Genomic DNA, 57,671 nt, shown 5'->3' on the forward strand with positions numbered 1-57,671 from the left:
TAGGTTGGAAACCAGAGAATCCTAGCCTTATGGAGGATCTTGAACATGGACACTACTTCGAAAAATAATTAGGGACAATGTTAACTATATAAAATAGTTATACGATGATATTGCTTGTAATAAATAAGGGGGAATAGAAGTTGAAAAGTGTTATTTATTATTTTACAGGAACAGGAAACAACTTACAGGTAGCTAAAAAAATAGCTGAGGCATTGCCGGACTGTGAGCTAGTATCAATGGGCAAAGGTAGTCATGACAGCAATGAAGTGTATGATTATATCGGCTTTGTGTATCCCACATATGCCTTAAATTTGCCGCGAAGAGTAACACAATTTATAGGCGAAATGTCCCTTGAAAAAAGTAAAAATGCATATTTTTTTGCTGTGACTGGATGTGGGAATATAAGTGGTGTTGCGCTAACTGTTCCTGGGAAGATTTTAGCAAAAAAAGGCGTGACACTTAATTTTGCAGAGGAAATTATTATGGTTGGAAATTATGTTGCGATGTATAAAATGAACGAGAAAAACCCGGAGAAATATCAAATTGCTGCTAATAATATACCTACATTGGTTCAAAAGATAGTAGCTAAAACACAGCAACCAGTGGGTAAAGTGAACGAGCCCCTTAACATATCAACCGCTATTGGTCAAAAATTAATATATGCCAGAAAAGACAAAGGTTTTAATGTTTCTGATGCTTGTATAGGTTGTGGAACCTGTGAGGCAGTTTGTCCTGTTTCCAACATAGTAATGAAAAACAAAAAAACTAGTTTTCAACACAATTGCGAACAGTGTATGGCCTGTGTGCAATGGTGCCCTAAGCAGGCTATTAATTATAAGAATAAAACGCAAAGCAGAGGACGTTATACTAATCCTAGTATTAGCTTGAAAGAATTAATAGAAGGTAATAAGTAGAAAAGTCAAAAGTTTTTCACAGAATTTGGTGCTATGATTGAACATAGCTGAGATCTAAATATATTAAGCACGTACAACTTATATACGTATAAAAAGCAGGCTATATTATGGAGATAAACTCTAAAATATAGCCTGTTTTTGTTTGTCCATTTTCCAAATAATCTATAGGACTAAATAAAAAACTAATAACCGTTTATTGCGGTTAACCTAGTTAGATAAACATCTGGTTTTTATGTATTATTCTTGAACTTCTTGATGTTTTATATAATCATCCCACCAAGTAGTTAATTCATAAAGCAAGGGCAACAGACCTTTTCCTTTATCAGTTAAAGCGTATTCTACTCTTAGGGGCATTTCATTATATTGATTTCTAATAATTAATTGATCATTCTCAAGTTCACGTAATGAATTTGTGAGCATTGTATTTGTTATTCCTGATATCTCTCTTTTTAATTCATTAAACCTCATAACTTCCTTTCTTAGCAAGTGACCTAATATATTTAGTTTCCATTTGCCTCCAATTACTTCTAATGCGTTTTTTATAGGGCAGTTTTCGTTAAAATCTGATTGTTTTATTAAATTCCAATATTGTTCTATTTCTTGTTTGCTCGCCATATCTATCCTCCCCAGGTACGAAAAATAGTACCTAATCACAAAATTCTGCGTAATTGTTAATATAAATTTACTCAAGTATAATAATTATACCTAGTATATTTATTAGAGTAAACATTATATTTACTTAAGAAAACTATATATTTAAGAGGAGAGATATAAAATGTCAAAAGTAGTTATTTTTAATGCTAGTCCAAGAAAGAATGGATATAATTCAAAGTTATTAGAACAAGTAGCAAAAGGTGCTGAATCTAAAGGTGCTGAGATTATAGAATTTAATTTAAATGATAAGGGGATTCGCCCATGTCAGAGTTGCTTCTACTGCCGTACCCATGATGGTTGTGCTATCAATGATTACCTTCAACCAATGTATAAGGCTATTGATGAAGCAGATGCTATTGTATTTGGTTCTCCAATCTTCTACTATCAAATTACAGGACAAGCAAAAGTTTGGTTAGATCGTACATTTCCAATGCTTGGAGATATGATTGGAGACAAATTTGAACCAAGACATCCTGGGAAAAAGTTAGTAACAATATTTACTCAAGCTAATTCAAATCCTGAAATAAGTGCAGAAGGCATTAAATATATTACTAATGTTTTCAATAAATATGGTTGGGAATTAGAGGAAAATATTCACGTTTGCGGAATTTCTCTTGTTCCTGATTTAACAGAGTTAGAGGAGTTATCTTCAAGAGCATTTAAGGCTGGGGAAAATCTAGTTGGATAAAATCCTAGAAAAATATTAAAGACTATTTTTAGATTATGTAATTGATATTGATTTGTACCAAATGCTATTGATACATTTAATTAAGGAAACCAAAGCTGATTGCCTATTTTATTATAATTTATAATATTCTTGAATTGTGACATAAAAACACTGCAAAACTCAATTATGAATATTGCAGTGCTTTAATTAATTATTAGTTTTTTATTTATGCATTCATCTTTGATATAGCCATTTGTATAGTCATATCTTAAAATCTTGACTTAATTACTTGTAATTATAACATTTATAGCTAGTTTATTCCATGTGCTATGTAACTACTTGAAGCTTTTAATATTATTCTCTACACTGAATTATTCAGTTTTCAAAGAGCATTGTTCGTATTGTAAATTTCACAAATTACGTTGTCTTATTTTCATATACTAACTTGATATTTACAATTATATAAGTAACTTTATACAAAAGTAGAGTATACAGAAGTCAAGATTTGGTTGCATTACTTTAATTCTTAGGTCTAATTTAATAAAATTTCTGTTTTGATCTTAAATATAACTACTTAAACTCTCATAGTTCATAACTTGGAACTTGTAAGTGTATATATTTTTATACACTTAACTTATGTATTAAATAAATGTTGGTATTTTATAGCTTGTCCTTGAGGTAGCAGTAACAACATTTATTTAATACATAATAAAAGGCTTTTATTATAGTAATAACTAACACACCTCTTCAGCATAATTTTATGCAACTTCTAAGTGGATTAAGAGTCAAGATAAATTTACACAATATGTTATAATTGAAAGCATAAGTAACTAGGTGCTATAAGGAAAATTGAAACGTGTGGAGGGGTAAAATGAATGATATAAGAATTTCAGATATGCTGAACATGCAAATGGATTTGTATGAATTACATAAAGATACCTGGTCACCATTAGAAGCGAAGTATGGTAGAAATTCTATCCTTTGGATGGTGGAAGAAATAGGTGAATGTATTTCAATAATAAAGAAAAAAGGTGATTTGGCTATAATGGAGGATGAAAATGTTAGAAAAGCATTTTGTGAAGAAATGAGTGATGTATTAATGTATTTCAACGATACATTGCTTAGATATGGAATTACAGCTGATGAAATCTCTTCTTCATATATAGATAAACATAATAAAAATATGAAGCGAAATTATGTTAAAGAATATAAGAGTAAATATGAGAATAGATAAATTGGTGATTTATAGGAGATGTATAAGATGAAAATAGGTGTAATAACAGATATACATAATAATATAGATGCATTAAATGCGGTATTAGATGAATTTGCTTCACTTGGTATAGAAAAAATTATATGTAGTGGAGATATTATTGGAATTGGACCCAAACCAGAAGAAACTGTAAAAAGAATAATGCTACTTGAAGATGATATAGAATGCGTAAGAGGAAATCATGAAAATTATCTTATTAATGGAATACCTTTGATAGTTCCTAATGATGAAAAGATGGGTTATGGGGAAATGGAACATCATAAATGGGAGCACGGAAAACTCAGTGAAGAATCTATTGAGTTCATAAAGGCACTGCCGTACACAAAAGTATTAAAAATATGCGGAAAGACAATTTATATAGCACATTATGCTATAAACGAAGATAATAAATATGTAAATTATACTCCAAATCCATCATTGGATGATTTAGAAATGATGTTTCAAGATGTGGAAGCAGACATTATAGTATATGGTCATAATCATGCTCCATTAATTAATCATGAATCAAATAAATGGTATATAAATACTGGTTCTTTGGGATGTCCATCAAATAACATAAACATTGCAAGAGCAGGTATTATTATTGTTAATGAAGAGAGCATTAAATATGAAGAATTGAAGGTGCGTTATGAAGTGAAAAAGGTTATAGAAGATATTAAAAATATAGGATATCCTGATTTTAAAAACATTTTGAAGTATTTTTATGGTATATCATAATTGCAAATCTTAACTTATACATTAGTAAACTATAACAGAAAAAGGAGAATAACTATGCTTCAATCAATTGTGCATATTGCTTTAGTAGTAAGAGATTATGGAACTGTGGCAGTATTTAAAGATTTGCACGGTAACTTATGGGATCTAGTTCAGTTTAATAAAGAACATCCTATGTCTAAAAGAGTGAAGTAAATTAAAAAATATATGGGGGAAAATCAAATGTTTATAATTAATTTGACTTACGTTAAACCAATAGAGGAGGTTGAAAAGTATTTGACAGAGCATATTGAATTTTTAAATAAATATTATTTTAGCAATAATTTCATTTGTTCTGGGCGAAAAAATCCTCGAATTGGTGGAATTATTTTATGTAATGCTAAAGATATGAATGAGGTTGAAGACATTATTAGTCAAGATCCTTTTAAGAAAAATGCAATCGCAGATTATGATATAGTAGAATTTCAACCAACAAAGTATGCTGAAGACTTCAAGGTATTTGTTGAATAAATTTCAATCTGGAGGGAAGAGAATTATGGGATTGTTAGACAAGTTTAAAAAAAGCCAGAGAAAGAAGAGATTAAGTCTGATGAAGTTGTAATGGATGTCTGGAAAGTTATTGTGAGATCTAACGTTAAGTTTTATTCATAAATTACCTCAACTTAAACAATATCAATGATTTTTTTCTATAATATTTTTAACTATTGAAATAACTTGAACATAGTAGTTTTATAAAATATGTTGTATTTACAAAATATGTTATAGTTAATAGGAAAGTAATAATTTATAACACTGTAGTAGTAATTCGTGGAGGTAAATTTATATGGATTTTAGATTGGCTAATATTAGCGACTTACCAAAACTCAAAGCTGTGTATAGAAACATAATTGATAATATGAACAGAAATAACATACAAATTTGGGATGAAATCTATCCATGTGAGTTTTTTAGAGATGATATTGAAAATAATCACCTTTATATATTGGTGGAGGACAATGATGATATAGTTGCAGCATTTGCGCTATGTGAATCAAATGCTGGAGAAAGTTATGTAAAATGGGAAAATGCCCATGACAAGGCATTATATATTGATCGTTTTGGAGTCAATGTTGATTATTCAAGAAGAGGAATTGGCAGTATAATGCTTAAGCATGCTATTACACTCACTAAGCAGAAGAAAGCTAAATATTTAAGGCTTTTTGTTGTGGATATAAATAAACCAGCTATTAATGTATATTTGAAAAACGGATTTAGGCAGGTAGATGGAATCTATAAAGAAAGAATTGATGATGACCTTATATTGCGTGAATATGGGTTTGAAATAGAAGTATTAAAGTAATACAAATTCTAATTTGCAATGGAGGAAGATATGAATAAAAGTGTAATTCACATATATGGAGCATCAGGTTCGGGAACGTCTACATTAGGTAGATTTATATCAGAGCAGCTTGGATATACTTTTATGGATACAGATGATTATTTCTGGCTGGAAACAGATCCTAAGTACATAGAGAAAAGAGATAAAGCTGAGCGGCTTCAAATGATGGAAGAAGATATTTTACACTCAGATAAAGTTGTTATTTCTGGTTCTCTTGTGGATTGGGGAGAGGATTTAATTCCATATTTCACCTTAGCAGTTCGTGTGGTAACTGATAAAGATGTCCGTATTGAGCGTCTAAAGAAAAGAGAAAAGAAACACTTTGGTTCACGTATTGAGATTGGTGGAGACATGCACAAAAATTATGTGGAATTTATTGAATGGGCTGCTGCGTATGATACAGAAGACACTGAGACGAGAAGTAAGGCAAAGCATGATCAGTGGCAACAGCTGCTAAAGTGCAAACAAATTATTGTAAATGGTGAAGATGATTTAAGATATAATTTAGAGATTATAAAAAATGCACTTATGGCAGAGTAATGAATTTTAATTAATCAAGAAATTTATTATTAAATAAAAAATGCAACATTATATTATGAGCTCCTTATATGGTTTTAGGGAGCTCATTTTTGTTTATGAATTTAGTGTAAGGTTATCTTGCTATAGAATCTACTATTCTTTCCATTGAGGATCAATAGACTTTAGATATTTAGTTATATCATTTATGCTTAAATTATTTTTTAGTACAAGATACTCTTTATCATTATTAATTATTATTGGATTACCAAAGGTAATGGACGATATTTTATTGTCATCATTATATAGAGTGACTGAATATATCCAACCAGTTTTAGCGTTTGTATATATAGGCTTTATTATTACAAACTTGTTTAAGTAGCTCGTAAATTCTTCTATTTTCTTGGGATCTGTAACAGTTAGAGGTGGATTTAAACCTCCTCTACCATCACTGAATACTATTTTTGTGATTTTCGTATCTTTAATGGTTATTATTTTATTTAATTTACCGAAACCTAGTATTTGAACAATTGCAAAACAGATAATGAAAATGCATAAAATCCTTAAAGCCCATTTTGACTTTTTCACAAGAATACCTCCAAAATAATTCTCATTGAATTTTTAATGACATATTGTAACTATATTTATAATAACATATAATTCTAAGTAAGTAAGATATTGTAATTATTATGTGTTTTGTAGTGCAGAATAAATAACTATATACTTTGCAATTTATGTTATAGATATATAATATTCTATAACATCTCAAGAGGATATAGCACTCTAGCAAGGAGGTCTCTATGATAAAAGTTTTAAAAAAGCATTTCTATTTGCCAATCTTCCCAATCTTTTTAGTTATAGGTCTTTTAAGAAAATATCAACTCGATACTACGGAAAAAATTAGATTTGGCTATGTACATGGTTCTGGCTCTCAGACTTTAATAGTCTTCATTTCGATTTCAATTTTTCTTACTGCAATATCTATGTTTTTGCAGAGGCTATTTGAAAGTGGATATACAAAAGCAGTTAAAATAAGGGTAACTATAGCTATAAGTGTTATAAGTATATGTATGATATTTATTTTATTTAGTGTAGTAAGGTAGAGCGGGTACTAAAACTTAAGTTGATTCTCCATTTAAATATCAGTTAAATACTCTCAGTTAAAAAATGAAAGTTTCGAGATATATACAGTTGTAAAATTTTACTCAAAAAGCTTTTATATAAAGAATGATATAGAAATGTCTATTACCTTTATTTCAGCATATAGAAATATTAAAATTATATTAGATATAAGGCTTATTTAAAGCAGATTTAAAGATGAAATACTCCAATCCGAAATCTATTTTCAAAACTCCTCTGGGTTCTGAGAGGAGAATTTGAAAATATAAATTTGATTATGAAGTGGTTCATCTATATATAGAGAAATATTAGGATATTTTACACATGAAAATACTATATATTAGATCTGGAATTAAGTAAGCTATGATAATTTAAGGTGGTGGATACATGATGAATAACGTAATAAAAAGACCATATAGAAGACTGGCTGACTTTATGAAGGTGTATCAATTTATGATTGATAATTATTCTGTTGATTGGAAAAATGGTGCTCCTGCAACGTTTTTTGAATATGCGCAAATGTTATTTTGGACTGACAATTCGCAAAGTCATAGAAATGCTATTTGGGAGGATAAAGGAGAGATAGTTGGATTTTGTTTTTATGAATCTCAGATTGGGAAGGCATTTTTTAATTTGAAAGAAGGATATGAAAAGCTTATACCAGAAATGATTGAACATGCAGAACAACGTTTAAGCAATGATGGTGGAAGCTTAGAGCTTAGTCTCTTTATGAGTCAAAAAAATGTGATAGAAGTTGCTAAAAATATGGGATATGAAAAAACAAATGAATGGAAATATGGCATTTATGATTTTTCTAAAGGACCTTTGAACTATCAATTGCCTGAAGGTTTTTTCTTTGAAGAACCTGGAAAACAGGATATGAAGAAAAAGATAGAAGCATTTTGGAGAGGCTTTGACCACGATACAGAACCAGAAGGTGGAGTAGAACGTGGATATAATTTGATGTCAGCTCCATATGCCACCCCTGAACTAGATGTTGTTATTAAAAATTCTAGAGGCGAATATGTTTGTTGTGCAGGGATGTGGATGGTTCCTGAAAATAATCTAGCATATTTGGAACCTTTAGCTACAGTTCCAGAATACAGAAAAATGGGACTTGCTTCTGCTGCATTATCAGAGTTATATAGAAGAACTGTAGCTTTAGGAGCAACACATATGACAGGCGGAGGAAATGGGTTTTATTTTGCAATTAGCTTTGAACCCTTGGTGAAATGGTCATCGTGGAAGAAAATCTAGATTTGAAAAAGAATCATATAAGGCTTTCAAGTTTTTTTGGCGGCTTCTAAAAGGAGTTGCCTATTTTTGTTGTATAGGAAATTGTAAAATAATTCAGTTAGCTAAGTTTAGATTTTTCAATAGGTCTGTAAGTTTTTTAAGGTTATACAGTAAAAAATAAAACTTATTAGCCTGTAAGGTTAATAATATACATCAGGAAAGGTAGATGAGCAAAAAAATCACTGAAGAAAATCGTTTCAGCGATTTTTTCATAAGATCAATGTTTTGTTACGGCCTTATAATATTCATTATGGAAGTTTACTGCAATTGCTTCTGTTGAGTCTACACCTTTAATAGAAAATATTTTTGTTCCAACTGGACATTCATTTGCCTCCCCATTATTTTTAGGAGAAGGAGTCACTTGCTTTTTTACTGTTTCAATCTGCTTATTCAAATTTTCACTTGGTACAACCTCTGATGACAGATAATAGTCGGTGTTGTTATAAATGAGCATTGAAGCATACAACACATTAGTGGTGGTGGATACACCATTTCTAGCACAGCCAATAAAACTAAACAATAATATTAAGGTAATTAATGACAATAATAGTTTTCTCATTTTGTTTCTCCTACTTATCCAACAATACTAATAAATACGGAATATATAACAGATTAATTCGCTTATTATTATAAATTATAACATAAGAATCTGTATTTTAATGGTATAATTGTATGCAATAAAGGGGATGAGTTATGCTTGAAAATCACGATAATAGCATAACCTTAAGATATTTGGAGGCATTTATGGATAATAATCTATTTATTGAATTTTGTAAGGATAAATTTCACTATTTGATAGATGAGTTTGGATTTAATGATGTAACAACTGAAGATGATGGTATCAGACTACATATATTATATGAAAAGAAGGGTCTTAAATTAGAAATTATTAATCATAGTATTGAGATGCCTGAATTTCCAGTGTCAGTATACTTTGTAACAGTAAAGAAAGGTATCTTTAAAAAGACCAATACTTATGATTTAGATGATTTACTAATATATAGAAAGTGCAGTAGTCAAGTTTACGAATATCTGTACTATAATGATATAGACACTTTTTATGATAAGATACCAGAAGAAAAATTAGAATTTTATAAAGATAAATATTCGAAAGACGAAGAAATTGAACTTATTATAGATAAATATTCTCGTGTATTAAAGGAATTTGGCTCTGATATACTGAATGGAGATTTTACTATTTTACCTAATGTGAAGAAATTACGAGAAGAATATGATAGAAAATTTGACTGTCCTACAATATATAACTAACAGTGGTTCGATAAGTGGCTTTAATTTTAAAATTGCAAAAATATGCTAGGAAAAGATAGATGTTTTAAAATGGAGGTTAGTAATGAAAAAGATAGAAAAAATGAATGCAATTGCTGTTTGTGTGATAGGTATTTTTATAGTAATTGGAGCTATAGCGCTAGTGATTAATCAGTCGAATAAAACCAAAGAAGATGTTCAAGTAAAGATAAATGGTAGCAAGGTTGTAATAGAGGGACAGTTTGGTACAACCATTGATACTAAAGATATCTCTGAAATAAAACTCCTTGATACCTTACCCGCTGTTAAGACAAGAGTTAATGGTGCAGAAAGTGGAGAATACAAAAGAGGAGACTTTGAGGTTCAAGACCTTGGTACTTGCAAGTTATTTATAAATTTAGAAAATGGACCATATATCTATATTGTAGCGAATGGTAAATATATAATAAACTTTAATGATAAAGCAACAACTTTAGACTTTTATGATAAGTTAAAGAAAGTTATTAAGTAATAAGATAAAAAGCAGTCTATTAAAAATTAGATGTGAGAGATGATATGGCTAATAGTAGATTATGTAGAGTTAAGGAATCTTTTTAATATGGATAAAGACGTACCATATAAGTTTTATCTAGGGATTGGTACATCTATAAAATAGTAATTCAATAAATACAGAAGGGTATATATACGTGGGCAAAATGACAAAGTTAATAATTTTAAGAGGTAATTCAGGAAGTGGTAAAACTACAACAGCCAAGGCACTGCAAAAGAAATTTGGACATGGCACAATGCTTATTTCACAAGATGTGGTTAGAAGAGAGATGCTATTTGTGAAGGATGGGCCAGATGGAAAAGCAGGTGAGCTACTAAGTGAGCTAGCGCTGTATGGAAAGAAACATTGTAATATTATAATTTTAGAAGGAATTTTAAATTCAAAGTGGTATGAAGGACTTTTTAAAAATTTACTTCATGAATTTAAAGATCAAATCTTTGCATATTACTTCGACATACCTTTTGAAGAAACTCTAAATCGTCACAAACAAAAACCTAATGCTCATGAATTTGGAGAAAAAGATATGAGAAGCTGGTGGAAGGAAAGAGATTTAATAGAGCTTATTCCTGAGGTATGTATAAATAAAGAATTAGACTTAAATGAAGTTGTGGATATGATTTATCAGGATTCTACAAGATAAAAAATAAAATATGTAATTTGGTACACACTGTCTATTTGAAAATGCTGTGATAAGGATAAACTGAATAAAAAATAGAAAAAAGCAAATATTATTTAGGAAAAGTATTTATAGAATTCAACTACTTAAGAGGACTTAAAAATGGAGATTAATAAAGGATTAAATGATGATAAGATTCTTGTTGCAGGAGTAATAGGTATTGCTTCTACTGTTGTCGGAGAAATATGTTCGTGGATTCTTCTTTCTTTTGGAATTGGTACTTATAGCACATATCAAATAAACAGTCTTATTGTTACTTATAATAAGCCTTCAATATTAGTAGGATTGTTTTTAAATCTTATAATGGGTGGTATTATTGGGGCGGCTGTTTATCTCACACTTAAAAAGTGGGGACATGACCATATTATTATGGTGAGTCTTGGGTACACATTAGTTGCATGGATGTTTATTGAAATTATTGCCAATGGTGTAGTTGATAAAGATTTAATTGCTACAAGAGTAATAGGTGGCTATGTTAATCAATTTATTAGTGCTGTAATACATGCAGTTGCAAAAGGATTAATGTTGAAGTGGTTTATATTTAATAGAAGTTAATATTATCTTTTACTCATTTTTCATATAAAATGAACTGAAGAAGTCCAGTTAGGGCTTCTTTTTATATGGATATAAAATCATCACCATTGTTTAAAAAGCCTAAAATATAAATTGAAGAAAGCAAAATGACTTTCATCAAGAATGTAGAATATTATCGATACTATTCTAAAATAAATCCTAATAAAAATAAATATTATCTATTGTCTAATTGCTTTTTCTTAAATATAAAAGATAACACCAATGATGCAACAGTTGGTACACCATAGGTAACACTCTTAAACACTAAATTAAGGGAAAATGGAGTTGAATATTCAGGATGTTGTAAAAAATTCTGATAGTCAATAAGCGTAGTTGTTAACATAGCAATTATCAGAAAAACAGAGAAACAACTAAAAAGAACTGATGCAGTTTTATACTTGTTTTTCATAGAAACTACCTCCTTAAATTAGATGTAATACTTACTTATATTATATCAAAAAAAGACCGTAAACAAATAGGGTTTCAGAACTTGTTGCTAAGTTCTAAAACCCTATTATTATATGTTCTTAAAACTATCTTTTATGAAAGTGCTTCTTTGTTATCTAAAATGAGGTATACATTTTCATAAGTAAAGTAGGTAGTTTACATATTTACATACGTCCCTTATATAAAACTGGTATTGCAGCTGCTATAAGGATCATACCCATAAAAGCAGGTGCGGCATGTCCAAGTGATACATAGATTTGACCTCCAATAATAGGGCCAATCATTCTTGCTAAAGCCTGAATAGATTGGCTACCTCCTTGAATCCTTCCTTGTTCGCTAGAATCCACAGATTTTGATAGCATTCCGTTGAAGGAAGGGCCAAAGATAGAATCACCAAAACCATATATGAACATTCCAACGATTAAAAGAGGATAGAATGAGAACAAGGACGATGCTGCAATAAGTCCGTAGCCTATAATCTCCGAAGTCATTCCGAGAATCGCAATCTGTTTATCACTAAGTTTTTTCAAAAGCCTTGGCATTATGAGGCCTTGTGAAACAATGTCTTGAAAGCCCATAATTGAAAACATAAGTCCGATTACTGTAGGCTTCCAACTGAAAGTATCCATAGTAAATTGTGAAAATACTGCTTGTAAAGATCCATTTGGTATCCAAAGTAAGAACGCTGACACTAGAAGTCTTTTTAAAGTTTTCATAGAAAGTATGCTTGCAAGCTGTGTAAATGGATTAAGTCTTACAAGGGTAATCTCTTTAAGTCTATTATTCTTGTCTAGGCTTTCAGGCATAAAGAAGAATCCATAAACAACATTTAGTAAAGTAATAAGTGCTCCAAAAAACATTGGTACAGAATAACCAAACTTGGCAAGTAGTCCACCTAGAGTTGGACCAATGATGGTGCCGACACCTACAACAGCACTCATCCATCCAAAGTATTTAGTTCTCTGTGCTGGAGGAATGATATCTGCAAAATATGCGAAGATAGTGCTTATGCTGCCGCCAGTTATACCTTCAATTATGCGTCCTAGGAATAGCACCCATAGAGCTCCGCCTATACCAAAAACTAAGTACCCAATTGAGGAACCTAGTAGGCATATCAAGAGTAATGGACGACGGCCGTACTTGTCGCTCAAAGCTCCAAGTGCTGGAGCTGCAAAAAATACGCAGACTGCATAAACAGAGGTCAGCATAGTAACAACTATAGCTTGTTCACTAGGGCTGCTTGTATAAGGTTGCACTAAGAATGGCACCACAGGTGCTATGATACTAAAGCCTATTCCGCAAAGAAATACAGATATAAGACCGAATATTAAAGGATGCTTATCTACTGTTTGCTCTGAATTTTGTTCATTGTATGATTTAAATTTAGACATTTTAATCTCTCCTCTGATGTTGGAATTTTGATTCCTTGGAAACAAACTTATCATATCAAGTTTTTGTTTCCTTGTCAACAAAATTGATATAATAAAAAAATCACTGAAGTAATTTTCTTCAATGATTCTTTTGCATAGCTGCTTGAGGTTTTATTTTAATTATTCAAATTTATCCGACTTAATATCTACACCTTGTTTCTTTATTTCACAATCTAAATGGTTACTATACTTTTCAATGAATCTAAGCATACTGTCAAATTGATCCTCGGTTACCTGCTCAAATATGGGTTTATCACGATCTTGAAACTCTTTGTGCAGTTCATCATGGACTTTATAGAGTTCTTGCCCTTTTTTAGTAAGCCTAAAATAGACTTCTTTCTTATTATCAGGCTTCTGATAGCTTTCAATAAGACCCTTTTGAATGAGCTTTTTAGTTAATTTGCTTATGGCGCCCCTAGTCATATAAAAGGCTTCACCAAGTTTTGTCACATTGGGATCTTCATTTCCTCCGATGTATTCAATGCAGTGTATTTCAGAAGACTTATAACCCTTAAGAATGTCCTCCATCTTAAGCTTATTAAGCCAAGCCATCTTGTTAAATACTTCTCTGACACCAGTCATGACCTGTTCTTGTTTGTTCATTATGTGTCCTCCCGCCCGTTGTTACATTAACAATATTATATTTAAATTTTGTTTCTATTTCAACAATATTGAAATATTATTTAAAACAGAATTTCTCCGTTCCTCAGTATATACTTCGTAGGAATAAAAAATGTAGGTGGGAAGCTAGATGAACATTTAGGATTATGAATGGTGAACCATATCATAAATGACGTAGACTTTACTTTAAAGTTGTTATATGTCTTCAGAAGGCTATAATATATCTTCAATCGTTATATAAAATGGTAGATAAATATTAAATTATATTATTTATTTTATTAACCATTTCTAGAGCATTGAATACAATGGTATATGATGGTTATTGTGTGTAAATTAGGAAATAAATAAGTTATCAAGGCGGTGTATTGTAGTGGAAATGAAAAGATGTGAAAAAGGTCATTTTTATGATGCAAAGAGGACACCGACATGCCCTTACTGCAGTGGCAGCTCGGATTCTATTAATTTAACAGCTCCTCTTGACTCTGGTACAGGAGAAATTTCTAAAACTCGTCCATTATCAGAAAGCGGCTCAGAAATATCAAAAACAAGACCACTTGGAGTTAATCAACATAATAATGTAGTACAAGGTGATAGGGAAAAGACAGTAGCATTGATGAAGGAAGCAATTGGCGTAGATCCTGTAGTAGGCTGGCTTGTGTGCATAGAAGGTGCTGACAAAGGAAGAGATTATAGAATACATGGTGAGCGTAATTTTATGGGACGTTCAGAAAAGATGGACATCTGCATTCGTGGAGATGAAACAATTTCAAGAGATACTCATGCAGTTATCAGTTATGATTCACGAAGAAATACCTTCAGGCTTTACCAAGGGGATGCTAAGGGAATTGTGTATTTAAATGATGAAGAAGTTGTTACGGCTGTGCTTCTAAAGCCTTATGATACCATAGAGCTAGGAAAGAGTAAGTTATTGTTCATTCCATTCTGTGGGGAGTTATTTAAATGGGAATAAGAAAAGTTTTAATAGCCCTTTGTTTGATACTGATAGCAACTTTATTTACTACCGTTGCCTTAGCTGAAGAGGAAAACTTTCCACAAATAATTAGCATCACCACTGGAGATAAGGGAGAAAATTGCTCATTGGTATGGCTTGGAAAAACTGATGAAAATACATTAAGCAACATAAATCCAGAACTTCTTGTAAACAAAGGAAATGGAGAGCAGGTCGCTGTAAAGCCTGAAGCTGCAAATCCTTGTGGAGTGGATTATGTTGTTTTTTTTGAGAGGTTAAAAAACTATGATATGTTGGATGCAATTGTAACAGATAATAAAAAGACAGCAACAAGTCCTTCTCATAATGATATTAAGACTTTGATGGACGGATTAAGGTCTTCAGATACCATATCTTTTGTTACCTATAATGAAGAGTTTAATAGAAACTTTAACAGCAAAGTGAAATTCAAACCTACAGATATAGGAGTTCTTTTAAAGCAATATTCTAAAGAACCAGTGGCACAGGGTAAAAACTATCTAGACATTTTAAATGAACAGGATATTTTTAAAAACAAAAATGATGGCAGTAGAGCTATCTTGGTTGTAAGATTTACGGATTCATCAAAAAGCACACTTACACTCAGCAATGAAAACTCTTTAAAAAATGCGTTGGTCTTTGAAGGTGGTGTAACTAACCAAGGCTTTGATTCAACAGGTATATTAGAGCAAGGAAGAGGTTATTACCTTCTAAATTTCAAATATGACTTAAGTTCTGCTAAATCTGTAATATTAAAGTTTAACGGCAAGAGCAGTAAGGAATTTATGCCACAACCTTCTGAGAAAAAAATAACTGAGACCAAACCTCAAAAGGAAGTAGAGGTTAAACCACAAACATTCCTCCAAAAAACCATGAATTTTATAAGGAACATAGCCTTCATATTGATATTTGCAGGTTGCTTACTCCTCATAGCATGTATTTTTTTACTACATCTATTAAAGAAGGGTAGGGGTAAGAGTAATATGATAGGGAAAAATGGGAAGATTAGGACGCTTAAATTAGATAGTATGTCTTCAGGGGCTAATATATCTATCGGAAATGCTCAAAATATCGGAAGACGTGAAGAACAACAGGACTCCTTTGCAATTTCTGATATAAGCAATAAACAGCTATATTCTGAAAAGGGTATTTTCGCAGTGATTGCTGATGGTATGGGAGGACTTGCTAATGGAAGGGTGTCAAGCAACATTGTTGTTGAGTCACTACTGCGGTATTTTTCTGAGCAGCATTTTATCTCATCTGCCCAAATTGAACTGAGGAACATGATTATAAGTGCCAATGAGAAACTACTGGATTACTTACACAGCACAGGAAATGGAAGAAGTGGAAGTACGGCTATAGCAGTTATCATAAAAGAGTACGAGTTATACTGGATATCTGTTGGAGATAGCAGGATATACCTATATCGTGGAAATCGATTATATACTCTTACCAGAGACCATGCTTATGTTACAGAATTACTTCAAAAAGCTATTAAGGGGAAAATAGATTTTGAAGAAGTATTAACCCATCCTGATAGAAGAGCTCTCACAAGCTATATGGGTGTTGAGCAGTTAACTGATATAGATCAGAACATAAAGGCATTTCATCTTCAACCAGGAGATAAAGTTTTACTTTGCAGTGATGGAATATATGGTTCTCTAGATGAAACTGAAATGGCTAAAGTACTGATGAGTGATCCCCAGACTTCAGCCTTTGAACTTGAACAAAGAGTTTTGGAAAAGGCCTATAAAGGGCAAGACAATTTGACAACAGTGGTAATTGGAATTGAATAGCCTACTGATATAAAAATACAAGGAGGCAAGTTTGTGTTTAAAAAGCTATTTGCAACTTTAATCTGTTTTAGTATAACAATTTTTGTTTTTCTAGGATTTTCTCCTAATGTTACAGTTTTTGGGGATACAGCGAGTCCTTCAAAAATTCAAGAGGCTAGAAAAGGCGTAGTTATGGTGTATTGTGACAATGGAAAAGAATCTGGTATGGGATCAGGATTTGTAGTTGGTAGAACTGGAAGTCCTGCAAAATATGTGGTTACAAATTTCCATGTTATTGAGGGAAATCCACAGAGTATTTATGTAGTCATATCTACTGATGTACTCATAAAGGCAAAACCAATCATAATGAGTCCTACTGGTGATTATGCAGTGCTGGAAATGGAAAAAGAATTACACGATAGAATTCCTCTTCCAATTCTTAAGAGTGATACAGTTTCAGTTGCTCAAAAGGTATATGCTTTAGGATTTCCTGGAGCAGCAGCAGCAATTGAAGATAAAAATACATGGGCTCCAGATGATGTAACTGTGTCCAGTGGAATAATAAGTAAGGAAATCACAGTTAATGGAGTAGGTACCTATCAAATTGATGTAAGCATAAACCCAGGTAATTCAGGTGGACCACTCATAACAGAAGATGGTGCAGTAATAGGCATAAACCGATTCGGAGCAAAAAATGCAACTAATATCAATGGGGCCATTAAAATTGATGAGATTATAGCAAGCCTTAACTCATTGAATGTACCATATGAACTATACAAGGCACCTGAAAACAATTCTAATAATAGTACTGCTACTGTAACTACCCCTTCTCAACCAGCTAAAGCTGTCACAGAGCCAGAGAAAAAGAGTGTCGGGGTTACAGGTTTTATAAAGGCCAATTGGATTTTAATATTGGCTGGTGCAGTTGTTTTGATAGTTATCATTGTTGTTGTAATGTTATTAAGCAGAAAGTCAAAGGGAGTAGCATCTAAGGCACAAGGATTTTCTGGGGAGCAGCAGATTTCACCTCAACCTGTGATTCATAAGTCAACACCTGTATACCAATCAAATCGTAGCTTTGGTATATATGGAGTTTCTGGGTATTATCAAAATAAATCCTTCAGCCTTATGAAGGGGAAACTGGTTATTGGTAGAGATTACAATGTGTGCAGCGTAGTATACCCTGCAGATACAGCGGGCATAAGCTCAGTTCACTGTGAAGTAAATTATGATGCAGACTCAAACAAATGCGTTCTTGTTGATAGGGGTTCAACCTATGGAACCTTTCTTTCAAATGGGGAGAAGCTTATGAAAGGAAGACCTTACTATCTTGGTCCTCATGATAGTTTCTACTTGGCCTCTCCAGCAAATAAATTTGAGATCAGGGAGATTTAGAATATGATTTTCACAACTTCGTTATCATCAAATATTGGCGGAAGAGATAAAAACGATGATTATGCCGGCTATATGTTCAAAGAAGGTAGCTATGGCGCGTGGATAACAGCGGATGGTCTTGGGGGACATGTGGATGGAGATGTAGCTTCTAGGATTGCTGTTGAAAGTTCTCTTAAAGCCTTTGAAGAAAACAATTCTCTGGAAATACTCAATATTGAAAATATAATCTCAAAAGCAAACTTGGATATCATAAATGCTCAAAGTGATCATAAGGCAAGCAATGGCATGAGAACAACCCTTGTTGCTCTTTTTACAGATTCAAAAAAAGTAGTATGGGCACATGTAGGTGATACCAGATTATATTATTTCAAAAATGGTTCGTTAAGTGCTAGAACTAAGGATCACAGTGTTTCTCAACTTGCAGTGTCCTCTGGTGATATATCTGAGGATCAAATCAGATTTCACGAAGACAGAAATAAGCTCCTAAGAGTTTTAGGCACTGGACCAGAGCTTAAGGTTGATGTGCTGAAGCAGCCCCTTCAGGTTGAAGCTGGAGACGCTTTTTTACTCTGCACTGATGGCTTTTGGGAGTATGTATATGAAGCTGAAATGGAGATAGACTTTTCAAAAGCAGCATCACCTCAGCAGTGGGTAAGTTTTATGATAGAAAGGCTTTACATGCGTATACCACCAGGAAATGACAATTTTACTGCAGTTGCTGTATTTGTTGAATAGTGTAGGAGGTATTAATAGTGAAGAAATTTCTTCTGTATATCTTTTGTATTATATGTATGACGGTGTTTTCCATTGATGTCTTTGCTCTGGAAGAGTCAGAGAAGCTTATTATTAATAGTGTAAATGTAAAGAAGGATAGCTTCAGTGTTTACTTCGACACAGTGTATACTAATGGAAGCTTCAACAGTTCTAATATAGATAGTTCAAATCTTACTGCTTCCATTGGTAGTGTTAAGTTACCCTTAAAAAGTCTTGATAGATATGAGAGTACTGGAGAAGGAATCGCTTATGTACTTATGGCAGATGCATCTAAGTCCATGGGAACTAAGGGAAAAGAAAGTATCATAAAGCTATTTACGGAAATTATAAATCAGGCCAGTATAAATGACAAAATAGCTGTAGTTACTTTTGGAGAAAGCGAAAATATACTACAGGACTTCACCTCAGATAAAAAAATTCTTATTGATAAAATAAACACAGTAAATGTAAAAGAAGATGGGACTGATTTGTACCGTGCTGTGTCAAAGGCCCTTGATATGCTTTCATCTGATAAATCCCTTCCTGCAGAAAAGGCTATAGTTATTCTATCTGATGGACAGGAGTCAAATGATCAGGGAATCACCAAGGATGAAGTGTTACTTAAACTTCCTCAAAGCCACATTCCAGTAGTATCAGTACCATATAAAACCTCAGACAGTGCTGCGGCAAAAGAAAATTTAAAGATTTTAGGAAGCTTTGCACGGTTGTCAAATGGCTTAGATTTTACTCAGAATGATAATAAAACTTTTTCTGACATTGCAAAAGCCACTGCAGAAAGATTTAAGAAGACCTTTGTTGGTAAGTTCGATAGTAGTGCTGTAAAGATGGAAGGTCAGACTGTAACTCTTAATCTCGCTGTAAAGTTAAATGGAAGTACTACAATCTCTGCAAATCAAAGTATAGTTCTACCTGTAGTGGATACTTCACAAACTACAAAGATTACTCCAACGCCACCACAGACACAAACTTCTGTGGTACCTGGAAAAAACACTAAAGGTTTTTCAAAATATATTCCTTATATAGCAGGTGGCGCTATTATCTTATTGACTGTGTTAGTTCTGTTAGTTACGAAAATGAGAAAGAAGGACGAGTACACTGAGTATAGCTTTAATGAAGGTGGTTCTACAGGAGAAGAAGAAAAGAATTCTACAGTTTTTGTTTCTGAAGGAGATGAGAATAAGGCAATGGAAGTAGGAAAAACAGTGGGCTTATATGAAGAGTCAAATGGAAGCAATTCCATTCAAAAAACAGGTCCTCTACCACAGAGTCCCCCAAAAGGTGGAATTAAAATAAGATTCACTAAGCTTGGCAGAGAGGATATTGTTTCTTATGAGATACTGCTAAGCAGCAGTATTATTATAGGAAGAGATCCTGCCATAGCAAAACTGGTCTTTAAAGAGGATGAACTGCTCTCAGGAAAGCACTGCGAGCTTGTGCTTCAAGATTCAAGGATATTTGTCAGAGATTTGGGTTCAACAAACGGAACCTATGTTAATGGTGTTCCACTTTCTGGTCCTTGTTGTCTTCACAACGATGATATTTTGCTCATAGGTTCCATGGAACTAAGAGTTTGCTTTTATGAACCTAACTAGTTGATTATGAGGTGAGGCGATGGATGTTAACAAGCTTTGTATAGCGTGCATGAACGAAAGTGTAACTGAAGGGATATGCAACTTTTGTGGCTACTTACAGTCCTATGAGACCATAACCCCCAACTCACTTCCACCTCGAACTATACTTAATGGGAAATATATGGTGGGAAAGGTTTTAGGTCATGGAGGTTTTGGAATCACATATATATCCTGGGATTTAATTGGAAGTAGAAAAGTTGCAATCAAAGAATTCATGCCTGATGGTCTCGTAGCTCGCTCTCTTGGTGTTTCTATGGTGTCCTTCTTCAGCGATGAGAAAAAAGCTAACTTTAAGTATGGCCTTGAAAAATTCCTAGATGAAGCAAGAATGATATACAAATATAATAGTAGCCCTAACATAATATATGTTTATGAATTCTTCGAAGAAAATGGAACAGCTTATTATGTCATGGAATATCTTGATGGTATGGATTTAAATCAATATCTAAAGCTAAAAGGTGGAAAATTAGGCTTTGAGGAAATGCTTAATCTCATTACTCCAGTTTTCTCCGCATTAAAGACAATTCATAAGGATGGCTTAATCCACAGAGATATCAGTCCTGATAATATCTATGTGACAAAGGATATGGAGATTAAACTTTTGGATTTTGGAGCAGCTAGGTATGCTGTAGGAGAAAAAAGTCAGAACTTATCTGTAATTCTTAAGCTTGGATATGCTCCTGAAGAGCAGTGCAGAACTAAAGGACATCAGGGTCCTTGGACGGATATCTATGCCTTGGGGGCAACTATATACCACCTTCTCACAGGAGAAAAGCCGCCAGAAGCTTTTGAACGTGCTGCTGATGATAATTTAATAAAGCCTTCATTACTTGGGGTATCGATACCAGGTTATTCAGAACTGGCTTTATTAAAAGCTATGTCTGTTTACGCCAAAAACAGATTTCAAACAGTGGAAGACTTCGAAAGAGCCTTCACAACAGAACAGCAGTTTTCAAGTCCACAAAACATTTCTCTCGAAACTCAAAACCTTTCTGTTCTTAATCCAACTCCAGAAGTTTTGCACAGAGAACAGAACGTAATAACTTTGTATGCTGGATTTTGGAAAAGAGCGTATGCAGCTGTTATTGACGGATTAATTATTGGAACAGTAAGTACAATTTCTTACTATATTGATGGGATGGGAATATTGGCAGTTGTCATATGCTGGTTGTATTTTTCATTATTTGAATGTTCTTCAAGCCAAGGAACCCCAGGAAAGCAAGTAATGAAACTCATTGTAACAGATCGTTATGGAAACCGTATTTCCTTTATGCATGCTACAGGACGTTACTTTAGCAAATTTATTTCTATTCTCACTCTGTTTATAGGATATATCCTTGCAGGAACTACTGAGAAAAAACAAGCTCTTCATGATATTATTGCAGGTACCTTGGTTCTGCAGAAAAATATTACTCCATACGAAATTCACCCTTCAGTTGAAAGTCATAAAGAAATTTTACCACAGTTTTCTGAATCCCACGATAATTTTCAACTTCCAAAGCCAGTTCTTATAGGGATATCAGGTTACTTTGCAGGGGTAAGTATCCCTTTAGGAAGGGAGCCTATTATGATTGGACGTAATTATAAGCTATGTCAGCTGGTTTTTCCTGAGGATATAGCTGGAGTCAGTGGAATACATTGTTCAATTTCTTATGACGCAGTTTCAAAAACCTTTATTTTAATTGATCAGAGTTCCTCTTTCGGCACTTTCCTCTATAGTAGAAAAAGAATTTCAAGTGGAATTCCCATATATCTAAAACCAGGGGAAACCTTTTATATTGCTGAAGATAACGGATTTGAGGTAAGAGTATAATCAATTTAAACCAATCAATAAGTGGAGGTTATTATTAATGAATACAACTAATTATGCCGATTTTGGTAAAAGGTTTGCTGCCATTTTACTTGATGGGCTTATACTTTCAATACCATCTTATCTAATTAGTATGCTTATCGGACCTATATTTTCCGTCCTATTGTATTGGCTTTACTTTGCCGTTATGGAGTCCTCTCCCAAAATGGCCACTATCGGAAAACAAGCACTAGGTATAGTAGTTACTGATCTTAATGGGAATAGAATTTCTTTTGGTAAAGCTACTGGAAGGTACTTTGGGAAAATAATTTCAAGTCTTGTGCTTTGCTTTGGATATTTTATGGCACTATGGACAGAGAGAAAACAGGCTCTCCATGATATGATGGCGGGAACATTGGTTTTAGTAGGAAAGGCAGATGGAAGTCAAAGCAATTTTTCACCTAATCCGTCAAACCAGAGGTATAATCCATCTTTAGGTGGAGGAGCGATGCTTTATGCAGTGGCAGGAGAATTTGTAGGGAAGTCGTTTCCAATTCCACCAAGTGGATTAACTCTCGGTAGAGATGCCTCAAACTGCCAGGTTGTCTTTTCAGCCTCCAGTCCAGGGGTGAGCAGACTACATTGTTCAATCTACTATAACAGCAGCAGCGGAATGTTCGTACTCACAGATACCGGCTCTTCCTATGGAACGTATCATGAAAAGGGTATGAAACTGACCCATGGTCAATCAATCACCCTAAGGCCAGGAGAAAGGTTTTACCTTGCAACCAGGTCAAATATGTTTGAAGTTAGAGTGTAGTTACTCATATATGATACGAAATTATATATTTAAGAAGTTTCTAAATATTGTAGGAGGTATATAAATGCCAATAATCGATAATATTAACAAGTTGTGTATGGGATGCATGGGCTTGCTAGATGAAAATGGCTCCTGCCCCTCTTGTGTTTGGAAAGAAACTGACTTTCAAGATGGGGGACATCATCTTCCTCCAAGGACAATATTAAATGGAAAATACCTTGTTGGAAGAGTACTGGGAGAAGGTGGCTTTGGTATCACTTATCTGGGGTGGGAATTAAATCTAGAGATAAAGGTAGCTATAAAGGAATACTTTCCTTTTGGTTTCGTAAATCGTGATATTACTAGAAATACAGTTATGCCATTTAGCGGTGAGAAGAATAACGACTACTATAAAGGGCTGGAAAAGTTCCTCGATGAGGCAAAGAGTTTGGCAAGATTCAATGACCTGCCAGGAATCGTATCAGTAAGAGAATTCTTCACAGAAAATGAAACTGCTTATATCGTTATGGAATATCTAGATGGTGTGACTTTAAAGGATTATGTACAAAATAATGGAGGCGTACTCCCATTTAGTGAAATAGAAAGATTAATAAAACCTGTAATGGAATCCCTTGCAATTATCCATGAACAGGGAATTGTTCACAGAGATATAAGTCCAGATAACCTTTTTATCAACAATTCTGGTGAGGTAAAGTTGTTGGATTTTGGTGCTGCTAGAATGGCAAACCTGGATGAAAAGAGCCTTTCTGTAGTTTTAAAACCAGGTTTTGCTCCTGAAGAGCAGTATAGAAGATCCGGTATTCAGGGACCATGGACAGATATTTACTCTCTGGCAGTTACAATATACAGAACAATTACAGGTAAGATGCCACCTGAATCTCTTGAGAGGCTTGAATACGATGAAATTCTATCACCATCAGCTCTGGATTTTAAAATTCCATTCATGGCTGAAGCTGCCTTGATGAAGGCTCTTTCTGTAAGAGCTTCTGATAGATATCAGAATGTTACTGAATTTGCAGCAGACCTCTTTAATAAATCGGAAGTTACAGGAGAAAATGATAATGGATATACAAGACCAATAACATATGAAGGTAAAACTGAAAGCACAAATTTAAAAACAGTTGATGAGGTTCCAGAACAGAAGCCAAAGAAAGATTTGGGTAAGAAAAAGATACCTATAATAATAGGTGCTGCTGTTGTAGTTTTGGCACTTGTAGGCTTTGGAGCATATAAGGGTTATATAAGCTATAATAACAAACAAGGAAATAAATTTTTTGATTCACAAAAATATGCTGAAGCAAAAGCAAGTTTTGATAAAACCACTAAATTAGATGGAAAAAACTATGAAGCCATACTGGGAAAAGGAAAGATATTATTTGCCCAAAAGAAGTATGCTGAGGCCATAGCACTTGAAGACAGGGCTATAGGGTTAAAACCTGATAAATTTGATGCTTACTACGAAAAGAGTAAAGCCGACCTTAAACTTTATAAGTTTGATGATGCTTTGGGGGCTGCTACTAAGGCAGTTGATTTGAATCCTAATCATGCAGACTCAATAAGATGTAAAGCAGAAGCTCTTTACTCCACCCTTAAGTTTGATGAAGCTATGACTTTATGTGATAAAGCAATAAGCCTCAATCCAAACCTCAAGGAAGCCTATTTAGTAAAAGGTGATATACAGGCTATAACCTATAAGACATCAGATGCTATATTAAGTTATAACAAAGCTTTGGAGCTAGACCACAGTTATGTTGAAGCTTATAATGGAAAAGGAAATGCTTACTGTGACATGAGTAAGTTTGATAATGCTCTTGCAGAATATGAAAAAGGTCTGGAAATAGATAAGAATAATATCATACTGAAATGCAATAAAGCAAATATTCTATCCCTTCAAGGAAAGGTTAAGGACTCAGAAAATCTGTTTACCGATATTTCTACAAATACTGGAGTTGAAACCTATCTAGATTTGATAGGTAAAACCTATGCTTATATAAGCCTAGAAAAATATGATGATGCGCAGAAATATGCAGACCAAGCAATAGCTATGAACAAATGGGGTATAGATGCTTTATATTGTAAAGCTAATGTTTTAGTAGCTAAAAATGACCTGAACAATGCTAAAGAAACATATCAGAAAGCATTAGATATGTATCCGAATTACTTTTCAGCTATTAAAAGTATGGGATGTCTATATGCACAGCAATCTAATTGGACTGAAGCTGACAAAATGTTTGAAAAGGCCAATGAGCTGCTTCCTGATAACTTTGACACTTATATTTGGCAGGGAGTAGTTAAAGAAAAATTAGGCAATGCAAATGTTGCACTGAATCTATATAACAAGAGTATAAGTCTCTATCCTACAGCAACACCTTATGAATATATTGGTTCAATTTATTTTGACAGAAGCATGAAAAATGAAAGCATCGCTGCTTATAAAAAAGCTATGGATTTAGGAAGTAAGAGCCAAGAGGCTATTCAACGATTGGGATATCTTCTATATGAGATAGGAGGTTATGCAGAGGCAAGAGATTATAATCTTAAATATATTTCTGAATACGGAGAAAATGAAGTGGTATTTAATAACCTTTCTTATGATTATTGTAAGCTTGGAGATTATCAAAGTGGTCTAAATTATATAAACAAAGCATTACAGTTTAACCCTAAAGATCATAATTACATCAATCTTAAAGTTACTATACTGATTAAGCTTCAAAGACAAGATGATGCAGTGGCTTTTGCTAAAGACTGTATTGGAAAAGGATATATAACAATAGATCAGGTAGGCGTATATAATAACATTTAGTGTAATTATAACTCATTGAATGAGGTGCTGCAATTTGCGCACCTCATTTTTATAAATTAAAGCTAAGTTATTGATTTGCTTTAGCTACTAATAATAAAAATCATAGTATTTAAAGCCTCAGAGGTGATCACTATATTTACCTAAAGATTATGCTGATAAAATACTAGGACTCTCAGGTGAAAAGTTAGAGTAGCTAGCTTTAGATATTTTTGACCTTGCAAAGCTAGAGAGTTTGGATAGATATTTTATTAAATGAGAAAAACCTTCGAAAAAACTCTCAATAATAGAAGGCTATAATATACATTAAATTGTTACATATAATAGTGTATAAATGTTAAATTGTAATTGTGTTAAACCTTGATAGAATGGGCTTCTTAAGGCATAAATAGATTTTGAGATACGGAAATTACGTACTGCAAAGTTCGACAAGTGGGGTTATGTGGTTTAGGATTATGAATGGAGAAACGTATCATAAATAAATGAGGTTTTCAATTTCTCAAATAAACTACTAAGCTTTCATTAAAAAAGTTGAGAATAAACCATATATTGTTTGTGACAGTAATCACTGCTTAAGTGATATATAAGTAATATAATAAACATGTTAAAATATCAATGAATATTTTATCAATATTGGTTTAGATAACAATTTAATATCTAATAATTTTGATTTATTATATAAGGGGGATACATATGAAAATTGCGATTTTGGTTAACGAAGATACGATGAATCGATGTACCGGAAAAGGATGCTTCAACGCCTATAACAAGAGAATTGATTCCTTTAGCGATTATGGCTCTGAGGTGGAGTTAACAGCATTTACCCATGTTGGAGGAGATTTAGAAAATAAGGTTGAAAGTTTGATTAAAAATGGTGTTGAAGTAGTCCATCTTTCCACCTGCCTTAGAGCAAAATATGAAGACTATGATAGCTTAGTTAAGAGCCTTGCGGAGCATTTTAAGGTTGTGGGATATACCCATGGATCAGAAAATGGTAAGAATAGAGATACTATAAGTTTAAAGAAATCAAAGATATAATTAGGGACTCCATGCAGATAAATAGGCTTTTTGGAATTGTATATATATTATTAGATAAGAAACGTGCAACAGCAAAAGAATTAGCAGAGCATTTTGAGGTTTCTGTGAGAACAATACTACGCGATATAGAAACTTTATCGGCTGCATGGGGAAACTATGATCTAAGGTCAATTATGGAGAATACGGTTAATATGTTTGAGAAGTATATAAAAACCTCACTTGCTACTGATACGGTGAACCGTATCATAAATGACGTAGACTTTTTGGAAGCTATTGATAAAATATATAGCCCCTCAGACTGGTTTGGAGAGATTTTAGAAGAAAAAATTAAAAAATTACCTTTAATTTTTGTTCTGAGGGGCTTATCTGCGTGTAGAATTAATATAAAGTGGATAATTGTAAAAAAACTGCTTATATATTTTGCTTAAGCTTTTCTGCTGTAGAAGGCGAGGCAGTATAAATCATTAGTTTCAGATCAGGGCAGTCCGATACTTGTAAATTCACATGTTCAAACTCCAATTCGCCAATTAAAGGATCAATCCTTAACTTGCGACAGTCGGTAACGGTTTTGACTTCATAGCGTGGCCACCATAATTTGAATAATTCATTTTCCTTTTTAAGCTTTTCAATCATTTCGTTTAACCTGGCATCTTGAGGAAATCTAGCACAATCAGATCTAAATCTAGCAATCATGATTTTAATCCGTTCTTCCCATTCTGATCCATTTTCTTTTTTCTGTGAATCAGTTAAAAATTGATGCAATATGTTAGGCTTTGGATTTATGCTGGCAGAATAAGAAGGAAATCCAAATATAAATTCTGCTCCACGATTCCATAATAGTACATCCCAGTATTTATCCATAATATAAGCAGGATGAGGATCCAATGCAAAAACAGTTCTTTCTAACCCTGTACTAATATTTTTGTAAGTTTTTATTTCGTCCGTTTCATCTGATTTAGATAATAAAAAAAGGTATCGGCGTTCATCATCGGATAATCTTAAAGCGGAAGCCAAACTTTCCAATACTTGACGAGAAGGATGTACATCCTTGCCTTGCTCTATAGAAGTGTACCAAGACACACCCACATTGGCAAGCTGAGCTACTTCTTCGCGGCGAAGTCCTGGTGTACGTCGGCGTCCGTATGAGGGTAATCCAACCTGTTCAGGTGTAAGGCGCTCTCTGGTAGCTCGCAAAAACTCACCAAGGGATTGCTGTGATGTAATAATGTCTTTCATTTGTTTTTCTCCTTTCATCCGAAACATTAGGTAATCTTCAGTTTCCAATCGAAAGATTACACGTTGAAGTTCATTTATCCTACCACTCTCAATCGTAGGATAGCTACAATATGGTTGAATAGTTTTACTCCTGCTATATTAGTAATATAGCATAAAATAACTGCTAAACGAAACTATCTAGATTGGAGTGAATTAATTTATGAAAATATTTGTAACTGGAGCAACAGGTAAAGTGGGAAGCCGTCTAGTGCCATATTTGCTTAAGCACGGTCATTCTGTTCGTATTCTAGTAAGAAATGCGGAGAAGGCACTTGCATTGAAAGAACAAGGAGCAGAAGTGGTTGAAGGTGATCTTTTAAATAATGATAATCTTACTAAAATCATACGAGGTGTTGATGCAGTGGTGCATACAGCTGCTCAATTTCGAGGCGGCATTAGTGATGAGGTAGCTACAGCAGTGAATTTAGATGCAACTATTTCACTAGCTAAAGCAGCTCTAGAAGCAGGTGTTACAAGATTTGTATTTACAAGTACTGGCAATGTATATCGTGACATAAATGTAAATAGACCATGCAGAGAAGATGATATTCTTGTGCCTGCTAAACTGATGTATCCAAAAACAAAAATTGAGGCAGAAGAAGCTTTATTAAAATTACATCGTGAACAAGGGCTAGATATTCGTATTATGAGATTGGCATTTGTCTATGGTGATGGTGATCCGCACATTGAAGAAATTTTACCTTACATGATTAACTGGAATCCGTTAAAGCAGCAATCAATGGTACATCATGAAGATGTAAGTCAAGCAATACTGCTTGCTGCAACCACCCCGGGTGTTGGTGGCCGTATATATAACGTTGCAGATGATAAACCTATTACTTTAGGCGAAATATATAAACTGCAAGGAGGACCAGAGCAGGTACCAACTGAAGATGGATGGCTTATGTCTAACATATGGGAATTGGCAGCAGATTCAACCCGTATTAAAAATGAGTTGAATTTTAAACCCAAATATCCTTCTGTGTATACTGCTAAAGAGATGGGAGCTTTATAGTAATGGTGAAAGCCTCGTAACAAGTGACATACATTGATTGCAAAACAAGTATTCCTGAATATGTGGTTAAGATTGAATGTAATAGTTTATAAATTATCGCTAATGCGTTAGTACTTTGAAATAATGATTGAGCAATATCACTGATCTTCACTGTGTTGCTTTGACACACTGTATACTTTTTGTTAGGATTATATCACCAAAACAGAAGATTAAATATTAAAATATGGTGTAAAAATATAACAATATCTCCTAGTAAGAATTTATATAGCAGGTGAATATATGAAAAAGATTATGAATGAACAATTAATTTATGAAATACTTTCCATTGTGGAAGAAATTCCGGAAGGGAAAGTAGCTACGTATGGGCAAATTGCCAGCCTTATTGGTAGAGAAAAAAATGCACGACTTGTGGGGAAGGTTCTTAGCCAAGCAGAATTTTATGGGAGATATCCATGTCATCGTGTGGTAAATCATGCAGGAAGGTTGGCACCGGGGTGGCAGGAGCAACGATTTCTTCTATTAGAAGAAGGTGTATCTTTTAAAGATGAGAATCATGTTGATATGAAGGAAAATAAGTGGGACTATTAGCATAGAGATTAAAGATGAATGAACAGAATCACTTAAATGAAGATTTTCAGTTTATATATGTTGTTTCTGTAAGCTGGATAAAATTTATTATGTGAATTTAAGAGATAAAAGCACTATACGAATAAAACAGTAAGGCAGTGCTTCCTTATCTTGTGTTACTAAATCTTTAGAATTCTAGTGAGCCATTTTAATAAATAAAATAACAAGATTCTTTATAGTAAAAATAATATATTGACAAAAATTTATGAATATTATAAAATGAACACAGTTCATTTCGTTGTTGTAGGAGGAAATATATTGTCTAGAATAATTGAAAATCCAAAACAACTTATACTAAAAAAAGCTAAAGAAATTCTATACAATGAAGGTTATTCTAAGCTAAGTATGAGGACTTTATCAAAAGCATGTGATATAGCTTTAGGCACAATATATAATTACTATCCTACAAAAAAAGATTTAGTTATTGAAATGATGACTGATTATTGGCAAGAGTTCTTATATTCAGTTCAAAAAATATCTGATTTAGAGTCTGATATTTACGTTAAATTTAATGAGATCTATAGTGAATTAAAGAACTTTATTGAAAGTTTCCGCCAGTATTGGTTGACACCTGAACTTTATGGCAGTCCTGAATTTGTAGAAGGTGGGTTAAAACAAGAATATGTTTTCATCGAAAGACTTGTGATTATAGTTGAGAATATCCTAGTAAAAGAGCATGCTGATAACAATATCCAAGTTAAAGTAGGGATGCATGAAACTGCAAGTTTTATAATTATGAATTTAATAACAATAGTTCAAATGCCGATTTTTACCTATGAATCCTTTGAATTATTCCTTAAAGAATTACTTAAATAAATCATATCCTTAAGGATATGATTTATAAAAAGAACTGAAGTGAACATTGTTCATTTGGGCTAGCTAGTGATAGATTAAGTTCATATATAAACTAAAAGGTTTTGTGCTACTACACAATAATAAACGAAGATTAGTATCATTAGGATTTTAAATTTTTTTAAGTCGAAATGAACAGTGTTCATAAGGGCCTGGAATATGCTTTTTTGTAGCTAATAAAATTGCTTATTTATTAAAATGTAATAGTGTATAAGAATTTAGGGAGGTGGGATAAGGCTTACTGCCACAGCCGTAAAGTGAAGACTTTTAATAATAAAGATAAGTGCGCTTAGCATTGTAGGCGTATAAATTACGGCAATTCTATAGATACAAATAATTTAAAAAACAAAAAGTAAAACAAATATTTAAATTGGGAGGAACTTATTATGTTAATTTATGCAATAATAACAATCACATTAGCTCTTGTAATGTATACAATAGGTGTGTGGAGTGAAAAAATACAAGGTGAACTTAAAAAATGGCATTTAGCGGTATTTTATATAGGCCTAATATTTGATACTACAGGAACAACAATTATGAGCAAGATTGCTTCAGATGGCTTTAAGCTTAATTTCCATGGCATTACAGGCTTACTTGCAATTATTTTAATGCTTTTCCATGCACTTTGGGCAACTGTAGTGTTAGTTAAGAATGATGAAAAAGCCAAAGCGAGTTTTCATAAATTAAGTATTGTTGTTTGGATTATATGGCTGATACCTTTTGTTTCTGGTGCAATTTTTGGAATGACAAGATAATATAAATAAAAGCTAAATTCCATTAATAAAATAGGGATTTAATTAAGAGTGAAGCACTATTCTTTGGAGAATGAGTGCTTTTTCTCTTTGCAATGAAATTCTTCTATACATCTATCATCTATTGATCTGAAAATAGCACTTTTAAATTACACAATGACAAAATGGAAAAGTATTGATTATGGATGGTACGGTGAACTGTACCATAAGTAAAAGCGTTTTTTTGCAAGAAGTATTGAAGGACTTACTGTAGATGAAGCAATTCTATGTCTATTATTAGAACCAAGGAAATGGTATCTAATTTAAGTAAATATTAGCTTAGATGAACCAAATAATAGGTTAAGAGTTTTATTCAGTTGATTTCAAGCTTCTAATTATAATTGCAGAATCATATAATAAATTTTAAATAGATAGTGCGGGAACTTAAATTACAGAAAAAATTTAAAAAATTAATAGGGGATGGGGAGTTTGGAAGCAAAAAGTAGTTCTTATTATGGAATGGTTGATTTATTACGTTTGGTGTTTGCTATTGCAGTTATGATGATTCATACTAGGGCATTAGAATCTATAAATAAAGATTTATGGATTGCAACTAGTATGGGAATTTGCAGGTTGGCAGTACCATTTTACTTTATTGTTTCAGGTTACTTTTTATATACACGAATACAATCACCAAAAGAACCTAAATCTACTTTAAAAAGATTATTAATTCTCTACGGTACATGGTTTCTTATTGAAACTATTTCTTTGTTACCATTTGTTCTAAGTATGTTAAAAATACCGCCAATAATTATTGCTGAAAGATTTTTGTTTATTGGTATCACAGGAAGTCTCTGGTACATATCTTCTTTAATTATTACTATTTTTATAATAGCTCCTTTACTAAAGAAAGATAAAATATTTCTTTTACTTATAATTGGATCCTTACTATATTTATTAGGGATAAGCGGAGATGCTTACTATGGATTATTAGGTAAAACTATGATGAGTCCTTTAATTAAGGGATATACTGCAATATTTATGTTTCCACAAGTAGGAATTACTGAATCAATACTTTTTGTAGCATTAGGTGCATTAATAAATAAATATAAGTTAGATGAAATGATAAAAAATTCAGGTCTTCTCAGTATAATCTTTATAATAATACTACTAGTTGAAACATTTATATTAAATAAAAATGGTATTGCTAAAGATGCTAATATGTATTTATCATCAATTATTGCAGTTCCACTAATATTTATTTGGGCAATTAACTATAATAAAAATATTTCAACAAGAATTTCTAAAACCTGTAGAGAGTACAGTGTTGGACTATATTGTTCTCATCAAATAATAATGCTTTGGATCGGAATGTTTGTGCCTATACTTTTTGCAAATACAGTAATTAGATTTATACTTACTTTATGCATTTCTGCTTTAATTATCACAATAGTGAGAAAAACTAGGTTAAAGAAAATTCTTTTAATGTAAACTGAGAGAATTGTAGAGAATAAATAATATTAATTTATCACAAATGTAAATAAAGCTGAAAATGGCTTGTATCAATAGGTATAAGCCATTATTACTTGTTAGAATAAATTCGAAAAACCTATGTTATACCATTTACGGTGAACTGTACCATAATTAAATGTGATTTTAGCCTTTACTATTGAAATGTCTTGAATAAAGTTGTTTTTATAAGTATAAAAGTTATATCTTAAGAAATACAAAGTTTACATAATACGGTATAATTAAAAAGATAAGTAACTATTAATTGAACTGCAAATAGTAATTTGTAAAGGAGATTTTATATGTTAGGGCACTTAGGATTTTCATATGTAGGACTGATATATTTATTAATGTTATTTATCCCCAATATAATTTGGAGTAAGAATCAGCCGATAGATTATGATAATACCAAAGAAAACAAAATATTATTGTTGTTTGAACGTATAGGTCAAGTATGTTGTACATGCAGTATACTGATTTTTAGTGATTTTAATATTGCTCCATTTTCAATATGGAGTTTGTGGCTTATCGTATCATTTTTACTGATGTTATTATATGAGATTTGTTGGATTAGATATTTTGTTAATGAACATACAGAAGAAAATTTTTATCGCAGTTTTTATGGGATTCCCATACCTCTTGCAAGTTTACCTGTTACAGCTTTTATGCTATTAGGCATTTATGGAAAGGTCATTTGGCTGATTGTATCTGCTATTATACTTGGTATAGGGCATTTAGGAATACATATTCAGCATTTAAAGGCAATAAAGTAAACACAACAACTTACAATGTAAGATGCCTAAAAATAGATAAGGAGAGTAAACTTAAAATGAATTTTGAAATAACTGATAAAGTTAAGGAGCAAGATAAAGAAGAAATTTTTCAGGGATTACTGGAATATAATTTAGCAAGAATTGAAGATAAAAATCCAAAGGATTTAGGTATTTATCTACAAGATGAGGCAGGAAAGAAACTTGCAGGACTAATTGGAGATACGCATGGTAATTGGCTTTTTGTGAAACTTTTGTGGGTAAGTGAAGAACTACGAGGACAGAATATTGGTAGCCAAATTTTAAAGCAAGCAGAAAAAACAGCAAAAGAACGAGGTTGTAAATATGTATTTTTGGACACCTTCAGTTTCCAAGCACCTATGTTTTATAAAAAGCATGGATACAAGGAAGTGTTTGCATTAGAAGAATATCCTGTGACAGGAAAACGTTATTATTTCACCAAAACTCTTTAAGAACAAATATGGATACTAATTTTCTTGATTAAAGATGTGCCAGTTTAATTCCAAATCTATTATTAAAATATTCATGGCTTCTAGTGAGAGAATTTAAAAATATAAATTTAAGTAAGAAGTAGTAGCTGGAGGAATACTTGTGGTAAATGAGTTCGAAAGACTATTAGGCGGTAATACAACAAGTGTATATAAGCGGAATGAAACAGTTCTTAGGGGACAGAAGACTTGGAGTTCAACAATACACAGAGTATTGTTGCATCTAGAAAAAGTCGGAGATACTAATAGCCCACGATTTATAGGAATCGATGAAAGTGGAATGGAGATATTATCCTTCGTCCCTGGAGAATGCAAGGATAACTATCCTTTTACTAATGATAAAAACGATCAGCTTTTGATTATAAAAAAAGTAGCTGTTATGATACGCAAATACCATGATGCAATGCTATCATTTAAGAGAACAGAAAAAGATAAGTGGATGTTTTCTTATAATGGGTCTTTGGAAAAAGAAGTTATATGTCACAATGATATTGCACCGTATAATATAACCTTTGTTGACGATATCCCATATGGAATGATTGATTTTGATACATGTTGTCCAGCCCCTAGAATATGGGATATTGTATATGCACTTTACAGGTTTGTTCCATTTAGTGAGAAAATTTACGACTCTGAAAAGCAGAAATATAGGAGCTATGATGTTGATGTAGACAAGGAGTTTAGAAAGAATAGTATTGGTGTGTTTTTTGATGCATATGGAATGAAATGCCCTAATGATTTATTTGAGCAAATGAGTGCTAGGCTACAGGAACTTGCTGATTTAATTTATAGTGAAGCTAAAAGTGGAAATAGTGCTTTTCAGAAAATGTTGGAAGAGGGACATAGAGATTTGTATTTAGCAGAAATCAATTTTATTAAAGAACATGCAATAGAATGGTTATAAGAAAGTGGTAAATTGTAAATTTGAATTGGAGAGAGTTATGGAAAATAAACTTATATTGGTAGAAGGTATACCAGGCGCAGGTAAGACCACCACAGCAAGAAAAATAAAAGAAAAGCTAATAGCAGAAGGTAAAAAGGTAGTACTTTATGAAGAAGGAATGTCTCATCCAGCAGATATGTCATGGAATGCGTATCTAACAGAAGAAGAATTCAATAGCTTCATATCAAAGTGTTTAGAAATGTGGGAAACTTCAGAAAAGACTATTAGCAAAGAGGAGCTTAAGCATAGAATTGAAATACAAACTCGAAGGGAAGAAGATCATTTTATATTAGCTTATACAAGGATAGACTTCCCAGAGGAAATTTATTGGGGGCTAGTAGGTGAAGTTGCAGCAAAAGAAATATGTGATGGCAGACGTAGCTTAAAGGAGTTTACAGAAATACATTTAAGGCGATGGGAGAGCTTTGCTGAGAAAGCACTATTAGATGATACTATTTATATATTTGAATGTGCTTTTCTCCAAAATCATATATTTGAATTATTAGGTGTATATGAAAAAAGCGACGAAGAGATTTTGATGTATCTTACTAATTTGGTGAGTAAGGTAAAATGTCTAAATCCACATATTGTATATATTGAACCTGCTGATGTTGAAAAGGTAATAATGAAAGCAGCAGATGAAAGAAAAGCACCAAATGAATCAAGAAAAGATTGGATTGATGAAATTGCTAATTGGGTGAGCAATACGAATTATGGTAAAAAACATGGACTAGCAGGAAGAGAAGGTGTATTTTCTTTTTGCAAAGAAAGATTAAGGATAGATAGAGTGATGATTAGGAATTTAGGTATTCCGGTGTCATTAATTAAAAGAGATTAGAATTATATTGTATTTTAGGAGAAAATTTATGGAGTTTAATTCATTAATACCCGAATTATCAGTAACTAATATTGAAATTACAAAACAATTTTATATATCTACTTTAGGTTTTAAATTGGAGTATGAAAGAGCTAACGAAAAATTCATATTTTTATCTTATGGTAAAAGTCAGTTTATGTTTGAAGAAATTCATGCAGATGGATGGAATGTAGATGTTTTAGAATATCCACTAGGAAGAGGAATAAATTTTTCTATAGCTTGCAGGGATGTCGAGCATTTGTACGACATTGTTAAGATTAGTAAAATTAAAATTTATAGAGAATTAAAAGAAACAGTATATATATGTGATGGAAAACAAAAAAATCAGAAAGAATTCCTTATACAAGATCCAGATGGATATTTGTTGAGATTTGTAGATTAATAACAGATAAGTTCTGATGTGGATAATTGGAAGTGCTTCTAAATACATTTAGCAGAATTATAAAGGTGAACTGTATCTTTAGTCCCACACATATGACAGATGGTGAAGTAATTACTGATATTAAATAGGGTTAATGAAATTATATAAATGTATATAAGCAGTAATTTTACTTAATAATACATTAAATAGAACCAATTTATGGGGATATTAAGATGTTATTAAAAAAACTGTGCCGAGTGTATCAATTGGTGAAATGTGTCGAATTATAAAGAAATACTTAAAAATGGGCATGTATATTAGTGTCACGGTATTTTATCCAATTAAGAGCTTTTAGCTATATGTTATTATAAGTTATGTCGCTGCAACACAGGGCGATAAGAACACGAAAATTTAAAGTTTATATCTAAAAAAATAAATTTTAAAAACAGTGTTGACAAAAAAATCTTACGATGATAAGATGAGTAAGCTGTCAGAAAGACGGCGAAACAAACTTGGTCTTTGAAAATTAAACAGAGAAGATAAACAAAGTCTAAAATTAGACTTAAACTAAACCAGCAATTCTTTTGAAAAAAGACTTACTAAGTAAGTAAGCTATGATTAAACTTTAAATTGAGAGTTTGATCCTGGCTCAGGACGAACGCTGGCGGCGTGCCTAACACATGCAAGTCGAGCGGAGAAAGTTCTTCGGAACTTTCTCAGCGGCGGACGGGTGAGTAACACGTGGGTAACCTGCCTTATAGAGGGGGATAGCCTTCCGAAAGGAAGATTAATACCGCATAACATTTTCGTTTCGCATGAAATGAAAATCAAAGGAGCAATCCGCTATAAGATGGACCCGCGGCGCATTAGCTAGTTGGTGAGGTAATGGCTCACCAAGGCGACGATGCGTAGCCGACCTGAGAGGGTGATCGGCCACATTGGAACTGAGATACGGTCCAGACTCCTACGGGAGGCAGCAGTGGGGAATATTGCACAATGGGGGAAACCCTGATGCAGCAACGCCGCGTGAGTGATGAAGGCCTTCGGGTTGTAAAGCTCTGTCTTTGGGGACGATAATGACGGTACCCAAGGAGGAAGCCACGGCTAACTACGTGCCAGCAGCCGCGGTAATACGTAGGTGGCAAGCGTTGTCCGGATTTACTGGGCGTAAAGGGAGCGTAGGTGGATATTTAAGTGGGATGTGAAATACCTGAGCTTAACTTGGGTGCTGCATTCCAAACTGGATATCTAGAGTGCAGGAGAGGAAAGTGGAATTCCTAGTGTAGCGGTGAAATGCGTAGAGATTAGGAAGAACACCAGTGGCGAAGGCGACTTTCTGGACTGTAACTGACACTGAGGCTCGAAAGCGTGGGGAGCAAACAGGATTAGATACCCTGGTAGTCCACGCCGTAAACGATGGATACTAGGTGTGGGGGTTTCAACACCTCCGTGCCGCCGTTAACACAATAAGTATCCCGCCTGGGGAGTACGGTCGCAAGATTAAAACTCAAAGGAATTGACGGGGGCCCGCACAAGCAGCGGAGCATGTGGTTTAATTCGAAGCAACGCGAAGAACCTTACCTAGACTTGACATCTCCTGAATTACCCTTAACCGGGGAAGTCGGTACCTTTGGTACCGACAGGAAGACAGGTGGTGCATGGTTGTCGTCAGCTCGTGTCGTGAGATGTTGGGTTAAGTCCCGCAACGAGCGCAACCCTTATTGTTAGTTGCTACCATTTAGTTGAGCACTCTAGCGAGACTGCCCGGGTTAACCGGGAGGAAGGTGGGGATGACGTCAAATCATCATGCCCCTTATGTCTAGGGCTACACACGTGCTACAATGGCAAGTACAAAGAGACGCAAGACCGTGAGGTGGAGCAAATCTCAAAAACTTGTCCCAGTTCGGATTGTAGGCTGAAACTCGCCTACATGAAGCCGGAGTTGCTAGTAATCGCGAATCAGCATGTCGCGGTGAATACGTTCCCGGGCCTTGTACACACCGCCCGTCACACCATGAGAGTTGGCAATACCCGAAGTCTGTGAGCTAACCCGTAAGGGAGGCAGCAGCCGAAGGTAGGGTCAGCGATTGGGGTGAAGTCGTAACAAGGTAGCCGTAGGAGAACCTGCGGCTGGATCACCTCCTTTCTATGGAGAAATTATTAAGTACTGATGCATTTCAGGCTTAATATATACGAATTCTGGTTAGAATCTCTCTCTGTTTAATTTTGAGATACCAAGTATCTCAGATTGTTCTTTGAAAATTGCACATAAGTTAAAGTAAAGATATTTACTATTCTTTGTAATAAATTGACTGATAAGAATGCACGCTAGTATTCAAGTCAGTAGACTGGTTTGTTCAAAAACAAATTATGAAATGTACTTTTCTAAGTGCAGAACCGTAATTTGCGGAGCAAATTAGGAGTGGCATTAGAACCAAGTAGTACGAGGAAGCGACCGAACGAGCAGCAGAGCTTGTTTCAAACAAGTGAGCAGCGCAGTGACGAAGCTGACGAAGTAATACGCCGGTTATAATGACACGACATTAGGTCAAGCTACAAAGGGCGCATGGTGAATGCCTTGGCATCAAGAGCCGAAGAAGGACGTGACAAGCTGCGATAAGCTTTGGGTAGGCGCAAATAGCCTGTGATCCAAAGATCTCCGAATGAGGAAACTCACGTAGGTAACCCTACGTATCCTATAGTGAATACATAGCTATAGGAGGGTAAACCTAGGGAACTGAAACATCTAAGTACCTAGAGGAAGAGAAAGAAAAATCGATTCCGTCAGTAGCGGCGAGCGAAATCGGAAGAGCCCAAACCAAAGATTTATCTTTGGGGTTGCGGACAGAACATAACATTGGTGGCTATTGTAATTGAAGATATCTGGAAAGATACACCGTAGAAGGTAATAGTCCTGTAAGTGAAACAAGAAGACCATAGTTCTGCTCCAGAGTACCACGAGACACGTGAAACCTTGTGGGAAGCAGGGAGGACCACCTCCCAAGGCTAAATACTACTTGATGACCGATAGTGAAGAAGTACCGTGAGGGAAAGGTGAAAAGAACCCCGGGAGGGGAGTGAAATAGAACCTGAAACCGTGTGCCTACAACCGATCATAGCACCATATGTGTGTGATGATGTGCTTTTTGTAGAACGAGCCAACGAGTTACGGTATGTAGCGAGGTTAAGTACTTAAGGTACGGAGCCGAAGGGAAACCGAGTCTGAATAGGGCGACTAGTTGCATGCCGTAGACCCGAAACCGGGTGACCTATCCATGGCCAGGTTGAAGCGAAGGTAAAACTTCGTGGAGGACCGAACCACGTTGGTGTTGAAAAACCATGGGATGAGCTGTGGATAGCGGAGAAATTCCAATCGAACTCGGAGATAGCTGGTTCTCCCCGAAATAGCTTTAGGGCTAGCGTCGGATATGACTAATGGAGGTAGAGCACTGAATGGGCTAGGGGGCATATCGCTTACCGAACCTTATCAAACTCCGAATGCCATATAGTATTAGTCCGGCAGTCAGACTGCGAATGATAAGATCCGTAGTCAAAAGGGAAACAGCCCAGATCGTCAGCTAAGGTCCCAAAGTATAAGTTAAGTGGAAAAGGATGTGGGATTTCTAAGACAACTAGGATGTTGGCTTAGAAGCAGCCACTCATTAAAAGAGTGCGTAATAGCTCACTAGTCGAGAGATCCTGCGCCGAAGATGTTCGGGGCTCAAACTTATCACCGAAGCTACGGCTAGCAGATTTATCTGCTGGGGTAGGGGAGCGTCGTAATCGGGCTGAAGTCGTACCGTAAGGAGCGGTGGACTGATTACGAGTGAGTATGTTGGCATCAGTAGCGAGAACTAGGTGAGAATCCTAGTGGCCGAAAACCTAAGGTTTCCTCAGGAAGGCTCGTCCGCTGAGGGTTAGTCGGGACCTAAGCCGAGGCCGAAAGGCGTAGGTGATGGACAATCGGTTGATATTCCGATACTACTGCAAATCGTTATTACCGATGGAGTGACGCAGGAAGATAGAGTGTGCTAGCTATTGGATGCTAGTCTAAGCACTTAGGTATACAGGTAGGCAAATCCGCCTGTATTAGCTGAGGTGTGATGGGGAAGGCCTTTTAGGCTGAAGTACTTGATTCTACGCTGCCAAGAAAAGCTTCTAGGGAGAAATGTAGTACCCGTACCGCAAACCGACACAGGTAGGTGAGGAGAGAATCCTAAGGCCGGCGGAAGAATTACAGTTAAGGAACTCGGCAAATTGACCCCGTAACTTCGGGAGAAGGGGTGCCTACGAGAGTAGGTCGCAGAGAATAGGCCCAAGCAACTGTTTAGCAAAAACACAGGTCTCTGCTAAAGCGAAAGCTGATGTATAGGGGCTGACGCCTGCCCGGTGCTGGAAGGTTAAGGGGAATCGTTAGCGGTAACGCGAAGCGGTGAACTTAAGCCCCAGTAAACGGCGGCCGTAACTATAACGGTCCTAAGGTAGCGAAATTCCTTGTCAGGTAAGTTCTGACCCGCACGAATGGCGTAATGACTTGGGCACTGTCTCAACTGTAAATCCGGCGAAGTTGTAGTGCAAGTGAAGATGCTTGCTACCCGCGATTGGACGGAAAGACCCCGTAGAGCTTTACTGTAGCTTAGCATTGAGTTTCGGTATTGTCTGTACAGGATAGGTGGGAGACTTGGAAGCATCCTCGTTAGGGGATGTGGAGTCGTCCTTGGGATACCACCCTGACAGTACTGGGATTCTAACCGGGCACCATGAAGCTGGTGACGGGACATTGTTAGGTGGGCAGTTTGACTGGGGCGGTCGCCTCCAAAAAAGTAACGGAGGCGCCCAAAGGTTCCCTCAGAACGGTCGGAAATCGTTCGTAGAGTGCAAAGGCAGAAGGGAGCCTGACTGCGACACCCACAAGTGGAGCAGGGACGAAAGTCGGGCTTAGTGATCCGGTGGTACCTCGTGGGAGGGCCATCGCTCAACGGATAAAAGCTACCTCGGGGATAACAGGCTGATCTCCCCCAAGAGTCCACATCGACGGGGAGGTTTGGCACCTCGATGTCGGCTCGTCGCATCCTGGGGCTGAAGTAGGTCCCAAGGGTTGGGCTGTTCGCCCATTAAAGCGGCACGCGAGCTGGGTTCAGAACGTCGTGAGACAGTTCGGTCCCTATCCGTCGCGGGCGTAGGAAATTTGAGAGGAGCTGTCCTTAGTACGAGAGGACCGGGATGGACTGACCTCTGGTGCACCAGTTGTTCCGCCAGGAGCATAGCTGGGTAGCTACGTCGGGAAGGGATAAACGCTGAAAGCATCTAAGCGTGAAGCCCACCTCAAGATTAGATTTCCCATAGCGTAAGCTAGTAAGACCCCTCGAAGAACACGAGGTTGATAGGTCGGAGGTGTAAGCATGGTAACATGTTCAGCTGACCGATACTAATAGGTCGAGGGCTTGACCAATACAAGTTATTACAAAGTAAACTTAAGTGCAATTTTGAAAGAATAATCTTTCAAAGATCTAGTAATGATGCGTCTAAGGGTTACACCCGTACCCATACCGAACACGAAGGTTAAGACTTAGACGGCTGATGGTACTGCATGGGCGACTGTGTGGGAGAGTAGGTGGTTGCTAGGTAATTAGTATCTGACGATACATAAAAGACTTCACATTTGTGAAGTCTTTTTTATTGCATAAAAAAATATAATTTGGAATAAAAAGCACAGATTATCAAGAAAACTATTTACAGATGTTGTACAATAAATTCAAAGGATTTTTTATTCTTTATTCTTTATCAATTTATAACTCAATTATAGGTATGGGTAAATATGAATAACTACTTAAGATATAATGTGACTTAAAGAATAAAAAATACAAATTTGTAGCTTATAAGTTTCCTCATATGCATTTGAAAAGGCAGATGTGCAAAAAAATCGCTGGAGCGACTTTCTTCAGTGATTTTTTCATAGGAGGTATGAGAAAGAAATGAACTACTATCATAGAATACAAAATTCAATTGAATTTATTGAATTGAATCTTGATCAGAATATTGATGTTGTAGATATAGCATCAAAAGCTTACTTTTCAGCATTTCATTTTCAAAGGGTATTTCAAGCAATTTTCCAATTATGAAAGAAGAGAGGGACCGGATTTTGAAGTAACGGATGTATGTAATTCAATGTATCCTGAAAAGATGAAAATGAAAATATATATACCAGTTAAATGAAACTTTCATCAAGAATAATCTATATAAAAGGAGAAAAGGGTAAATATGAACATAGAGATGATTTTTGGAGATTTTCCTGTCTTAGAATCCGTAAATATAATATTAAAAAGAATTGAAGAAACAGATATCAATGAAGTGTTTGAAATCTACAATAATGAAAAGGTGTTTGAGTTTTGTGGCATTATTCCAAAGAACAATATTGATACCGTGAGAAATATGATTGGTCATTTTGAAAGAGATTATAAAAAGAAAAGTAGGGTTAAGTGGGGTATATTCTCTAAAAATCATGAAAATAAGTTGGTTGGAATTATTGAAGCAATGGATTTTAATCAAAAAGTTAATATGGTCACTATAGGATATTTCCTAGCAGAAAGATACTGGGGAAATGGAATTGCATCTGAGGCTACAAGCTTATTGAGTAAATTTTTATTCGAAACTGCAAATGTTAATCGTATTCAAGCTGAGGTTATGCCTAAAAATATTGCCTCAAAGCATGTACTTATAAAGAATGGATTCATGAAGGAAGGGTTACTTAGACAAGCAAGTTTATGGTCTGGCAAGGGCGTGGTAGACCTAGAGATATACGGTTACCTTAAGGAAGACTATGACAGATAATATTTTTATTATGACAGCGATAAGTATGTTTAACTGGCTTAAACCATAATAATATATATAATCCTGATTACGAAGAAAATTGTTGACGTATTTTTTTCGTAATCAGGATTTTTTTATTAAATATATGACAAATTAAATTTGACTCCACCCTTGGGGTGAGGTTTATAATGCAATCAAGGAGGTGCAAGATGGATAATCAAATTAAAATTAGTGAGTTTGTTAAATTGACTAGAAGTACATTAAAAACGGTTTTGTACTATCACAAAATTGGATTACTACCAGAAAAGAAAAACTCCTCAAATGGATATCGGGTGTACGGCGCCGAAGACCTTGAGAAGATGAGAAAAATTAAACATTTAAAAGCTTTAGGGTTAGATTTAAAGCAAATAAAAGAAATCCTAGGAGATAAAAATAATCATAATACGTTAAGTGAAGTTCTGAAATCGCTACAGTTAGAGCTTTTGAATGAAAGAAGAAAGATAGATGTTCAATTATTTGAAATAGAGACATTGTTAAAGAAAGAGGAAGTTCTTAATGGAGAAATCACTTCTCGGTCGGAAATATTTCAAATTGTTATAGATATATTAGAACCTGATCAAGAGAAGAGTAATATGGAAGCAAACCCAGAATTATTTGAACAAAGAAATAAAGTATTTGGTATCTTAGAAGATTTTCAATGGGGGGAAGAACAAAAGAATAATCTTAGGACTATAGCTGAATATTTTAAACTACATCCTGAGGAATATAAAAAGGCTATTGAGTTTGGAAAACGTCTTTCAAAACTGAAAGATATGTCTGAAGATGACCCTGAAGTGGAGGCTTTAGCAAGGGAAGGCGCAGAATTTATAAACAATGCACCGTTTTTAAAAGAAATGCTTTATAACAAATCTGGTTTCGGCGAAACTAATGAAAATTTATTAAATGAAATGACTAAGAAAGTGCTTTCGCCAGCTCAGATGAAGCATAAGGAACTTATACAAAAATATCTTAATTATAGACCATAAGCTAACTTCCATTTATAAAAATCATTTAATTTTAGCTGCCTGCTCAAATATTATCTCAAGTTTTACATTTTAATTTGAAAAATAATGTTAAGAAGAATCAAGTGTAAAAATATAATTTATAAGTTTATAGGTACATACATTAAAGAAGGAGGTTATTGTTGTGGAAAATAAGAAAAAACAATTTAAAGCGAAGGCATATATAGTTCCAGTGGTATTAATTGCAATCATGGGGCTTATTCTATTTATTCCAGCAGGAACCATAAGGTTCTGGGAAGCCTGGATTTTATGGAGCGGATTTTCATTAATAACTTTTTTCATTGCAGTGTATTTTTCAAAAAAGAGTCCTGAATTTTTAGAGAGAAGAGCAAAGGTGAAAGAAGAAGGAACAACAAAAAAAGCTCCTGCATTTTTAAAATTATATTATCTAGGTTTCATTTTGCCTGGCATTGATTTTCGTTTTAATTGGTCTCATGAAGTTGCATGGTTTATCCTTTTGTCCAACTTAATTGTTTTTGTAGCATATATTTTTATATTTTATGTATTTAAGGTTAATACTTATGCTTCAACGGTTATTCAGGTAGAGAAGAAGCAAGAAGTTATTACAACTGGCCCTTACTCAATAGTTAGACATCCAATGTACTTTGGAATGGTACTAATGTCATTGTTTATACCTCTAGCACTTGGATCATATTTAGCCTTAATCCCAATGCTGTTAATTATACCTTTGATGATATTTAGAATAGAGGGTGAAGAAGAGGTTCTATCAAGAAGTCTTAAGGGGTATAAGGAGTATTGTTTAAAAACTCCGTATAGATTAATACCTTTTGTGTGGTAATTAAATTATATTTAAACTCGCTTTTTATGCGCAAGTTTTTAAAAAGTTATAGCGTTTTCTTTTTTTATTTTATAATTTTATGAAGTTACCTAATTATATAAATTTATATAGGTAAAATTTTAAGAACTTATAGCTTAATTGTTGAATTTAAAATAGGTTTATTGGATTATATGAGTTTTTTCATAGAGGACTATAAATAAAAATTGACAATGTTTATATACTAAGCTATAATTAGTAAAAATTAATAGAAATGAAATTCGTATAACCTCAACAATACGGGTTGAGGGTCTCTACCAGGAACCGTAAAATCCTGATTACGAAGAAAATTGTTGACTCATTTTCTTCGTAATCAGGATTTTTTTATACTTTTCAGCCATATTAAAGGCTATTTTTGAGATTGAGTGGTTATTTATACCATGCTTTAATAGTACTATTTTTCAGGATTATACATTAGATATATAAGTAAATAGTTATAGTATTAGGTGTAGAAGTGGGAAATAAAGATGAAACACTTCTATCCGAGATCTATTTTTAAAACTCTCACAGGTTCTGGTGAAAGAATTTTAAAATATAAATTTGCTACATTCATAAAGAGTAAAAATAAGAAGTGACCAACTATAAAGATTACATTACATACGCTTAAGAGAAGTAATATATGCAAAAAGAATCACAAATAAAAGTACATATTAATTTAGTGGTTTATATAAAGTTAATGATTTTAGTAAGGAGTGTATTTTATGAAGAGTGATATGAATATTTTAAAGAAGAGAATTAAGGTAGCAAGTAAAGAAATAAAAGCGGACTGTGTTGTGAAAAACGGGAAGATAGTAAATGTTTTTACTGGAGATATTAAGAAAGGTGATATAGCAATTGTTGATGGATATATAGCTGGCATTGGTCAATATGAAGGAAATGAAATTATTGATGCTGAGGGTAAGTTTATAGTTCCAGGATTTATTGATGGTCACATGCATATAGAAAGCACAATGCTTACACCACAGGAATTATCAAAAGTTCTTATTCAGCATGGAGTTACTACAGTAATGGCAGATCCTCATGAGATTGCAAATGTTGCAGGTACAGACGGTATTGACTTTATGTTAAACTCATCAGAAGAATTACCTTTAGATGTATTTATTATGCTTCCTTCCTGTGTTCCAGCAACCTCCTTTGGAAGCAGCGGAGCAATACTAAATTCAGAAGATTTAAAGCCTTTTTATTCACATCCAAGGGTTTTAGGACTTGCAGAAGTTATGGACTTCCCATCTATTGTGAATTTAAATGAAGGGATGTTAGAGAAAATTGCTGATGCACATTCAAATAGAAGTATTATAGATGGTCATGCAGCAGGACTTAGTAGAGAAGAACTAAACGTATATGTAGCTGCAGGAATTTATGCTGATCATGAATGTGTGGATGTAGAGGAAGCAAAGGATCGTCTAGAATTAGGAATGTATTTAATGATTAGAGAAGGAACTGCCGCCAAAGAACTAAAAAAGCTCTTGCCAGTAATTACTCCTATAAATTCAAGAAGATGCATATTAGTTACAGATGATAAATTACCAGATGATTTGATTGCGGAAGGCAGTGTAGATTATAATGTAAGGCTTGCAATAAAAGAAGGCTTAGATCCTGTGACAGCCATTCAAATGGTAACAATTAATACAGCCGAATTTTTTGGACTTCGTAGTTTTGGAGCAATTGCACCGGGGTATCAGGCCGATTTATTAATATTAGATGACTTACAAAGTATTTCAATTGATAAGGTTATTAAAAAAGGAAAATCTGTTGTAGATAGTGGGAAGATAAATAAAGAAGCCTTTAATGATGAAGACATAAGTAAAGCTTTAGCCTTGAAATTGCCTAAAATAAATATGAAAGAACTAAAAGAAAATGCTTTTGAAATACCTTTATCCTCTGATTTATGCAATATAATAGAGATAGTTCCTAATAGTTTAATCACACATCATAGAATTGAAGAAGTTGATATAAATAAAGGTATGTTTAGCCCTTCTATTTCAAAGGATCAATTAAAGATGGCTGTAATAGAAAGACACCACTCAACAGGAAATATTGGACTTGGAATTGTTAAAGGCTTTGGCATAAAAAATGGAGCCATTGCAACAACGGTTGCTCATGATTCTCATAACATCGTTGTTGTAGGAACCTCTGATGAAGAAATGTTTTTAGCGGTTAATCGTCTTATAGAGATGGGGGGAGGAATTGCAGTTGCTTCTGGAAAAGAAGTTGTAGCATCCCTGCCACTTGCTATAGGCGGATTAATGTCTGAAAATAGCTATCTAGAAGTTAAAGAGCAGCTTCGTACTTTAAATCAAGCTCTTAGTGTAATAGGAGCTGATAAAGACTTTAATCCTTTTTTAACTTTATCCTTTTTAACTCTTCCGGTTATTCCAGAAATTAAATTGACTGATGCAGGATTATTTGAATTTAAGACATTTTCTAATATAAAGGTTCAAGCTTAAAATTTTTTGATGTATATAACTTATAATTAAGAAAAAAACTATGGAGAACTAAATCCTAGCTCAAAAACAACTCTATATTATTTTTGAGCTAGGATATTTGTGTATTTGATTATAAAATAAAAGTACATGTTGGTAGTACTGAACATAAAAACTAAGGAGGAAAAAATAATTATGATACATTCTTTTTTAATGGTTGGTCAATCAAATATGGCTGGGCGTGGATTCTTAAAAGAGGTTCCTATGATTTGCAATGAACGTATAAAAATGCTACGAAATGGACGATGGCAGATCATGACTGAGCCTATAAATTTCGATAGACCTTATTCCGGAGTTGGACCTGCAGCTTCTTTTGCCGCTGCATGGTGTAAGAAAAACCAAAACGAAGAAATAGGACTAATACCTTGTGCCGAAGGTTCAACAAGTATAGATGATTGGTCAGAAGATGGTCCATTATTTAAACACGCTATATTTCAAGCAAAGCTAGCAAAAGAAAGCAGCAAGCTTGATGGAATACTATGGCACCAAGGTGAAAATGAATGTTCTCCAGGGCGTTACAAACTTTATCATGATAAGTTTTTAAAAGTCATTGAAGCATTTCGTAGAGAACTTGATGAGCCAAGTATACCAATTATTATGGGTGGAATAGGAGAGTATTTAGATAGTGGATTTCTAGGCAATTATTTTCCTGAACATCCTGAAGTAACTCAGGTAATAATGGAATTTGCAAAGGCAAATAACAATTGTTATTTCGTTACAGCATCAGGACTAACACCAAATCCAGATGGTATTCATATTAACGCAGCTTCGCAGAGAATATTTGGACTTAGATACTTTGAGGCCTATGATAAACTTAAACATATATTAGAGCCTCTAGAAAATGAAGAAGCTGCTATACATATAGATAGTGAAAGACCCTTAACAAAGACCGAAAAGCTTACAATATTAGAGGGGCAATTTGCCGGAGGACATATAACCTTAGAGGCATATCTAGCAGAGTTATCAAAGATAAATGCATAAGTATAGTGATCGTTACTATATTTTTAGTTTATGAAAATAGAATTACTAAAATTATAAAGAAGTATGAGTTAGAAGACTGTGCCAAGGCATGGTCTTCTTTTAATAATTGAAGAATTATATTATATATGACTATTCGTATAATATGGAGAAGTTGTATTCTAATGGTATAATATATTGGTGGATATAGGTTTAATGTAATAAAGACAATATAGATAAAAGGTAAGGAAATAAATATATGAGTAAAACGTTAATTGTTTATTATTCGCTCTTTCAAAATACAAAGAATGTAGCACTAGAAATATCAGAACAAACTGGTGGAACTGTAATAGAATTAATCCCTGAAAAGAAGTATTCCTTTGATTATAATACTGCTGCAAAAGAGGTAAGAAGTGAAATTTCCAGAGGATATTGCCCTAAGCTAACGTCTGGTAATAAGCCAATTGAGGAGTATGAAACAATATTTATAGGCACACCTAACTGGTTTAAAACAGTAGCCCCACCAGTGATGAGCTTTCTTAGACAACATAATTTTGCAGGGAAAACTGTAATTCCATTTTGCACTCATGGAGGCGGAGGTTTTGGGCAAATTGAAAAAGATATTGCTAAGGAATGTTCAGGAGCATCTATGTTACCTGGGCTTGCTGTAAATGGCGCGGCACAATCAGAAGACATTAGTAATTGGCTTAAAACTATTGGATTTCAATTATAATATATAGATGAACCACTTCATAATTAAACTTATATTTTCAAATTCTCCTCTCAGAACCCAGAGAAGTTTTGAAAACAGATTTCGGATTGAAGAAGTTTATATTTAAAAATAAATTAGAAAAGAGGAAAAAACTATGGAAAGTATGCAAAAAGAAATAGCAAAAGCTTTTCTTCAAGGAGTTGTAACTGATAAAGTTCGTGAAGTCTATGATTTATATACATTACCTGACTTTAAACATCACAATGGATTCTTTAGTGGTGATAGGGAATCACTTTTACAAGGTATGATACAAAGTAATGAAATGTTTCCGAATAAGAAGTTAACAATAAAACTTGCAGTGGCTGAGTCTCCATATGTTACTGTGTTTTCACATGTTCAGATAACAGAAGGTAAAGAAGCAGCGGTTGTACATATATATCGTTTTAAAGGTGAAAAGATAGCTGAGATGTGGGATATATCTCAAGAGGTGTCTAAGGATTCTCCTAATAAAAATGGAGTGTTTTAACAAGAAGTGTAGAATTTTTTAGGTTCATTAATGGTGAACCGTACCATAAGTGAATGAGGTTTTTTCTGGGAGTGGCAATTATAAGTACCAACTTAAAAATGGAGGCTACAAATGACTAAGTATGAATATATATTGAGACAATTTTCAAAGACAAATAAAAAAAACTATGAGAACTATGTGGTTACAAGAATATGGCATAGGCTTGATTCTTTAGACTATAAGTTTGTGACACAGCAGTATGTCTTAAGAGCAAACGGTAAATATGCACTCACAGATATGTATTTTCCGCAATGTAAAATACATATAGAGGTAGACGAGTCTCATCATCAGTTCAATGTCACAAATGATAAAATTCGCGAAAATGACATAGTAAACATAACTGGACATGAGATCATAAGAGTTGATGTTACTAAAGGGGTTGAAGATATAAACCTACAAATCGAGAAAATAATTGAAATGATACGTGAAAAGCGTGTCCATATGAAGGATGAATTTGTAGCATGGGAACCCAATTTGGAAGTATCAACGGCAACATATATAGAGAAGGGGTATATAGACAGAAAAGACAATGTTGCTTTTAAACGAGAATCTGATGCTATAAATTGCTTTGGAGTCAACTACAAAGGGTGGCAAAGAGGTGGTGCCAAGCATCCTAGAGAAGAAGGTGTCCATATTTGGTTTCCAAAACTCTATAAGAATGGTCTGTGGGATAATAGCATAACCGATGATGAAGAAATTATATATGAAAAGTCAATGGAAGACAGCAAAGTAGATAGTCATATTGATGAAATAATAACTTATAGAGATAAGAAGCGTATCGTATTTGCAAGAGTGAAAGATTCACTAGGGGAGGTAATGTATCGATTCATGGGAGAATATCACTTGAATATTTATGAAACTAAGGCTCAAAGAAGGCTTGTGTGGGAAAGAAAGAAGACTAGAGTAAGGACATATGCATGTAATCTACCTGAGACCACTTAGGTGTTTAATTGATTTAAAAATATATTTATTTTAAAAGGGGTAATTAATAATGAATTTAATTGGAAAAGAAGTGGCGCACAAAATATTTGGTATTGGGAAAATAGTAGCTCAGGCCCATGAACATTTTAATGTGAAGTTTGTTAATGAGGAAAAAAGGTTTCAGTATCCTTTAGCTTTTGAAGGTTTTTTAGTATTATTGGATGATGACCTTAATCAAGAATTATTAAAAGAGATTGCGTTTATAAAAGATGAAATCAAAAAAGTGGCTGAGGAAACAGTGAAGAATAATCAAAATACTAAAATGTCTGATACCAAAAAAACAGGAAGTTATAAAAAAGAACATAAACAAAGCAAAGAGATGATAAGCATTCATAAAAATTGTTTTAATTATTTGATTAATTATCAAAAGGAACATAAAGATTTTTATTTTATTCCAAGAAAAGTGAATAATCAAAATAGACTAGAAGAAGGATATTACTTTATCGGAAATGAGCATTATCTGATGATTACTTTCTGGTATGGGGGAGACGGCGTTGAAAAAATTCATAACATTAATTTTGGTATAACTGAATCCGAAGAGTGCTATATTGAAATAAGTTCAAGGGATGATGAAAATAAAGCAAAATATTTGAGAGATGTTGTTAGGATTTTGGAAGAAAAACAACATTACAAATTTGATGAAATTAAGGAAAATAAGTGGCGTTTAGATTATGCTAAAGGATTAAGCTATTTGGAAGTATTAGAAAGTTTCATTTTGATCGAAAAGTCTATTATTGACGAGTATATTAAATTAAATTCAGGGATAGGAATTGAAGCTGCTAATAAGGAAATGGATAGTAAATACGTAAAGAGAATATTGGATATGCAAATGCACAAAGATCTTTAATTGAACGAACTGCATCGAAAAGGTGTAGATGCAGTCAGCCGAAGTGATTTGAAGAAGTATAACATGACTTTTGAAGGAAGAAACCTTGTGTTTTCTTCACAAGCGATACAAGGGTGTAAAGGCTAAAAGAGCCTTTTGTGGTTATCCAAACGATAAATACAGAAAAACTTCACTTGTCAATGGTATGGTGAATCATATCATAAGTAAATAAGGTTTTTACTAAGTTTAGGTGATTGACAATTGTTGTATTAGGAGGAATTTTAATATGATTTATTAAAATAGTAATGAAAGATTATATGTTGAATTACTAAGAGAAAATTTTTGAAAAATCTTAACAGAATTAGATTTAGCATATAGTGGGGAAAGGGAAAGGAAGCAAAAGAAATATTTAAGAACCATCCGCAAATATCTTATGCTTATAGTATGGGGTATAACAAAACATTTTGCTATTATTTAAGCTAATAATTTGAAAGAGGTACTCATCGTAGGGCGGATGGAGTGCTTTTTCATTTGTTTTAAAACATTTAATACCTATTTATAATATTTCCATTCCTGCTTCCTTCATATAATCTTTTCCCCAATTCTCCATCATTTGTATGACAGGTATAAACTTTTCTCCCATTTCAGTAAGGCTATATTCAACTCTTGGAGGAACCTCATTATATGATTTTCTAAATACAAGATTATCATCTTCAAGTTCTCTTAAATGTTGAGTAAGCATTTTTTGAGTAAGGGCAGAATCATTGAATGCTCTTTTTAACTCTGAAAATCTCATTACTTTATTGTGAGCTAGAAACCATATTATTGAAAGTTTCCATTTTCCTAATATTATTCGTTGAGTTAATAGTAAAGGACATCCTTCTTCCCAATCATTAACTTTCATATAAATCACCTTCTAAGTTACTTATTAGTAACTATACCACAAAAAAGTACCTAATTTCAATATTTTTACTATTCATTTATAATAAGTGTAAATCAAGTAGCTATTAAAAAATATTTACTGGTAAATAAATTTTTAACATACTGGAGGTGTTATAAAATGAAAAAAATTCAACTTGGAAAATCAGCTATTAATGCATCTGTTATAGGGTTAGGTGCTATAAATTTTGGTACTACTATTAGAGAGGATACTACATTTAAACTAATGGATGACTATGTGCTAAATGGGGGGAATTTAATCGATACATCAAACAATTATGCAGTATGGAATGGCGGAGACGGAGGGGAAAGTGAAAAAACGATAGGTAAGTGGATAAAGAAAAATGGTAAAAACAAAGATCTTTTTATTGCAACAAAACTTGGAGCTTTACCAAAAGAAAATGGGAAAAGAGATTTTTCAGATATGCAGGGTTTAAGTCGTTCTGTTATTATCGACAGTGTTAATAAATCTTTAGATAATTTGAATGTAGACTGTATTGATATATTATATTTACATGTTGATGATTTTAATACACCGCAGGAAGAAACTCTTGGTACATTAAATGAACTTGTAAATAGAGGACTAATAAAAGAAATTGGTTGCAGTAATTTTAGAACATGGCGTATAGAAAGTGCACGAAATATATGCTTGAAAAATAACTATAAATTTTTTTGTGCTGTACAGCAGAGGTTTAGTTATTTATCACCTACAATGGACTCAGATTTCTTTCCACAGGTACCAGCTAGCAGAGAATTAGAAAGTTATATAAATTATCATAAAGATTTAACGCTCATAGCATATTCACCTTTATTAGGCGGACAATATAATACGTCCAAAATAAAAAAAGATGAATATAAAACATACTTTAATGAAAATAAATTAAAAGAATTATTAGATGAACAAAGTGACCCTAACTCATATGTTCTTAATTATATAAATAATCAATTCGGTGGCAGTGTTGCTTTAGTTACAACTTCTAAAGTTGATCATTTAAATAATATAATGCAGTCAGAATTCTTTAAGTAAGCCTCCAAATCTTTGATTTGGAAAGGGGAACTTACCTAACTAACGAAAGTGAGTCGGGGGTAATTTAAAAGTTAGAAAACTAGATAACCATTGATATTATTTGCTTAAGGCTGCTTTCATCAAGTGGGAATGCTGTATAATAAGTAATGATGTAGGAGGATATATAACATGCACTCACTTTTGTTATATATTAACAAATGTTGTAGTAAGTATTCTAAAATTAGAATGTGTAATATAGAGAAAAAATCTCACTTGGGTGTGATACGGGGAACCGTATCTTAAATAACGGAGGTTTTTTTACATTAATGTATGTAGATCCGTAACATAAGTGACGGACTACTTTTAAAATAATAAGCTGAATCCTAAGCGAAGAATGAACATTATTCTAGATTTGTTTCCGCATACATTACAAGACGAGAGTCCTTCAATAAGTGAGAACTCTACCTAGGGGATTAGAAGAAAATTTGAACAAGGAAAAGTGGTGGTAAATCATAATAAATTTTTAGGTTATGATAAAGATGAAGAAGGTAACCTTATAATTAATGAAAAACAAGCCAAGATTGTAAGAAGAATTTATAAGGATTACCTTGATGGAAAAGGTTCAAATAGGATTGCAAGAGAACTTGAAGAAGAGGGGGTTAAAGGTTGGAATGGGAAAGCTAAATGGTATGAAAGTACTATAAGGGGAATATTAACTAATGAAAAATATAAGGAGATGCATTGCTTCAAAAAACGTGTACGGTGGATTTTCTTACTAAGAAAAGAGTGGATAGTAATGGTGAAGTTCAGAAGTATTATGTTGAAGAAAGCCATCCTGCAATTATAGATAAAGAAATGTGGGAAGCTGTGCAACTAGAAATGGAAAGAGGGCTGGTATTTGCTGAAACTTATGGTGTATTTAAATTAGACTATGCCACACTTGATAATCCTTTTGCAGGAAGAGTTATGTGTGGACGCTGTAGCAGTATATTTGGAAGAAAGACATGGAATTCTACAAATGAAAATCTTAAAAGAAAGGTTTGGATGTGCAGCAATAGGTATAAAGTAAAAGGTGAGAAAGGCTGCCAGAATAAGCACATTGATGATAAGGTTTTATACCAAACTTTTATAAATACCGTCAATGCTATTATTGAGAATAAAGATTACTTTATGTAGAAGTGGAAGGGTGCACTTAAGAGTGAGAATGTTCTAGTAAGGTATAGGTTAAAGCAGTTTATAAAAATTATTGAAAAAGCAGAACCAATAAAAGAATTTGATGTAAATTTATTTTTAAAGCTAATTGAGAAGACGACTGTGTTTGAAGTGGAAAAGATTATTGTAAGATTGCTTGATGGAACTGAGATAGAAGTTGTAATTGGATAATACATTTTAAGGAGCTGGTTAGAGTGTAGGTGTTTTCACTTTAACAGGCTCTTTTTCACATAAAAAATAAAACTTAAAATAGAATAGTGAGGTGGCGTAATTTGAGAAAATAAATATGTATTAGGAGAACCAATGTTAGCTAAAGATAAATAACTTTTTATAATTAATAAGAAGTACAGTGGCGCAAATTGACAAAAACATGGCGTATAATGATGTTAAAATGTAATAAGATAAAGAATATAATCTTAACATAAGATAAAAATAAATTTGTTGATGTAATAGATGACTATTAGATCTATAAAATACAGGAGGGTTATATATGAATAAAAAAGTAGCACTAATTACAGGAGCATCAAGTGGAATAGGAAGAGAGTTTGCTCGCATTCATGCAGCAAATGGTGGAGACCTTGTTATAATTGCAAGAAGAGAAGATAAATTAAATGAACTGAAACAAGAATTAGAAAAGAAACATAATGTTAAGGTAAAAGTTGTTGCAAAGGACTTAACATTACCTCAGGCATCTATTGAGATATATAATGAAGTAAACGAAGCAGGCATCAAAGTAGATTACCTTATAAATAATGCTGGATTTGGCGGACGTGGTTATTTCCATGAACGCCCAATGGAATTAGATTTACAAATGATTCAAGTTAATATAGTTACATTAACTACTTTAACAAGATTATTTTTGCCTGACTTTGTAAAAAGAAATAGTGGAAAAATACTAAATGTATCATCAACAGCAGCACTTATGGCTGGTCCATTGCAAGCAGTTTACTATGCTTCAAAAGCTTATGTTTTATCTTTTAGCAATGCAATAGCACAAGAATTACATGCTACAAATGTAACAGTTACAGCACTATTACCTGGTGCAACAGAAACAGAATTTGCAAAAACTTCTGATATGGGCAATACTGCTGTTTTTGCAAAGACAGTAAGTCCACAAGATGTAGCTAAAGAAGGATATGATGCAATGTTAAAAGGTGAATTAGATGTTATCGCAGGGGTTACAGCTTCCCAAAAAGTTATGATGGGTATGTTGAAATTTATGCCTAAAAAATTAATGCTAAAGCAAGTATATCAATTACAGCAAGAAAAATAAAAATGCTAAGGGAGTAAAGTAAATGATTTTTTATTTCACAGGAACCGGAAATTCGGGATATGTAGCAAGCGAAATAGCAAAGGCAAATAATGATACTATCACTTCTATTTCTAAACTAATTAATGAAGAAAAAGAATTAGAATTTACTTTAAAGGATGGAGAAGTGATTGGGATTATATATCCTATTTATGCTTATGCACCTCCGAAGATGGTAATGGAATTTATTAAAAATATTAAATTTAATAATTATAAGAATAATTATGTTTTTTCATTAGCTACTTGTGGTGGTGATGCAGGAAATGCCATGGAATTAATAAAAAAAGAGCTTAATAATAAAGGTATGACTCTAAATAGTGGATTTTCAATTATCATGCCCAATAATGAAATAATTCATGGAAATGTAGATTCAAAAGAAGTAGAGATAAGAAAGCTTCAAAATGTCAAAAATGAAATAAAAAATATAAACACTTTGATAAAAGCAAGAAGACAAAATATATCTGAGCTTGAAAAAGGATTAATATCAAAGTTCTTGACTAATGCAATGAATCCTATTTTTCAAATTTTTTTTAAAACTGATGTATTAAAATTTTATGAAACGGATGATTGTATATCATGTGGAAAGTGTGAAAAAGTATGTAATTCAAATATAATAACATTAGTAAAAGGAAAACCTCAATGGAATGGTGAGTGTTGTCAATGTTTAGCATGTATTAATTATTGTCCTAAAAAGGCAATACAGTATGGCAAATCAACAGTTAAAAAGGGAAGATACACTAATCCGTATTTCAAATAAATAGATACCAGTATCCATAAGGGGAGATTAAATGCCTAATAATAGATTTATCATAGATAGAAAATTTGCAGATTTAATAGAAAGTGTTGGAATATCAATTACAGAAGCGCTAAAAAAGTCCGACTTACCTGAAGATTTATTTAGTCATCAAATACCTTCCTTAACAGCTATTGAATATATAAGACTTATGGAAGCACTAAAAGATTTATCAATTGATGAGTGCACGCCAATAAAGATTGGTACAATAGAAAATTTAGAAACATTTTCTCCACCTGTATTTGCGGCTTATTGCAGTAAAAATGTATTAACTTGTATGAAAAGATTAGCAACATATAAAAAACTAATAGGGCCATTAGTATTTCTCGTTAATGAAAATAAAGATGACATAACATTGGAGATTACTTTTGAAAATGAAGAAAATGAATTACCAGAGTTTTTGGTTGCAATAGAAATGGTATTTTTACTACAACTTATGAGAAATGCTACTAAAAATCATATTGTACCTAAAGAAGTAATGACAAAGCACAAAATAGATAATGATAATTATGAAAAGTTTTTTGGAGTAAAACCTAAAATAGGACTAAGAAACATATTGACCATATCAAAGGAAGATGCACTACGTCCTTTTATAAGCCAAAATGATGT

Annotated in this window: 59 protein-coding genes, 3 rRNA genes, 1 pseudogene and 1 riboswitch (2 of these 64 only partly in view); of the genes and pseudogenes, 55 read left to right on the forward strand and 8 right to left on the reverse strand. The window is 33.5% G+C overall.

Features of this window, described 5'->3' with window-relative positions; genetic code table 11:
* Both bsdtw1_RS07485 and bsdtw1_RS07490 read left to right on the forward strand, forming a co-directional pair.
* On the forward strand, positions 1-68 hold the 3' portion of the coding sequence (locus tag bsdtw1_RS07485) for an SDR family oxidoreductase (protein ID WP_183276966.1). 763 nt of this gene lie to the left of the window's left edge; 68 of the gene's 831 nt are visible here — the last part of the coding sequence; its start codon lies off the left edge, out of view; it ends in the stop codon at positions 66-68.
* A gap of 72 nt (positions 69-140) precedes the next feature.
* A complete protein-coding gene (locus bsdtw1_RS07490) occupies positions 141-914 on the forward strand; it encodes an EFR1 family ferrodoxin (RefSeq protein WP_183276967.1) in 774 nt (257 codons plus the stop codon).
* A 237-nt stretch (positions 915-1,151) separates the two neighbouring features.
* Here the strand turns inward: bsdtw1_RS07490 and bsdtw1_RS07495 are convergent, their stop codons facing one another.
* Positions 1,152-1,529: a winged helix-turn-helix transcriptional regulator gene (locus tag bsdtw1_RS07495; protein WP_183276968.1), complete on the reverse strand. Its 378-nt coding sequence runs from the start codon at positions 1,527-1,529 to the stop codon at positions 1,152-1,154.
* Positions 1,530-1,689: 160 nt separating this feature from the next.
* Here bsdtw1_RS07495 and bsdtw1_RS07500 point away from each other — a divergent pair, with 160 nt between their 5' ends.
* The 7 genes from bsdtw1_RS07500 to bsdtw1_RS07530 all read left to right on the forward strand — a co-directional run bounded on the left by bsdtw1_RS07500 (position 1,690) and on the right by bsdtw1_RS07530 (position 6,140).
* The gene (locus tag bsdtw1_RS07500; RefSeq protein WP_183276969.1) at positions 1,690-2,256 is read left to right on the forward strand and encodes a flavodoxin family protein; all 567 of its coding nucleotides are present in this window, start codon (positions 1,690-1,692) and stop codon (positions 2,254-2,256) included.
* A gap of 850 nt (positions 2,257-3,106) precedes the next feature.
* Entirely contained in the window at positions 3,107-3,469 is a 363-nt protein-coding gene (locus tag bsdtw1_RS07505) for a DUF550 domain-containing protein (RefSeq protein ID WP_183276970.1), read from the forward strand.
* A 27-nt stretch (positions 3,470-3,496) separates the two neighbouring features.
* Complete coding sequence (locus tag bsdtw1_RS07510) at positions 3,497-4,225, forward strand: metallophosphoesterase family protein (protein WP_183276971.1); 729 nt, start codon at positions 3,497-3,499, stop codon at positions 4,223-4,225.
* Between the two features lie 54 nt (positions 4,226-4,279).
* Positions 4,280-4,417: a hypothetical protein gene (locus bsdtw1_RS07515; protein WP_183276972.1), complete on the forward strand. Its 138-nt coding sequence runs from the start codon at positions 4,280-4,282 to the stop codon at positions 4,415-4,417.
* A 27-nt stretch (positions 4,418-4,444) separates the two neighbouring features.
* Positions 4,445-4,732, forward strand: coding sequence for a YciI family protein (locus tag bsdtw1_RS07520; protein WP_183276973.1), 288 nt, complete (start codon positions 4,445-4,447; stop codon positions 4,730-4,732).
* A 313-nt stretch (positions 4,733-5,045) separates the two neighbouring features.
* Positions 5,046-5,561 (forward strand): GNAT family N-acetyltransferase, encoded by a 516-nt coding sequence (locus tag bsdtw1_RS07525; RefSeq protein ID WP_183276974.1) that lies wholly within the window; start codon positions 5,046-5,048, stop codon positions 5,559-5,561.
* Between the two features lie 30 nt (positions 5,562-5,591).
* Positions 5,592-6,140, forward strand: coding sequence for an AAA family ATPase (locus bsdtw1_RS07530; protein ID WP_183276975.1), 549 nt, complete (start codon positions 5,592-5,594; stop codon positions 6,138-6,140).
* 132 nt (positions 6,141-6,272) lie between these two features.
* On the opposite strand, the gene bsdtw1_RS07535 is transcribed toward bsdtw1_RS07530, so the two are convergent.
* Positions 6,273-6,704 carry a hypothetical protein gene (locus tag bsdtw1_RS07535; RefSeq protein ID WP_183276976.1) on the reverse strand — a complete coding sequence of 144 codons (432 nt, stop codon included), beginning with the start codon at positions 6,702-6,704 and terminating at the stop codon, positions 6,273-6,275.
* A 212-nt stretch (positions 6,705-6,916) separates the two neighbouring features.
* Between bsdtw1_RS07535 and bsdtw1_RS07540 the strand changes: the two genes are divergently transcribed.
* Together bsdtw1_RS07540 and bsdtw1_RS07545 are read left to right on the forward strand one after the other, a co-directional pair.
* On the forward strand, positions 6,917-7,219 hold the full coding sequence (locus bsdtw1_RS07540; protein ID WP_183276977.1) for a hypothetical protein: 303 nt from the start codon (positions 6,917-6,919) through the stop codon (positions 7,217-7,219).
* 403 nt (positions 7,220-7,622) lie between these two features.
* Entirely contained in the window at positions 7,623-8,492 is an 870-nt protein-coding gene (locus tag bsdtw1_RS07545) for a GNAT family N-acetyltransferase (RefSeq protein ID WP_183276978.1), read from the forward strand.
* A 256-nt stretch (positions 8,493-8,748) separates the two neighbouring features.
* Here the strand turns inward: bsdtw1_RS07545 and bsdtw1_RS07550 are convergent, their stop codons facing one another.
* Complete coding sequence (locus bsdtw1_RS07550) at positions 8,749-9,090, reverse strand: hypothetical protein (protein ID WP_183276979.1); 342 nt, start codon at positions 9,088-9,090, stop codon at positions 8,749-8,751.
* 134 nt (positions 9,091-9,224) lie between these two features.
* Here bsdtw1_RS07550 and bsdtw1_RS07555 point away from each other — a divergent pair, with 134 nt between their 5' ends.
* The 4 genes from bsdtw1_RS07555 (at position 9,225) to bsdtw1_RS07570 (ending at position 11,578) form a co-directional block, all read left to right on the forward strand.
* Positions 9,225-9,800: a hypothetical protein gene (locus tag bsdtw1_RS07555; protein ID WP_183276980.1), complete on the forward strand. Its 576-nt coding sequence runs from the start codon at positions 9,225-9,227 to the stop codon at positions 9,798-9,800.
* Between the two features lie 82 nt (positions 9,801-9,882).
* Complete coding sequence (locus tag bsdtw1_RS07560) at positions 9,883-10,308, forward strand: hypothetical protein (protein WP_183276981.1); 426 nt, start codon at positions 9,883-9,885, stop codon at positions 10,306-10,308.
* Between the two features lie 184 nt (positions 10,309-10,492).
* On the forward strand, positions 10,493-10,987 hold the full coding sequence (locus tag bsdtw1_RS07565; RefSeq protein ID WP_183276982.1) for a kinase: 495 nt from the start codon (positions 10,493-10,495) through the stop codon (positions 10,985-10,987).
* A gap of 138 nt (positions 10,988-11,125) precedes the next feature.
* Entirely contained in the window at positions 11,126-11,578 is a 453-nt protein-coding gene (locus bsdtw1_RS07570) for a hypothetical protein (protein WP_183276983.1), read from the forward strand.
* 193 nt (positions 11,579-11,771) lie between these two features.
* Here the strand turns inward: bsdtw1_RS07570 and bsdtw1_RS07575 are convergent, their stop codons facing one another.
* From bsdtw1_RS07575 to bsdtw1_RS07585, 3 genes are all read right to left on the reverse strand, one after another.
* Complete coding sequence (locus tag bsdtw1_RS07575; RefSeq protein WP_183276984.1) at positions 11,772-12,005, reverse strand: hypothetical protein; 234 nt, start codon at positions 12,003-12,005, stop codon at positions 11,772-11,774.
* A 202-nt stretch (positions 12,006-12,207) separates the two neighbouring features.
* The gene (locus bsdtw1_RS07580; protein WP_183276985.1) at positions 12,208-13,434 is read right to left on the reverse strand and encodes an MFS transporter; all 1,227 of its coding nucleotides are present in this window, start codon (positions 13,432-13,434) and stop codon (positions 12,208-12,210) included.
* 159 nt (positions 13,435-13,593) lie between these two features.
* Entirely contained in the window at positions 13,594-14,076 is a 483-nt protein-coding gene (locus bsdtw1_RS07585; protein WP_183276986.1) for a MarR family winged helix-turn-helix transcriptional regulator, read from the reverse strand.
* A 394-nt stretch (positions 14,077-14,470) separates the two neighbouring features.
* Here bsdtw1_RS07585 and bsdtw1_RS07590 point away from each other — a divergent pair, with 394 nt between their 5' ends.
* The 10 genes and pseudogenes from bsdtw1_RS07590 to bsdtw1_RS07635 form a co-directional block, all read left to right on the forward strand.
* Positions 14,471-15,064 carry an FHA domain-containing protein gene (locus bsdtw1_RS07590; protein WP_183279757.1) on the forward strand — a complete coding sequence of 198 codons (594 nt, stop codon included), beginning with the start codon at positions 14,471-14,473 and terminating at the stop codon, positions 15,062-15,064.
* Positions 15,055-16,878 carry a PP2C family protein-serine/threonine phosphatase gene (locus bsdtw1_RS07595; RefSeq protein WP_183276987.1) on the forward strand — a complete coding sequence of 608 codons (1,824 nt, stop codon included), beginning with the start codon at positions 15,055-15,057 and terminating at the stop codon, positions 16,876-16,878. Before bsdtw1_RS07590 ends, bsdtw1_RS07595 begins: the two co-directional genes overlap by 10 nt.
* 33 nt (positions 16,879-16,911) lie before the next feature.
* Positions 16,912-18,252, forward strand: a complete 1,341-nt coding sequence (locus bsdtw1_RS07600) for a trypsin-like peptidase domain-containing protein (protein ID WP_183276988.1) — start codon at positions 16,912-16,914, stop codon at positions 18,250-18,252.
* Between the two features lie 3 nt (positions 18,253-18,255).
* Positions 18,256-18,987, forward strand: coding sequence for a PP2C family protein-serine/threonine phosphatase (locus tag bsdtw1_RS07605; protein ID WP_183276989.1), 732 nt, complete (start codon positions 18,256-18,258; stop codon positions 18,985-18,987).
* 17 nt (positions 18,988-19,004) lie between these two features.
* Positions 19,005-20,618 (forward strand): FHA domain-containing protein, encoded by a 1,614-nt coding sequence (locus bsdtw1_RS07610; RefSeq protein ID WP_183276990.1) that lies wholly within the window; start codon positions 19,005-19,007, stop codon positions 20,616-20,618.
* Between the two features lie 19 nt (positions 20,619-20,637).
* Positions 20,638-22,470 carry a protein kinase domain-containing protein gene (locus bsdtw1_RS07615; RefSeq protein WP_183276991.1) on the forward strand — a complete coding sequence of 611 codons (1,833 nt, stop codon included), beginning with the start codon at positions 20,638-20,640 and terminating at the stop codon, positions 22,468-22,470.
* A gap of 37 nt (positions 22,471-22,507) precedes the next feature.
* Positions 22,508-23,266 (forward strand): RDD family protein, encoded by a 759-nt coding sequence (locus bsdtw1_RS07620; protein ID WP_183276992.1) that lies wholly within the window; start codon positions 22,508-22,510, stop codon positions 23,264-23,266.
* A gap of 64 nt (positions 23,267-23,330) precedes the next feature.
* Positions 23,331-26,069, forward strand: coding sequence for a serine/threonine-protein kinase (locus bsdtw1_RS07625; protein ID WP_183276993.1), 2,739 nt, complete (start codon positions 23,331-23,333; stop codon positions 26,067-26,069).
* A 690-nt stretch (positions 26,070-26,759) separates the two neighbouring features.
* Positions 26,760-27,104 carry a CGGC domain-containing protein gene (locus bsdtw1_RS07630; protein ID WP_183276994.1) on the forward strand — a complete coding sequence of 115 codons (345 nt, stop codon included), beginning with the start codon at positions 26,760-26,762 and terminating at the stop codon, positions 27,102-27,104.
* A gap of 11 nt (positions 27,105-27,115) precedes the next feature.
* Positions 27,116-27,251: pseudogene (locus tag bsdtw1_RS07635) on the forward strand (HTH domain-containing protein); the annotation flags it as partial.
* Positions 27,252-27,515: 264 nt separating this feature from the next.
* On the opposite strand, the gene bsdtw1_RS07640 reads toward bsdtw1_RS07635, so the two are convergent.
* Positions 27,516-28,340, reverse strand: coding sequence for a helix-turn-helix transcriptional regulator (locus bsdtw1_RS07640; protein WP_183276995.1), 825 nt, complete (start codon positions 28,338-28,340; stop codon positions 27,516-27,518).
* 199 nt (positions 28,341-28,539) lie between these two features.
* Here bsdtw1_RS07640 and bsdtw1_RS07645 point away from each other — a divergent pair, with 199 nt between their 5' ends.
* The 24 genes from bsdtw1_RS07645 to bsdtw1_RS07755 all read left to right on the forward strand — a co-directional run bounded on the left by bsdtw1_RS07645 (position 28,540) and on the right by bsdtw1_RS07755 (position 51,824).
* The gene (locus bsdtw1_RS07645) at positions 28,540-29,394 is read left to right on the forward strand and encodes an NAD-dependent epimerase/dehydratase family protein (protein WP_183276996.1); all 855 of its coding nucleotides are present in this window, start codon (positions 28,540-28,542) and stop codon (positions 29,392-29,394) included.
* Between the two features lie 279 nt (positions 29,395-29,673).
* Entirely contained in the window at positions 29,674-29,982 is a 309-nt protein-coding gene (locus bsdtw1_RS07650) for an MGMT family protein (RefSeq protein ID WP_183276997.1), read from the forward strand.
* A gap of 297 nt (positions 29,983-30,279) precedes the next feature.
* Entirely contained in the window at positions 30,280-30,837 is a 558-nt protein-coding gene (locus tag bsdtw1_RS07655) for a TetR/AcrR family transcriptional regulator (RefSeq protein ID WP_183276998.1), read from the forward strand.
* Positions 30,838-31,259: 422 nt separating this feature from the next.
* Positions 31,260-31,628: an HsmA family protein gene (locus bsdtw1_RS07660; protein ID WP_183276999.1), complete on the forward strand. Its 369-nt coding sequence runs from the start codon at positions 31,260-31,262 to the stop codon at positions 31,626-31,628.
* 465 nt (positions 31,629-32,093) lie between these two features.
* Positions 32,094-33,095 carry an acyltransferase family protein gene (locus bsdtw1_RS07665; RefSeq protein ID WP_183277000.1) on the forward strand — a complete coding sequence of 334 codons (1,002 nt, stop codon included), beginning with the start codon at positions 32,094-32,096 and terminating at the stop codon, positions 33,093-33,095.
* A 320-nt stretch (positions 33,096-33,415) separates the two neighbouring features.
* Positions 33,416-33,886, forward strand: coding sequence for a hypothetical protein (locus bsdtw1_RS07670; protein ID WP_183277001.1), 471 nt, complete (start codon positions 33,416-33,418; stop codon positions 33,884-33,886).
* 56 nt (positions 33,887-33,942) lie between these two features.
* Positions 33,943-34,356 (forward strand): GNAT family N-acetyltransferase, encoded by a 414-nt coding sequence (locus bsdtw1_RS07675; RefSeq protein ID WP_183277002.1) that lies wholly within the window; start codon positions 33,943-33,945, stop codon positions 34,354-34,356.
* 139 nt (positions 34,357-34,495) lie between these two features.
* The gene (locus bsdtw1_RS07680; RefSeq protein ID WP_183277003.1) at positions 34,496-35,296 is read left to right on the forward strand and encodes an aminoglycoside phosphotransferase family protein; all 801 of its coding nucleotides are present in this window, start codon (positions 34,496-34,498) and stop codon (positions 35,294-35,296) included.
* 37 nt (positions 35,297-35,333) lie between these two features.
* Positions 35,334-36,173, forward strand: a complete 840-nt coding sequence (locus bsdtw1_RS07685; protein ID WP_183277004.1) for a P-loop NTPase family protein — start codon at positions 35,334-35,336, stop codon at positions 36,171-36,173.
* A gap of 28 nt (positions 36,174-36,201) precedes the next feature.
* Entirely contained in the window at positions 36,202-36,594 is a 393-nt protein-coding gene (locus bsdtw1_RS07690) for a bleomycin resistance protein (protein WP_183277005.1), read from the forward strand.
* 605 nt (positions 36,595-37,199) lie between these two features.
* Positions 37,200-38,719 (forward strand): 16S ribosomal RNA (locus tag bsdtw1_RS07695).
* Positions 38,720-39,119: 400 nt separating this feature from the next.
* Positions 39,120-42,025 (forward strand): 23S ribosomal RNA (locus bsdtw1_RS07700).
* A 57-nt stretch (positions 42,026-42,082) separates the two neighbouring features.
* Positions 42,083-42,200: ribosomal RNA gene (gene rrf / locus bsdtw1_RS07705) — 5S ribosomal RNA — on the forward strand.
* The 16S, 23S and 5S rRNA genes sit together here, the layout of an rRNA operon.
* 348 nt (positions 42,201-42,548) lie before the next feature.
* Positions 42,549-42,695, forward strand: coding sequence for a helix-turn-helix transcriptional regulator (locus bsdtw1_RS07710; RefSeq protein ID WP_183277006.1), 147 nt, complete (start codon positions 42,549-42,551; stop codon positions 42,693-42,695).
* The gene (locus bsdtw1_RS23725; RefSeq protein WP_371874750.1) at positions 42,658-42,789 is read left to right on the forward strand and encodes a hypothetical protein; all 132 of its coding nucleotides are present in this window, start codon (positions 42,658-42,660) and stop codon (positions 42,787-42,789) included. Before bsdtw1_RS07710 ends, bsdtw1_RS23725 begins: the two co-directional genes overlap by 38 nt.
* A gap of 45 nt (positions 42,790-42,834) precedes the next feature.
* Positions 42,835-43,404, forward strand: a complete 570-nt coding sequence (locus bsdtw1_RS07715) for a GNAT family N-acetyltransferase (RefSeq protein ID WP_183277007.1) — start codon at positions 42,835-42,837, stop codon at positions 43,402-43,404.
* Positions 43,405-43,592: 188 nt separating this feature from the next.
* Positions 43,593-44,408 carry a MerR family transcriptional regulator gene (locus bsdtw1_RS07720; RefSeq protein ID WP_183277008.1) on the forward strand — a complete coding sequence of 272 codons (816 nt, stop codon included), beginning with the start codon at positions 43,593-43,595 and terminating at the stop codon, positions 44,406-44,408.
* Positions 44,409-44,568: 160 nt separating this feature from the next.
* A complete protein-coding gene (locus bsdtw1_RS07725) occupies positions 44,569-45,243 on the forward strand; it encodes a methyltransferase family protein (RefSeq protein ID WP_244638126.1) in 675 nt (224 codons plus the stop codon).
* A 237-nt stretch (positions 45,244-45,480) separates the two neighbouring features.
* Positions 45,481-45,580: riboswitch (purine riboswitch) on the forward strand.
* 400 nt (positions 45,581-45,980) lie between these two features.
* Positions 45,981-47,726 carry an adenine deaminase gene (ade, locus tag bsdtw1_RS07730; RefSeq protein WP_183277009.1) on the forward strand — a complete coding sequence of 582 codons (1,746 nt, stop codon included), beginning with the start codon at positions 45,981-45,983 and terminating at the stop codon, positions 47,724-47,726.
* A gap of 171 nt (positions 47,727-47,897) precedes the next feature.
* Positions 47,898-48,743: a sialate O-acetylesterase gene (locus bsdtw1_RS07735; protein ID WP_183277010.1), complete on the forward strand. Its 846-nt coding sequence runs from the start codon at positions 47,898-47,900 to the stop codon at positions 48,741-48,743.
* Between the two features lie 235 nt (positions 48,744-48,978).
* Entirely contained in the window at positions 48,979-49,452 is a 474-nt protein-coding gene (locus tag bsdtw1_RS07740; RefSeq protein WP_183277011.1) for a flavodoxin, read from the forward strand.
* Positions 49,453-49,585: 133 nt separating this feature from the next.
* Positions 49,586-49,957 (forward strand): nuclear transport factor 2 family protein, encoded by a 372-nt coding sequence (locus bsdtw1_RS07745; protein WP_183277012.1) that lies wholly within the window; start codon positions 49,586-49,588, stop codon positions 49,955-49,957.
* A gap of 111 nt (positions 49,958-50,068) precedes the next feature.
* Positions 50,069-50,938, forward strand: a complete 870-nt coding sequence (locus bsdtw1_RS07750; RefSeq protein WP_183277013.1) for an AbaSI family restriction endonuclease — start codon at positions 50,069-50,071, stop codon at positions 50,936-50,938.
* A 49-nt stretch (positions 50,939-50,987) separates the two neighbouring features.
* Positions 50,988-51,824, forward strand: coding sequence for a hypothetical protein (locus bsdtw1_RS07755; RefSeq protein ID WP_183277014.1), 837 nt, complete (start codon positions 50,988-50,990; stop codon positions 51,822-51,824).
* Between the two features lie 535 nt (positions 51,825-52,359).
* Here the strand turns inward: bsdtw1_RS07755 and bsdtw1_RS07760 are convergent.
* Positions 52,360-52,707 carry a winged helix-turn-helix transcriptional regulator gene (locus tag bsdtw1_RS07760; protein WP_183277015.1) on the reverse strand — a complete coding sequence of 116 codons (348 nt, stop codon included), beginning with the start codon at positions 52,705-52,707 and terminating at the stop codon, positions 52,360-52,362.
* 156 nt (positions 52,708-52,863) lie between these two features.
* On the opposite strand from bsdtw1_RS07760, the gene bsdtw1_RS07765 reads away from it, so the two are divergent.
* The 6 genes from bsdtw1_RS07765 to bsdtw1_RS07785 all read left to right on the forward strand — a co-directional run.
* Complete coding sequence (locus bsdtw1_RS07765; RefSeq protein WP_183277016.1) at positions 52,864-53,769, forward strand: aldo/keto reductase; 906 nt, start codon at positions 52,864-52,866, stop codon at positions 53,767-53,769.
* A 481-nt stretch (positions 53,770-54,250) separates the two neighbouring features.
* Positions 54,251-54,595, forward strand: a complete 345-nt coding sequence (locus bsdtw1_RS23450; protein ID WP_244638127.1) for a recombinase family protein — start codon at positions 54,251-54,253, stop codon at positions 54,593-54,595.
* Positions 54,490-54,924 (forward strand): recombinase zinc beta ribbon domain-containing protein, encoded by a 435-nt coding sequence (locus bsdtw1_RS23455; protein WP_244638129.1) that lies wholly within the window; start codon positions 54,490-54,492, stop codon positions 54,922-54,924. The genes bsdtw1_RS23450 and bsdtw1_RS23455 overlap by 106 nt, the downstream gene beginning before the upstream one ends.
* Positions 54,925-55,450: 526 nt before the next feature.
* On the forward strand, positions 55,451-56,233 hold the full coding sequence (locus bsdtw1_RS07775; protein ID WP_183277017.1) for an SDR family NAD(P)-dependent oxidoreductase: 783 nt from the start codon (positions 55,451-55,453) through the stop codon (positions 56,231-56,233).
* A gap of 22 nt (positions 56,234-56,255) precedes the next feature.
* On the forward strand, positions 56,256-57,026 hold the full coding sequence (locus bsdtw1_RS07780; RefSeq protein WP_183277018.1) for an EFR1 family ferrodoxin: 771 nt from the start codon (positions 56,256-56,258) through the stop codon (positions 57,024-57,026).
* Between the two features lie 31 nt (positions 57,027-57,057).
* On the forward strand, positions 57,058-57,671 hold the 5' portion of the coding sequence (locus bsdtw1_RS07785; protein ID WP_183277019.1) for an AraC family transcriptional regulator. Its footprint extends 379 nt past the window's final position; 614 of the gene's 993 nt are visible here — the first part of the coding sequence; its start codon is at positions 57,058-57,060; its stop codon lies beyond the right edge, outside the window.

The organism is Clostridium fungisolvens (assembly GCF_014193895.1).
GTDB classification, from domain to species: Bacteria; Bacillota; Clostridia; order Clostridiales; family Clostridiaceae; genus Clostridium_AR; species Clostridium_AR fungisolvens.

What these genes read in the sequence shown, in the direction of transcription:
- bsdtw1_RS07530 (WP_183276975.1), top strand. Translation starts at nt 5,592, where the DNA reads ATGAATAAAAGTGTAATTCACATATATGGAGCATCAGGTTCGGGAACG.
- bsdtw1_RS07590 (WP_183279757.1), top strand. Translation starts at nt 14,471, where the DNA reads ATGAAAAGATGTGAAAAAGGTCATTTTTATGATGCAAAGAGGACACCG.
- bsdtw1_RS07775 (WP_183277017.1), top strand. Translation starts at nt 55,451, where the DNA reads ATGAATAAAAAAGTAGCACTAATTACAGGAGCATCAAGTGGAATAGGA.
- bsdtw1_RS07715 (WP_183277007.1), top strand. Translation starts at nt 42,835, where the DNA reads ATGAACATAGAGATGATTTTTGGAGATTTTCCTGTCTTAGAATCCGTA.
- bsdtw1_RS07500 (WP_183276969.1), top strand. Translation starts at nt 1,690, where the DNA reads ATGTCAAAAGTAGTTATTTTTAATGCTAGTCCAAGAAAGAATGGATAT.
- bsdtw1_RS07760 (WP_183277015.1), bottom strand. Translation starts at nt 52,707, where the DNA reads ATGAAAGTTAATGATTGGGAAGAAGGATGTCCTTTACTATTAACTCAA.
- bsdtw1_RS07515 (WP_183276972.1), top strand. Translation starts at nt 4,280, where the DNA reads ATGCTTCAATCAATTGTGCATATTGCTTTAGTAGTAAGAGATTATGGA.
- bsdtw1_RS07735 (WP_183277010.1), top strand. Translation starts at nt 47,898, where the DNA reads ATGATACATTCTTTTTTAATGGTTGGTCAATCAAATATGGCTGGGCGT.
- bsdtw1_RS07670 (WP_183277001.1), top strand. Translation starts at nt 33,416, where the DNA reads ATGTTAGGGCACTTAGGATTTTCATATGTAGGACTGATATATTTATTA.
- bsdtw1_RS07640 (WP_183276995.1), bottom strand. Translation starts at nt 28,340, where the DNA reads ATGAAAGACATTATTACATCACAGCAATCCCTTGGTGAGTTTTTGCGA.
- bsdtw1_RS07575 (WP_183276984.1), bottom strand. Translation starts at nt 12,005, where the DNA reads ATGAAAAACAAGTATAAAACTGCATCAGTTCTTTTTAGTTGTTTCTCT.
- bsdtw1_RS07750 (WP_183277013.1), top strand. Translation starts at nt 50,069, where the DNA reads ATGACTAAGTATGAATATATATTGAGACAATTTTCAAAGACAAATAAA.
- bsdtw1_RS07620 (WP_183276992.1), top strand. Translation starts at nt 22,508, where the DNA reads ATGAATACAACTAATTATGCCGATTTTGGTAAAAGGTTTGCTGCCATT.
- bsdtw1_RS07625 (WP_183276993.1), top strand. Translation starts at nt 23,331, where the DNA reads ATGCCAATAATCGATAATATTAACAAGTTGTGTATGGGATGCATGGGC.
- bsdtw1_RS07660 (WP_183276999.1), top strand. Translation starts at nt 31,260, where the DNA reads ATGTTAATTTATGCAATAATAACAATCACATTAGCTCTTGTAATGTAT.
- bsdtw1_RS07745 (WP_183277012.1), top strand. Translation starts at nt 49,586, where the DNA reads ATGGAAAGTATGCAAAAAGAAATAGCAAAAGCTTTTCTTCAAGGAGTT.
- bsdtw1_RS07630 (WP_183276994.1), top strand. Translation starts at nt 26,760, where the DNA reads ATGAAAATTGCGATTTTGGTTAACGAAGATACGATGAATCGATGTACC.
- bsdtw1_RS07540 (WP_183276977.1), top strand. Translation starts at nt 6,917, where the DNA reads ATGATAAAAGTTTTAAAAAAGCATTTCTATTTGCCAATCTTCCCAATC.
- bsdtw1_RS07580 (WP_183276985.1), bottom strand. Translation starts at nt 13,434, where the DNA reads ATGTCTAAATTTAAATCATACAATGAACAAAATTCAGAGCAAACAGTA.
- ade (WP_183277009.1), top strand. Translation starts at nt 45,981, where the DNA reads ATGAAGAGTGATATGAATATTTTAAAGAAGAGAATTAAGGTAGCAAGT.
- bsdtw1_RS07555 (WP_183276980.1), top strand. Translation starts at nt 9,225, where the DNA reads ATGCTTGAAAATCACGATAATAGCATAACCTTAAGATATTTGGAGGCA.
- bsdtw1_RS07505 (WP_183276970.1), top strand. Translation starts at nt 3,107, where the DNA reads ATGAATGATATAAGAATTTCAGATATGCTGAACATGCAAATGGATTTG.
- bsdtw1_RS07615 (WP_183276991.1), top strand. Translation starts at nt 20,638, where the DNA reads ATGGATGTTAACAAGCTTTGTATAGCGTGCATGAACGAAAGTGTAACT.
- bsdtw1_RS07570 (WP_183276983.1), top strand. Translation starts at nt 11,126, where the DNA reads ATGGAGATTAATAAAGGATTAAATGATGATAAGATTCTTGTTGCAGGA.
- bsdtw1_RS07645 (WP_183276996.1), top strand. Translation starts at nt 28,540, where the DNA reads ATGAAAATATTTGTAACTGGAGCAACAGGTAAAGTGGGAAGCCGTCTA.
- bsdtw1_RS07510 (WP_183276971.1), top strand. Translation starts at nt 3,497, where the DNA reads ATGAAAATAGGTGTAATAACAGATATACATAATAATATAGATGCATTA.
- bsdtw1_RS07755 (WP_183277014.1), top strand. Translation starts at nt 50,988, where the DNA reads ATGAATTTAATTGGAAAAGAAGTGGCGCACAAAATATTTGGTATTGGG.
- bsdtw1_RS07765 (WP_183277016.1), top strand. Translation starts at nt 52,864, where the DNA reads ATGAAAAAAATTCAACTTGGAAAATCAGCTATTAATGCATCTGTTATA.
- bsdtw1_RS07520 (WP_183276973.1), top strand. Translation starts at nt 4,445, where the DNA reads ATGTTTATAATTAATTTGACTTACGTTAAACCAATAGAGGAGGTTGAA.
- bsdtw1_RS07605 (WP_183276989.1), top strand. Translation starts at nt 18,256, where the DNA reads ATGATTTTCACAACTTCGTTATCATCAAATATTGGCGGAAGAGATAAA.
- bsdtw1_RS07495 (WP_183276968.1), bottom strand. Translation starts at nt 1,529, where the DNA reads ATGGCGAGCAAACAAGAAATAGAACAATATTGGAATTTAATAAAACAA.
- bsdtw1_RS07565 (WP_183276982.1), top strand. Translation starts at nt 10,493, where the DNA reads ATGACAAAGTTAATAATTTTAAGAGGTAATTCAGGAAGTGGTAAAACT.
- bsdtw1_RS07585 (WP_183276986.1), bottom strand. Translation starts at nt 14,076, where the DNA reads ATGAACAAACAAGAACAGGTCATGACTGGTGTCAGAGAAGTATTTAAC.
- bsdtw1_RS07675 (WP_183277002.1), top strand. Translation starts at nt 33,943, where the DNA reads ATGAATTTTGAAATAACTGATAAAGTTAAGGAGCAAGATAAAGAAGAA.
- bsdtw1_RS07720 (WP_183277008.1), top strand. Translation starts at nt 43,593, where the DNA reads ATGGATAATCAAATTAAAATTAGTGAGTTTGTTAAATTGACTAGAAGT.
- bsdtw1_RS07550 (WP_183276979.1), bottom strand. Translation starts at nt 9,090, where the DNA reads ATGAGAAAACTATTATTGTCATTAATTACCTTAATATTATTGTTTAGT.
- bsdtw1_RS07525 (WP_183276974.1), top strand. Translation starts at nt 5,046, where the DNA reads ATGGATTTTAGATTGGCTAATATTAGCGACTTACCAAAACTCAAAGCT.
- bsdtw1_RS07650 (WP_183276997.1), top strand. Translation starts at nt 29,674, where the DNA reads ATGAAAAAGATTATGAATGAACAATTAATTTATGAAATACTTTCCATT.
- bsdtw1_RS07710 (WP_183277006.1), top strand. Translation starts at nt 42,549, where the DNA reads ATGAACTACTATCATAGAATACAAAATTCAATTGAATTTATTGAATTG.
- bsdtw1_RS07740 (WP_183277011.1), top strand. Translation starts at nt 48,979, where the DNA reads ATGAGTAAAACGTTAATTGTTTATTATTCGCTCTTTCAAAATACAAAG.
- bsdtw1_RS07545 (WP_183276978.1), top strand. Translation starts at nt 7,623, where the DNA reads ATGATGAATAACGTAATAAAAAGACCATATAGAAGACTGGCTGACTTT.
- bsdtw1_RS07685 (WP_183277004.1), top strand. Translation starts at nt 35,334, where the DNA reads ATGGAAAATAAACTTATATTGGTAGAAGGTATACCAGGCGCAGGTAAG.
- bsdtw1_RS07690 (WP_183277005.1), top strand. Translation starts at nt 36,202, where the DNA reads ATGGAGTTTAATTCATTAATACCCGAATTATCAGTAACTAATATTGAA.
- bsdtw1_RS07780 (WP_183277018.1), top strand. Translation starts at nt 56,256, where the DNA reads ATGATTTTTTATTTCACAGGAACCGGAAATTCGGGATATGTAGCAAGC.
- bsdtw1_RS07595 (WP_183276987.1), top strand. Translation starts at nt 15,055, where the DNA reads ATGGGAATAAGAAAAGTTTTAATAGCCCTTTGTTTGATACTGATAGCA.
- bsdtw1_RS07560 (WP_183276981.1), top strand. Translation starts at nt 9,883, where the DNA reads ATGAAAAAGATAGAAAAAATGAATGCAATTGCTGTTTGTGTGATAGGT.